The 56631-nt window shown below is 65.9% G+C and carries 52 protein-coding genes (2 of these 52 running past the window's edge); 24 read left to right on the forward strand and 28 right to left on the reverse strand.

All coding sequences use genetic code 11. The features are described from left to right. The 5 genes from QW863_RS30150 to QW863_RS30170 form a co-directional block, all read left to right on the forward strand. Positions 1–830, forward strand: partial view of an ABC transporter ATP-binding protein gene (locus QW863_RS30150; RefSeq protein ID WP_315713573.1) — the 3' portion only. It extends 235 nt beyond the left edge of the window; only the last 830 of its 1065 coding nucleotides appear in the window; its start codon lies beyond the left edge, outside the window; it ends in the stop codon at positions 828–830. A 29-nt stretch (positions 831–859) separates the two neighbouring features. Then, a complete protein-coding gene (locus QW863_RS30155; RefSeq protein ID WP_315713572.1) occupies positions 860–1891 on the forward strand; it encodes a PotD/PotF family extracellular solute-binding protein in 1032 nt (343 codons plus the stop codon). 81 nt (positions 1892–1972) lie between these two features. Further along, positions 1973–2803, forward strand: coding sequence for an ABC transporter permease (locus QW863_RS30160; protein WP_315713571.1), 831 nt, complete (start codon positions 1973–1975; stop codon positions 2801–2803). A gap of 217 nt (positions 2804–3020) precedes the next feature. After that, positions 3021–4640 carry an amidohydrolase family protein gene (locus QW863_RS30165; protein WP_315713570.1) on the forward strand — a complete coding sequence of 540 codons (1620 nt, stop codon included), beginning with the start codon at positions 3021–3023 and terminating at the stop codon, positions 4638–4640. After that, complete coding sequence (locus QW863_RS30170; RefSeq protein WP_315713569.1) at positions 4637–5647, forward strand: CobW family GTP-binding protein; 1011 nt, start codon at positions 4637–4639, stop codon at positions 5645–5647. Before QW863_RS30165 ends, QW863_RS30170 begins: the two co-directional genes overlap by 4 nt. Before the next feature lie 192 nt (positions 5648–5839). On the opposite strand, the gene QW863_RS30175 is transcribed toward QW863_RS30170, so the two are convergent. After that, positions 5840–6661, reverse strand: coding sequence for an IclR family transcriptional regulator (locus tag QW863_RS30175; RefSeq protein WP_315713568.1), 822 nt, complete (start codon positions 6659–6661; stop codon positions 5840–5842). 179 nt (positions 6662–6840) lie between these two features. Between QW863_RS30175 and QW863_RS30180 the strand changes: the two genes are divergently transcribed. From QW863_RS30180 to QW863_RS30210, 7 genes are read left to right on the forward strand one after another with little or no spacing between them, the layout of a single operon-like run. Continuing rightward, the gene (locus QW863_RS30180) at positions 6841–7896 is read left to right on the forward strand and encodes an ABC transporter ATP-binding protein (protein WP_315713567.1); all 1056 of its coding nucleotides are present in this window, start codon (positions 6841–6843) and stop codon (positions 7894–7896) included. Next, a complete protein-coding gene (locus QW863_RS30185; RefSeq protein ID WP_315713566.1) occupies positions 7893–8747 on the forward strand; it encodes an ABC transporter permease in 855 nt (284 codons plus the stop codon). Before QW863_RS30180 ends, QW863_RS30185 begins: the two co-directional genes overlap by 4 nt. A 5-nt stretch (positions 8748–8752) precedes the next feature. Beyond that, positions 8753–9547 carry an ABC transporter permease gene (locus tag QW863_RS30190; RefSeq protein ID WP_315713660.1) on the forward strand — a complete coding sequence of 265 codons (795 nt, stop codon included), beginning with the start codon at positions 8753–8755 and terminating at the stop codon, positions 9545–9547. Positions 9548–9551: 4 nt separating this feature from the next. Further along, positions 9552–9845: a (2Fe-2S)-binding protein gene (locus tag QW863_RS30195; protein WP_315713565.1), complete on the forward strand. Its 294-nt coding sequence runs from the start codon at positions 9552–9554 to the stop codon at positions 9843–9845. Continuing rightward, the gene (locus tag QW863_RS30200; RefSeq protein ID WP_315713564.1) at positions 9838–11232 is read left to right on the forward strand and encodes an FAD/NAD(P)-binding oxidoreductase; all 1395 of its coding nucleotides are present in this window, start codon (positions 9838–9840) and stop codon (positions 11230–11232) included. Before QW863_RS30195 ends, QW863_RS30200 begins: the two co-directional genes overlap by 8 nt. Next, positions 11216–12388, forward strand: a complete 1173-nt coding sequence (locus QW863_RS30205; RefSeq protein WP_315713563.1) for an FAD-dependent oxidoreductase — start codon at positions 11216–11218, stop codon at positions 12386–12388. The genes QW863_RS30200 and QW863_RS30205 overlap by 17 nt, the downstream gene beginning before the upstream one ends. Further along, positions 12385–13431, forward strand: a complete 1047-nt coding sequence (locus QW863_RS30210; protein ID WP_315713562.1) for an ABC transporter substrate-binding protein — start codon at positions 12385–12387, stop codon at positions 13429–13431. The genes QW863_RS30205 and QW863_RS30210 overlap by 4 nt, the downstream gene beginning before the upstream one ends. A 326-nt stretch (positions 13432–13757) precedes the next feature. Here QW863_RS30210 and QW863_RS30215 read toward each other — a convergent pair whose 3' ends face one another. Further along, a complete protein-coding gene (locus QW863_RS30215) occupies positions 13758–14480 on the reverse strand; it encodes a pyridoxamine 5'-phosphate oxidase family protein (protein ID WP_315713561.1) in 723 nt (240 codons plus the stop codon). Positions 14481–14544: 64 nt separating this feature from the next. On the opposite strand from QW863_RS30215, the gene QW863_RS30220 reads away from it, so the two are divergent. Continuing rightward, a complete protein-coding gene (locus QW863_RS30220) occupies positions 14545–15993 on the forward strand; it encodes a PLP-dependent aminotransferase family protein (protein ID WP_315713560.1) in 1449 nt (482 codons plus the stop codon). A gap of 718 nt (positions 15994–16711) precedes the next feature. Here the strand turns inward: QW863_RS30220 and QW863_RS30225 are convergent. The 17 genes from QW863_RS30225 to dinB all read right to left on the reverse strand — a co-directional run bounded on the left by QW863_RS30225 (position 16712) and on the right by dinB (position 35789). Continuing rightward, entirely contained in the window at positions 16712–17290 is a 579-nt protein-coding gene (locus tag QW863_RS30225) for a hypothetical protein (protein WP_315713559.1), read from the reverse strand. 291 nt (positions 17291–17581) lie between these two features. Beyond that, the gene (locus tag QW863_RS30230) at positions 17582–18376 is read right to left on the reverse strand and encodes a class II aldolase/adducin family protein (RefSeq protein WP_315713558.1); all 795 of its coding nucleotides are present in this window, start codon (positions 18374–18376) and stop codon (positions 17582–17584) included. Positions 18377–18550: 174 nt separating this feature from the next. Further along, the gene (garD, locus tag QW863_RS30235; RefSeq protein ID WP_315713557.1) at positions 18551–20092 is read right to left on the reverse strand and encodes a galactarate dehydratase; all 1542 of its coding nucleotides are present in this window, start codon (positions 20090–20092) and stop codon (positions 18551–18553) included. 147 nt (positions 20093–20239) lie between these two features. Then, complete coding sequence (locus QW863_RS30240; RefSeq protein WP_315713556.1) at positions 20240–21688, reverse strand: aldehyde dehydrogenase family protein; 1449 nt, start codon at positions 21686–21688, stop codon at positions 20240–20242. 53 nt (positions 21689–21741) lie between these two features. Then, a complete protein-coding gene (gene gudD, locus QW863_RS30245; protein ID WP_315713555.1) occupies positions 21742–23097 on the reverse strand; it encodes a glucarate dehydratase in 1356 nt (451 codons plus the stop codon). A 156-nt stretch (positions 23098–23253) separates the two neighbouring features. Then, on the reverse strand, positions 23254–24198 hold the full coding sequence (gene kdgD, locus QW863_RS30250; RefSeq protein WP_315713554.1) for a 5-dehydro-4-deoxyglucarate dehydratase: 945 nt from the start codon (positions 24196–24198) through the stop codon (positions 23254–23256). Between the two features lie 134 nt (positions 24199–24332). Next, positions 24333–25235 (reverse strand): LysR substrate-binding domain-containing protein, encoded by a 903-nt coding sequence (locus QW863_RS30255; RefSeq protein ID WP_315713553.1) that lies wholly within the window; start codon positions 25233–25235, stop codon positions 24333–24335. Positions 25236–25730: 495 nt separating this feature from the next. Then, positions 25731–26369, reverse strand: a complete 639-nt coding sequence (locus tag QW863_RS30260; RefSeq protein ID WP_315713552.1) for a DsbA family protein — start codon at positions 26367–26369, stop codon at positions 25731–25733. Beyond that, the gene (locus QW863_RS30265) at positions 26366–28480 is read right to left on the reverse strand and encodes a protein-disulfide reductase DsbD family protein (RefSeq protein ID WP_315713551.1); all 2115 of its coding nucleotides are present in this window, start codon (positions 28478–28480) and stop codon (positions 26366–26368) included. Before QW863_RS30265 ends, QW863_RS30260 begins: the two co-directional genes overlap by 4 nt. A gap of 178 nt (positions 28481–28658) precedes the next feature. Next, positions 28659–29000: a hypothetical protein gene (locus QW863_RS30270; RefSeq protein ID WP_315713550.1), complete on the reverse strand. Its 342-nt coding sequence runs from the start codon at positions 28998–29000 to the stop codon at positions 28659–28661. 151 nt (positions 29001–29151) lie between these two features. Further along, on the reverse strand, positions 29152–30039 hold the full coding sequence (locus tag QW863_RS30275; protein ID WP_315713549.1) for an MBL fold metallo-hydrolase: 888 nt from the start codon (positions 30037–30039) through the stop codon (positions 29152–29154). Positions 30040–30109: 70 nt separating this feature from the next. Beyond that, positions 30110–30313, reverse strand: a complete 204-nt coding sequence (locus QW863_RS30280) for a DUF2892 domain-containing protein (protein ID WP_315713548.1) — start codon at positions 30311–30313, stop codon at positions 30110–30112. 89 nt (positions 30314–30402) lie between these two features. Then, the gene (locus QW863_RS30285; RefSeq protein ID WP_315713659.1) at positions 30403–31071 is read right to left on the reverse strand and encodes a Crp/Fnr family transcriptional regulator; all 669 of its coding nucleotides are present in this window, start codon (positions 31069–31071) and stop codon (positions 30403–30405) included. A 265-nt stretch (positions 31072–31336) separates the two neighbouring features. Next, the gene (locus QW863_RS30290; protein WP_315713547.1) at positions 31337–32251 is read right to left on the reverse strand and encodes a DUF1259 domain-containing protein; all 915 of its coding nucleotides are present in this window, start codon (positions 32249–32251) and stop codon (positions 31337–31339) included. 51 nt (positions 32252–32302) lie between these two features. Further along, positions 32303–33694 carry a chromate efflux transporter gene (chrA, locus tag QW863_RS30295; protein ID WP_315713546.1) on the reverse strand — a complete coding sequence of 464 codons (1392 nt, stop codon included), beginning with the start codon at positions 33692–33694 and terminating at the stop codon, positions 32303–32305. Further along, positions 33691–34512: a sulfurtransferase/chromate resistance protein gene (locus tag QW863_RS30300; protein WP_315713545.1), complete on the reverse strand. Its 822-nt coding sequence runs from the start codon at positions 34510–34512 to the stop codon at positions 33691–33693. Before QW863_RS30300 ends, chrA begins: the two co-directional genes overlap by 4 nt. 164 nt (positions 34513–34676) lie before the next feature. After that, on the reverse strand, positions 34677–35789 hold the full coding sequence (gene dinB / locus QW863_RS30305) for a DNA polymerase IV (protein ID WP_315713544.1): 1113 nt from the start codon (positions 35787–35789) through the stop codon (positions 34677–34679). Here dinB and QW863_RS30310 point away from each other — a divergent pair. Further along, on the forward strand, positions 35788–36024 hold the full coding sequence (locus QW863_RS30310) for a hypothetical protein (RefSeq protein WP_315713543.1): 237 nt from the start codon (positions 35788–35790) through the stop codon (positions 36022–36024). The genes dinB and QW863_RS30310 overlap by 2 nt on opposite strands. Beyond that, positions 36024–36929 (forward strand): MBL fold metallo-hydrolase, encoded by a 906-nt coding sequence (locus QW863_RS30315; RefSeq protein WP_315713542.1) that lies wholly within the window; start codon positions 36024–36026, stop codon positions 36927–36929. The genes QW863_RS30310 and QW863_RS30315 overlap by 1 nt, the downstream gene beginning before the upstream one ends. A 22-nt stretch (positions 36930–36951) precedes the next feature. On the opposite strand, the gene QW863_RS30320 is transcribed toward QW863_RS30315, so the two are convergent. Further along, positions 36952–38997: an acetoacetate--CoA ligase gene (locus QW863_RS30320; RefSeq protein ID WP_315713658.1), complete on the reverse strand. Its 2046-nt coding sequence runs from the start codon at positions 38995–38997 to the stop codon at positions 36952–36954. 51 nt (positions 38998–39048) lie between these two features. Further along, positions 39049–39741 (reverse strand): TetR/AcrR family transcriptional regulator, encoded by a 693-nt coding sequence (locus QW863_RS30325; protein WP_315713541.1) that lies wholly within the window; start codon positions 39739–39741, stop codon positions 39049–39051. A gap of 282 nt (positions 39742–40023) precedes the next feature. Between QW863_RS30325 and QW863_RS30330 the strand changes: the two genes are divergently transcribed. The 7 genes from QW863_RS30330 (at position 40024) to QW863_RS30360 (ending at position 47909) form a co-directional block, all read left to right on the forward strand. Then, entirely contained in the window at positions 40024–41244 is a 1221-nt protein-coding gene (locus QW863_RS30330; protein ID WP_315713540.1) for an ABC transporter substrate-binding protein, read from the forward strand. 119 nt (positions 41245–41363) lie between these two features. Beyond that, positions 41364–42635 carry a serine hydrolase domain-containing protein gene (locus QW863_RS30335; protein WP_315713539.1) on the forward strand — a complete coding sequence of 424 codons (1272 nt, stop codon included), beginning with the start codon at positions 41364–41366 and terminating at the stop codon, positions 42633–42635. 246 nt (positions 42636–42881) lie between these two features. Then, the gene (locus QW863_RS30340) at positions 42882–44114 is read left to right on the forward strand and encodes a branched-chain amino acid ABC transporter substrate-binding protein (RefSeq protein WP_315713538.1); all 1233 of its coding nucleotides are present in this window, start codon (positions 42882–42884) and stop codon (positions 44112–44114) included. A gap of 117 nt (positions 44115–44231) precedes the next feature. Beyond that, the gene (locus tag QW863_RS30345) at positions 44232–45179 is read left to right on the forward strand and encodes a branched-chain amino acid ABC transporter permease (protein WP_315713537.1); all 948 of its coding nucleotides are present in this window, start codon (positions 44232–44234) and stop codon (positions 45177–45179) included. Beyond that, a complete protein-coding gene (locus tag QW863_RS30350) occupies positions 45176–46468 on the forward strand; it encodes a branched-chain amino acid ABC transporter permease (protein ID WP_315713536.1) in 1293 nt (430 codons plus the stop codon). Before QW863_RS30345 ends, QW863_RS30350 begins: the two co-directional genes overlap by 4 nt. After that, positions 46465–47214 (forward strand): ABC transporter ATP-binding protein, encoded by a 750-nt coding sequence (locus tag QW863_RS30355; protein ID WP_315713535.1) that lies wholly within the window; start codon positions 46465–46467, stop codon positions 47212–47214. The genes QW863_RS30350 and QW863_RS30355 overlap by 4 nt, the downstream gene beginning before the upstream one ends. After that, the gene (locus QW863_RS30360) at positions 47214–47909 is read left to right on the forward strand and encodes an ABC transporter ATP-binding protein (protein WP_315713534.1); all 696 of its coding nucleotides are present in this window, start codon (positions 47214–47216) and stop codon (positions 47907–47909) included. The genes QW863_RS30355 and QW863_RS30360 overlap by 1 nt, the downstream gene beginning before the upstream one ends. A gap of 74 nt (positions 47910–47983) precedes the next feature. On the opposite strand, the gene QW863_RS30365 is transcribed toward QW863_RS30360, so the two are convergent. From QW863_RS30365 to QW863_RS30385, 5 genes are all read right to left on the reverse strand, one after another. Beyond that, positions 47984–49039, reverse strand: coding sequence for a phosphatase PAP2 family protein (locus tag QW863_RS30365; RefSeq protein WP_315713533.1), 1056 nt, complete (start codon positions 49037–49039; stop codon positions 47984–47986). A gap of 389 nt (positions 49040–49428) precedes the next feature. After that, entirely contained in the window at positions 49429–50409 is a 981-nt protein-coding gene (locus tag QW863_RS30370; protein WP_315713532.1) for an ABC transporter permease, read from the reverse strand. Next, entirely contained in the window at positions 50406–51386 is a 981-nt protein-coding gene (locus QW863_RS30375) for an ABC transporter permease (RefSeq protein ID WP_315713531.1), read from the reverse strand. The genes QW863_RS30370 and QW863_RS30375 overlap by 4 nt, the downstream gene beginning before the upstream one ends. After that, positions 51383–52924: a sugar ABC transporter ATP-binding protein gene (locus tag QW863_RS30380; protein ID WP_315713530.1), complete on the reverse strand. Its 1542-nt coding sequence runs from the start codon at positions 52922–52924 to the stop codon at positions 51383–51385. Before QW863_RS30380 ends, QW863_RS30375 begins: the two co-directional genes overlap by 4 nt. Positions 52925–53000: 76 nt before the next feature. After that, the gene (locus tag QW863_RS30385) at positions 53001–54140 is read right to left on the reverse strand and encodes a sugar ABC transporter substrate-binding protein (RefSeq protein WP_315769566.1); all 1140 of its coding nucleotides are present in this window, start codon (positions 54138–54140) and stop codon (positions 53001–53003) included. Here QW863_RS30385 and QW863_RS30390 point away from each other — a divergent pair. Together QW863_RS30390 and QW863_RS30395 are read left to right on the forward strand one after the other, a co-directional pair. Then, positions 54079–54345: a hypothetical protein gene (locus tag QW863_RS30390; protein WP_315769614.1), complete on the forward strand. Its 267-nt coding sequence runs from the start codon at positions 54079–54081 to the stop codon at positions 54343–54345. The two genes, QW863_RS30385 and QW863_RS30390, sit on opposite strands and share 62 nt — an antisense overlap. Before the next feature lie 18 nt (positions 54346–54363). Beyond that, positions 54364–55389: a LacI family DNA-binding transcriptional regulator gene (locus QW863_RS30395; protein WP_315769569.1), complete on the forward strand. Its 1026-nt coding sequence runs from the start codon at positions 54364–54366 to the stop codon at positions 55387–55389. Positions 55390–55402: 13 nt separating this feature from the next. Here the strand turns inward: QW863_RS30395 and QW863_RS30400 are convergent, their stop codons facing one another. Beyond that, on the reverse strand, positions 55403–56161 hold the full coding sequence (locus QW863_RS30400) for an SDR family oxidoreductase (RefSeq protein WP_315769572.1): 759 nt from the start codon (positions 56159–56161) through the stop codon (positions 55403–55405). Between the two features lie 311 nt (positions 56162–56472). Then, a protein-coding gene (locus QW863_RS30405) for an ABC transporter ATP-binding protein (protein WP_315769575.1) crosses the window boundary here: on the reverse strand, positions 56473–56631 show its end. It continues 714 nt past the right edge of the window; 159 of the gene's 873 nt are visible here — the last part of the coding sequence; its start codon lies beyond the right edge, outside the window; the stop codon is at positions 56473–56475.

Consider the following 56631-nt stretch of genomic DNA (forward strand, 5'->3'; position numbering starts at 1 on the left):
TGGTGTTCCAGTCCTACGCGCTGTTTCCACACATGAGCGCGGCCGACAATGTCGGCTTTGGCCTGGAGATGCGCGGCATCAGTGCGGCCGAGCGCAAGACGAAGATCGAGGAGGCGCTCAGGCTGGTGCGGCTGTCGCATCTCGCCGACCGGCTGCCGCGGCAATTGTCGGGCGGGCAGCAGCAGCGCGTCGCGCTGGCGCGGGCGCTGGTGATCAATCCGCGCATCTTCCTGCTCGACGAGCCCCTGTCCAACCTCGATGCCAAGCTGCGCGCCGAGGTGCGGCTCGAGATCCGCGCGCTGCAGCAGCGGCTCGGCCTGACCACCTTGATGGTGACGCATGACCGCGAGGAGGCGCTGACGATGGCCGACCGCCTCGTGGTCATGGAGGGCGGCCGCGTCCGCCAGATCGGCACACCGCAGGAGCTGTATGATTCGCCCAGGGATGCCTTCGTCGCCGACTTCGTCGGCCGTTGCAACATCCTGGCCGGCCGGCGTGCGGACGCCAATAACTTCCGTACCAGCGCCGGCCTGCTGCTGCCGGTCGATGTCGCCAGCGGCGAGCGCGGTGATGCCGATGCCTTCGCGCTGCGGCCTGAACGCATTGCAGTGGTGGCCGGTGAGTCCGGCGAGGTGCGCGGCCGCGTGCTGGCGATCACCTATATGGGCGCGCAGAGCGAATATGTGGTGGCGATCGGCGACGAGACGCTGGTGGCCGTCAGGCCAACGCCCGACGCGAGCGAGCCGCTGGCAACACTCAAACCGAACGATCCCGTGTCCCTGCAGTGGGACCGCAAGGTCCCGCGTCTCGTGCCGCAGACATCTTCGTAACGCATCCATCCACAGCGAGAGGTTCTCCCATGATTTCGCGACGACATTTTCTCTCCGCCAGCGCCGGCGTCGCCGCGCTGGCCTCCGGCATGCCCACTGCCCGCGCCGAAGGCGGACAGGTCGTGGTCGGCACCTGGGGCGGCGACTACGGCCAGTTGCTCTCCGACATCATCGATAAGCCGATCATGACGCCGAAGGGGTTCGAGATCGTGCAGGACGTCGCCAACGCCGATCCGCGCAAGACCAAGCTGCTGGCCGAGCGACAGAGTCGCCGCGGCTCGATGGACGTGTCGTGCCTGTCCGACAACGATACCTACATCGTGTCGCAGTCGGACGTGTTCGAAAAGGTCGATGCAGCCCAGGTGAAGCGGCTCGACAAGGTGTTCCCGGAGCTCAAGAGCGACATCGCGATCCCGCACATCTATTCGGCGCAGGTCATCCTCTACAACACCAACCAGGTGAAGACGCCGCCGCAATCCTTCGCCGATCTGTGGGATCCGAAATGGCGCGGCCGCATCGGTCTCGCCGACATCCTCTATCCCAACAACACGCTGGCCGCGGCGCTCGCCGGCGGCGGCGGCGTCAGCAATCTCGATCCGGCCGAGAAGAAGCTGATGGAATGGCGTTCGCTCGACGTGAAGATCTATCCGTCGAACGAGGCGCTGGCCGCGGCGCTGAAGTCGGAGGAGGTGTGGCTGACCACGATGTGGCTCGCCCGCGGCTTCATGTGGAAGAAGTCCGGCATTCCGCTCGCCCATGTCGTGCCGAAGGAAGGCACGCCGGCGATCGTGTTCCAGGCCGCGGTGCCGAAGAACGCCAAGAACAAGGCCGGCGGTTTCGCCTATCTCGACGCGATGCTCGACGCCAAGGCTCAGGGCGGCTTCGCCGACAAGATGGGCTATGTCCCGACCGTCACCGATGCGTCGCTGCCGGAGGATCTCGCCAAGCAGGTCAGCCTGACCGAGGCCGAGCGCGCGCGGCTGCTGAAGCCGGACTATGCCTATGCCGCCGGGCGCTCGCAGCGTACGCTCGACTTCTGGAACAAGGAGTTCAAGGCGTAAGTCTTGAATTCATGCTCCTGCGGCGCAGGCCGCAGGAGCATGCGGCTGATGCGCCGCTTATCTGCAATCGGAGCTCGCGCGATGGCGCTGCTGGTCGTTCCTGCCTGTCTGCTGGTCCTGGCGCTGCTGGTCGGGCCGATGATCCTGATGTTCCGGATCTCGCTCAACCAGTTCAGCCCGACCCAGCTGATGGTGCAGGCGCTGTCGCCGGACAACTACGTCAAGGCCGCGACCGATCCGTACTACCAGCAGATCATCCTGGCCACGCTGGGTATCGCGCTGCTGTGTACTTTGCTCACGCTGATTCTCGCCTTTCCGGCGGCCTATTGGCTCGGCCGCATGGAGAGCCGCTGGAAGAGCCTGGTCGTCATCGCGACCCTGTTTCCGCTGCTGGTCGGCAATGTCGTGCGCTCGGCCGGCTGGATGGCGCTGTTCGCGCGCGACGGGCTCGTCAACACGGTTCTGATGAAGCTCGGCCTGATCTCCGCGCCGCTGGAGATCATGTACACGACCAAGGCGGTCATCATCGGCATCATCGCCGTTGTGCTGCCCTACATGATCCTGACGCTGTCCGCGGTCATCGAGAGCATCCCCCGCGACCTGGAATATGCCGCCGCCAATCTCGGCGCCTCAGGCGCGCGCGTGTTCTGGCGGGTGATCCTGCCGCTGTCGGTTCCCGGCGTCGCCGCCGGCTCGATCCTGGTGTTCGTTTTGTGCATGAACACCTATGCAACGGCGGTGCTTCTCGGCGGCCCGCGATTCAAGATGATGGCGCCTGCCGTGTACGACCAGTTCGTGCGCGGCAACAACTGGCCGATGGGCGCCGCACTCGCCTTCATGCTGCTGGCGGTGACCATGGCCTTCACGGTGTTCGGCAGCGTCGCGTTCGCGCGGAAGTATCGGGCAGGATGACGGCAGACGCCGTCATTGCGAGGAGCGCAGCGACGAAGCAATCCAGACCTTTCCTTGGAGCCCTGGATTGCTTCGCTGCGCTCGCAATGACGAGAAGACGGATCGTAGGGTGGGCAAAGGCGCGCAGCGCCGTGCCCACCATGTTGCAAGGAACGGACGCAGGGTGGGCACGCTTCGCTTTGCCCACCCTACGTTATGACAGTGAGGAAACGCGCTCATGACCGACCAAGCCACGCTGCCGGGCGATGAGCTCGCCTTCATCAGGAACAAGGGCGCGGCGCCGATCGTGCCGAAGGCCACCACGAGGGATCGCGGCATCGGGCCATTCAAGCGGCTGGCGCTGCGCAGCGCCGTCGTGATCGACGGCACCGGGGCGCCGCCGATCGGGCCGGTCGATATCATCGTCGAGAACGGTCGCATCGTCAGCATCAAGAAGGTCGTCGGCTATGGCTATGCCGGCAACGCTGGCGAACCGGCCGATCACGAGATCGACTGTCGCGGAAAATGGGTGACGCCGGGCTTCGTCGACTGCCACGCCCATGCCGGCGTCGCCTATCACTCCGCCAACGGCTGGGTGCCGCCGGTCGACTACGTCTACAAGCTCTGGCTCGCGCATGGCGTCACCACCGTGCGCGAGATGGGCTCGATGAATGGCCTGTCCTGGATGCTCGACCAGAAGCAGCGCGCCGCCGACAACAGCATCGCCTCGCCGCGGCTGCTGGCCTATGCGTACTTTCCGGCCGTCAACGACATGGTCAAGACGATCTACACGCCGGAGCAGGGCCGGAGCTGGCTGCGTCAGGTCAAGGAGCGCGGTGCCGACGGCATCAAGTTCTTCGGCGCACCGCCCGCGATCATGGAAGCCGCGCTCGACGAGTGCAAGACGCTCGGCCTGCGCACCGGCTGCCACCACGCCCAGATGGCGGTGTCGCGCATGAACGCGCTGACCACGGCGAAATGGGGTCTGACCAGCGCGGAGCACTATTACGGCCTGCCGGAGGCGCTGTTCGAGGATCGCGTCATCCAGAATTTCCCGCTCGACTACAACTACACCGATGAATATTTCCGCTTCTCGGTATCGGGTCAGATGTTCAGGCAGGGCGCCGAGCCGGGCTCGGCGAAGTGGAACGAGGTGCTGGAGCAGTTCCTGGAGATCGGCTTCACTTTCGTGCCGACGTTCACGATCTACGACGCCAATCGCGACCTGATGCGCGCGCGGCAGGCCTATTGGCACAAGGACTACACCTGGAAGTCGATGTGGGACTACTTCACCCCGCAGCGCGGCGGCCATGGCTCGTACTGGTATCGCTGGTCGACCCAGAACGAGATCGAGTGGAAGGAGAACTACCGGCTCTGGATGGCGTTCATCAACGAGTACAAGAACCGCGGCGGCCGTGTCTGCACCGGATCGGATTCCGGCTTCATCTACCAGATCTTCGGCTTCGGCTATGTCCGCGAGCTCGAGTTGCTGCAGGAGGCCGGCTTCCATCCGCTGGAGGTGATCCGCTCGGCGACCTCGCAGGGCGCGGCGCTGTGCGGGCTGCAGGACGAGATCGGCACCATCGACATCGGCATGCGCGCCGACATGCTGGTGCACGACCACAATCCGCTGACCGACTTCAAGCTGCTCTATGGCACCGGCGCGATGCGCTTCAACGACACGACCAACGCGGTCGAGTGGCACCGCGGCCTCAAATACACGATCAAGGACGGCATCATCTACGACACGGAGGAGCTGCTGGCCGACGTGCGCGAGCTCGTTAAGGCGAGCTGGGAAAGCGACGTGCCGGAGAAATACGCCGCCAAGGATAAAGACAAGGACGCCGCGGCACCATGAGCGTCGGCAGCATCGACTTCTTCGTCCTCACCGGCTTTCTCGGCTCGGGCAAGACGTCGCTGCTGCGCGATGTACTGACCGCGGAAACGGCGTCGGACACCGCTGTCATCGTCAACGAGGCCGGCGAGGTCGGGCTGGACGGCGTCCTGTTGCGCGAGAGCGGCGACGACGTGCCGATGGCGATGCTGTCGAACGGCTGCGTGTGCTGCCAGGTCGGCAGCGACCTCGCCTTCACCATCGACCGCCTGATCATGGCGCCGCGGCCGGATGGGCTGCAGACGTTGCGCCGGATCATCCTGGAGACCTCGGGCCTGTCGATGCCCGGCCCCGTGCTGCGCCAGCTTGCAACGCTCGCCGAGCATCGCATGCGCGTTGCGGTCATCGCAACCTATGACCTCACGCGCGGGCTGGCCGTCGCCGCATTTGAGGAGGCTGCGGCGCAATGGGCCGCAGCGCACCGCATCGTTGCGACCAAGGCCGACCTCGCGCCGGCCGCCTTGGCTGGATCGCCGGTCTCGATTGCGCAGCTCAATCCTGTCGCGGAGCCCATCGCCAACGCCGATCGCGCCGTGATCGTAGCGGCTGCGTTCGCGCCACTCACGGCTTCGCTGCCGCTGCGCGAGGTCGCGCCTGATCTGACCGCCGCGCATCCGCGCCTCGCGCTCTGCCTCGTCCGCCCGCGGGCGGAGATCGCCTATGCCGATCTCGCCGGCTGGCTCGACAATGTCGCAGGCCGGCTCGGCGAGCGCCTGCTGCGGATCAAGGGCCTGGTGAAGATCCACGAGGCGCCGCGGCCGCTGCTGGTCGAAAGCGTCGGCACGGTGTTCTCGCCGCCGCGGCAATTGAAGGTCGAGAAACCGCCGGCGCCCTTCATCGTCGTGATCGCGCGCGACATTGCCCGCGATGAGCTCGAACAGGTCGAGCCGATGGGGTTGTTCACCTTTGCCTGGCGCGAGCCCGAGCGCGAAGTTGGGAAGGGCGGCATCCGCGCGGAGTGGGTGACCTGAGCGCCTAACGTAAGTTGCACGGCGCCGAGCAACTCACCGTCATTCCGGGGCAATCGTGCACACGCGACGGCGTGTGCGCGATTGAACCCGGAATCTCGAGATTGTTGGGAACGAACGCAAGGCAACGTCGGGATTCCGGGTTCAAGGCCTGCGGCCTTGCCCCGGAATGACGGTGGTCGTGATGGAGAAGGACTAATTCCCCCCGATCGTGCTCAAGCTCCGTGATGGATAGCGCAAAGCCACGTCGAACGGGTTGAGCTTGCCGGCCAGCACCTGCGCCTCGCCCTGCAGGATCTTCACGACATGCGGCAGCCGGTCCGCGTTCAGCCGCTCCGCCAGCGTGCCCACGCTGAGCGCCGCCACCGCGTTGCCCCGCGCGTCGAGCACGGGCACGCCGACGCCGGCCATGCCGGGAATGAGGCCGGTGCTGGTATTGACCCAGCCTTGCGCGCGCGCCTGCGCCAGCGCATTGCGCAGCGAGGCCTCGTCGAGGAAGCCGCGATCGAGCAGGCGCGGGATGTTGAAGCGGATCACGGCCTCCTGCTCGTCCTCGGGCAGGTTGGCGAGAATCGTGAGGCTGCCCTGGCCAAGCCCGAGCGGCACCTTGCCGCCGATGTCGCCGGTGAAGGAGCGGATTGGAAACGGTCCTTCGACGCGGTCGAGACAGACCGCATCGAAGCCGTTGCGCACCAAAAGGAAGATCGTGTCGCTCAAGGTCGCCGACAGCCGCAGCAGCGCCGGCCGCGCCGCCTCGCGCAGGCCGCTGGCTTGGCCCGCGCGTGCGGCGAGCACGTAGAAGTCGAGCGCCAGGCGATAGCGCTTGCCGGCGGCCTGTTCGGCGAAACCCTCGGCGGCGAGGTCCTGCAGCATGCGATGCGCGGTCGGCTGGCTGCAGCCCGCGGTCTCCGCGATGTCCTTCAGCCGCAGCCCGTCGGGGTCGCCCTCGGCGAGGATGCGCAGCAGCTTCAGGGCCCGGCGAAGGCTGGAGGACGAATCGGTGTCGGCTGTCGTCATCTGATCTGGTGAATGATGGAGTCAAATTCGTCGCATAGATTTCATATATCAGAATTTTAGACAGAAAAATTCAGGATATCGGAATATATGATTGACCATCTGCGTGGCCCGCCGGCATGAAAGAGCCCCAGGGCGGCAATCCCTGCTGATGGCGAAGGGAGCCTCCCGCGCGAGGACGCATGGGTTTCCTGACGCTGGACGGTCTGACGAAGCTCTACGGCGATGTCGCTGCGGTCAGCGACGTCAATCTCAGCGTCGCCAAGGGCGAGTTCATCTCGCTGCTCGGCCCCTCCGGCTGCGGCAAGACCACGACGCTGCAGATGATCGCCGGCCTGGTCGAGCCGACGTCGGGGCGCATCACGCTCGACGGTCGCGACATCACCCACGAGAAGCCCGATCGCCGCGGCCTCGGCATCGTCTTCCAGAGCTACGCGCTGTTTCCGCACATGACGGTGGCGCAGAACGTCGCCTTCGGACTCGAAATGCGCAAGGTGATCAGGGCCGAGCGCGAGGCGCGCGTCAAACAGGCGCTGGCGCTGGTGCAACTCGCCGCGCTAGCCGACCGCTATCCACGCCAGCTCTCCGGCGGGCAGCGTCAGCGCGTCGCGGTGGCGCGCGCGCTCGTCATCGATCCGCCGGTGCTGCTGCTCGACGAGCCCTTGTCCAATCTCGACGCCAAGCTGCGCGAGGAGATGCAGTTCGAACTGCGCGGCATCCAGCAGCGCGTCGGCACCACCACGATCATGGTGACGCACGACCAGAGCGAGGCGCTGTCGATGAGCGATCGCGTGGTGGTGATGGAGCAGGGCCGCATCATGCAGATCGACGCGCCCTATCGGCTCTACGAAAATCCGGTGACGCCGTTCATCTCCTCCTTCGTCGGCAAGATGAACCGGCTGTCCGGCGTGCGGCGCAACGGCGGCGTCGAGATCGGCGGGCGCCTGCTGCCGTGCGAGGGGGCTGACCTCACCGACGGCACGGCCGCCGTGCTCGCGATCCGGCCGGAGAAGATCGGCCTGACAACTCCCGGCGCCGGCGTGCTCGATGGCCGCATCAGAGCGCGCTTCTTCCTCGGCAGCACCTGGTTCTTCACCGTGGAGACGCCCGCCGGATTGATCGGCGTCGCCCTGCCCAATGCGGGCGAGGAGCCGGCGTGCGAGGGCGATCAGGTCGGTCTCGCCTGGAGCAGCGCCAGCGCACGCGCGTCGAAGCCCGACGGAGCGCAGTCGGCATGAGCGGCACGCGCGCGACGACACCATGGCTGCTGGCGGCGCCGGGCGCGCTGCTGTTCACCGCATTGGTGGTCGTGCCGCTCGGGCTCACCCTGGCGCTGTCGTTCCACGTCTATGACGCCGCGACCGGCGTCAAGGACGAGACCACGCTGGCGCACTACATCGGCATCCTCTCCGACAGCTACTTTCTCAATATCTTCTGGCGCACGCTGCGGCTCGCCGCGCTGACCACGCTGATCTGCGCCGTGATCGGCGCGCCCGAGGCCTACATCCTGGCGCGCATGCGCGAGCCCTGGCGCTCGGCGTTCCTGCTCGCGATCATCGGCCCGCTGCTGGTTTCGGTCGTGGTGCGCGCCTTTGGCTGGAGCATGCTGCTCGGCCCCACGGGCCTCGTCAACGAGGCCTTCCGTGCGCTCGGGCTCGGCACGGTCAGGATGCTCTATACTGAGACGGCCATCGTCATCGCGCTCGTCCATGTGATGCTGCCGTTCATGGTCATCCCGGTCTGGACATCGCTGCAGAAGCTCGATCCGATGGTCGAGGCCGCCGCCTGGACGCTCGGCGCCTCGCGCTTCACGGCGCTGCGCCGCGTAGTGCTGCCGCAGGTGACGATGGGGCTGCTGTCGGGCAGCCTGGTGGTGTTCGGACTGTCGGCGTCGGCCTTCGCGATCCCCGCGCTGCTCGGCGGCCGGCGGCTGAAGATGGCGGCGACGCTGGTCTATGACGAATACATGCACGAGCTGAACTGGCCGCTGGGGGCCGCCATCGCGATCCTGGTGTTGGTCACGAACCTCGTGCTCATGCTGGCCTATCAGCGCGTCGTCGAGGCGCGCGCCAGGCGGATGTTGGGGTGAGCGGCATGCGCCACAACGGTCCGATCGCCCTGGTCTTTCATGCGCTCGTCACTGGCTTCGTGCTGGCGCCGCTCATCGTGATCTGCCTCGTCGCGTTCACGCCGGCCAACACGTTGACATTGCCGACCACGCAGGTCTCGCTGCGCTGGTTCACAGCCGTGTTCGCGCATCCGGATTTCGTCGCCTCCTTCCTCAACAGCCTGTGGGTTGCGGCAACAGCCGCGACGATCGCGGTCGTGCTCGCGGTCGCCGCCGGCCTCGCGCTCGACCGCTACGACTTCCGCGGCCGCGCGGCGCTGAACGCGCTGTTCCTGTCGCCCCTGATGATCCCGCATCTCGTGCTCGGCGTTGCGCTGCTGCGGCTGTTCGCGCTGCTCGGCGCCACCGGCAGCCTGCTGTGGCTGACCGCAGGTCACGTTGTCGTCGTCACGCCTTATGTGCTCCGCTTGGTTCTGGCCGCCCTGTCCGGCCTCGACCGCAGCGCCGAGCAGGCGGCGGTGACCCTGGGCGCTTCCAGCTGGATCGTGTTCCGCCGCATCACCGTGCCGATGATCCTGCCCGGCATCACCGGCGGCTGGCTGCTCGCCTTCATCAACTCCTTCGACGAGCTCACGATGTCGATCTTCATCACCTCGCCCGCCACGATCACCCTGCCGGTGCGCATGTACATGTACGCGACCGAATCGATCGATCCGATGATGGCCGCCGTATCGGCGCTGATGATCGCGGTGACGGCGGCGGCGATGATGCTGCTCGACCGCATCTTCGGCCTCGACAAGATCCTCGTGGGCCAAGGCTGATACCATGCCGCTGTTGCATCGTCTCGTCCGCAACGACAGCGCCGTCATCTCCTTCACGATCGATGGCGTGCCCTGCGACGGCCGCGCCGGCGACACCGTGCTGACGGCCATGCTCTGCCAGGTCGACCGGCTTCGCTACAGCGAGTTTTCCGCCGCGCCACGGGCCGGCTTCTGCCAGATGGGCGCGTGCCAGGACTGCTGGGTGCAGCTCGCGAGCGGTGAGCGGCTGCGCGCCTGCACGACGCCGCTTACCGAAGGCATGGACATCATCACACGACGAGGGCGCGGCCATGGCTGAGCGCGCATCGCCCCTGATCGTCGGCGCCGGCCCGGCCGGCATCCGCGCCGCGATGACATTGGTCGCGGCCGGCCTGCGGCCGATCGTGGTCGATGAAGGCCACGCCTGCGGCGGCCAGATCTATCGCCAGCCGCTGAGTCCCGACGGCCGCGATGCCACGGCGTGCTACGGCTCGGAGGCTTCGAAGGCCGCGCGGCTGCATCACGACTTTGCGGCGCTCGGCACCGCAATCGACTATCAGTCGAACACGCTGCTGTGGAATCTGCGCGACGGCGCGGCCGCCATTCTCCGCGACGGCATCAGCCATCGCATCAATTATGATGGACTCATCCTCGCGACCGGGGCGACCGATCGCGTGCTGCCGATCCCCGGCTGGACCCTGCCGGGCGTGTTTACGCTCGGCGGCGCGCAGATCGCGCTGAAGGCGCAGGGCTGTGCGATCGGCCGGCGCGTGGTGTTCGCTGGCTCCGGCCCGCTGCTCTATCTGGTCGCCTGGCAATACATGAAGGCCGGCGTCGACGTTGCCGCCGTGCTCGACGCGGCGCCCTTGTCTGCGAAGCTCAATCTGCTGCGCGCGTTGCCGCTCGCGCCGGGCATCGTGCTGCGTGGATTGCGCATGGCGCTGGAGTTGACGCTGCGCGGCACGCGCGTGCGGTCTGGCGTGTCCCGGCTTCGGATCGAGGGCAAGGGCAGGGTGGCGCGCATCGTCTATCGGGCCGGCGGGCGCGAACACGCGATCACCTGCGACGGCGTCGGCTACGGCCTCGGTCTGCGCTCGGAGACTCAGGCTGCTGATCTCGCCGGCTGCGCCTTTCGCTTCGATGCGCGCGACCGCGCGCATCGTCCGGTTCGCGACGCCGGTGGCCGCAGCAGCATCGCGGGCGTGTACCTCGCCGGCGACGGCGCCCGCATCGCCGGCGCCGATGCCGCGGAAGCCGCCGGCGAGCGGGCCGCGCTGGCATTGTTGGAGGATCGCGGCCTGCCGCATGATTCGGTGCGCGCTACCGCCCTCGAACATGCGCTGGCGCGGATCGACCGGCTGCGCGATGGGCTCGAAGCCGCCTTTCCCTATCCATCGCATTGGGCGGGCGACATCGCCGATGACACGCTGCTGTGCCGCTGCGAGGAGATCGATGCCGGCGAGGCGCGGCGCGCGATCAGGGATTTCTCGCTCACCGAGATCAATCGCCTGAAGGCGGTGACGCGCATCGGCATGGGCCGCTGCCAGGGCCGCATGTGCGGCGCGGCCGCCGCGGAGCTCTTGGCTGCGCAGACGCGCCGCGACATGGGCGCCGTCGGCCGGCTGCGCGCGCAGGCGCCGATCAAGCCGATCCCGGTGGCCGTGAGTCTGTCCCTCGACGAGAGGCAGCATGACCCGGCGCATTGACTGCGATGTCGCGATCGTCGGCGGCGGGCTGGTCGGCAGCTCCGCCGCGCTGGCGCTGCGCGGCATGGGCTTCTCCGTCACGCTGCTCGACAAGGGCTTCTGCGGCGCTCAGGCGAGCGGCGTGAACTATGGCGGCGTGCGCCGCCAGGGCCGCCCGCCCGAGCAACTGCCGCTGTCGCAGCGCGCGCATGCAATCTGGCCGCGGCTCGCGCAGCTCATCGGCATCGACGGCGAGTTCCTGCGCTCCGGCCATCTCAAGCTCGCGCGCTCGCCTGCGGACATGGCGAGCCTGGAGCGCTACGCCGTCGAGGTCGCGCCGTTCGGGCTCGCTCTCGAGCTGATCGGCCACAATCAACTGCACGAGCGCTTCGGCATCGCGGGCGGCGTCGTGGGCGGTTCGTTCTGTCCTGGCGACGGCCACGCCAATCCCCGGCTGGTCGCCACCGCCTTCGCCGCAGCGGCGCGTCGCGCCGGCGCCGAGGTGCTGGAGAACACGGAGGTCACAGGCGCCACCAGGACATTCGAGGGCTTCGTGATCGAGGCCGGCGACGTTGCCATCAGGACGCGTACCGTGATCAACAGCGCCGGCGCCTGGGCCGACGGCTTGGCGCGCGCGTTCGACGAGCCGGTGCCGCTGGAGCGCACCTATCCGTCGATGATCGTGACCGAGCCGCTCGATCTATTTCTCGGCGTCAACATCGGCATCGAGGGCGGCGGCATCTACGCGCGGCAGGTTACGCGCGGCAACGTCGTGGTCGGCGGCGAGCGCGCCGCGCCGCTCGCCGATCCCGACTATTCGCGCCCGCGCAGCGACGGCGTGCTCGCCATCATGCAGCGCGCCAGCGAGCTGTTCGGCCCGCTGCGCCATGCCCAGGCGATTCGGTTCTGGAGCGGCACCGAGGCGACGATGCCCGACCGCAATCCGGTGATCGGGCCGAGCGCGACGACGCCGGGACTGATTCACGCCTTCGGCTTCTCCGGCGCCGGCTTCCAGATCGCGCCAGGGGTCGGCGAGGTGCTGGCCGAGCTGGTGCGCGACGGCGAGACCTCGACGCCGATCGCGGCCTTCGCCATCACTCGTTTCTCACCCGCATCGCAGCCGGGCGATGCCTCTCAAGCAGCAATGACGACAGGATCGAAGGAGACCTCGCCATGATCGATGCTCGCGCCGCGCTCGGCTCAGCCCTCGCGCTGATGCTCGCCACCGCTTCCGCGCACGCCGAAACCAGGACGCTCTATGTCGGCATGAACGGCGGCAATTTCGAGCGCACCTATACGCAGGCGGTGTTTCCGGACTTCGAGAAGGCCAACGACGTCAAGATCGTCGTCGTGCCCGGCACCTCGTCGGAGATCCTCGCCAAGGCGATCGCGGCGAAGGACAAGCCGCAGATGCACGTGATGTTTCTCGACGACGGCGTGATGATCCGCGCCGCCGGCCTTGGTCTGTGCGAGAAGCTGAAGCCGAGCGAGGCGCTCGGCCAGCTCGAGCCGTTCGCGCGACTCAAGGACGACATCGCCGCCGGCATCGACATCGGCATGACCGGCCTTGCCTACAACAAGAAGCTGTTCGACGAAAAGGGCTGGGCGGCGCCGACCTCCTGGCTCGATCTCGCCGATCCCAAATTCAAGGACAAGGTCGTGTTCCAGTCGGCCTCGGTCTCGACCTTCGGCCTGCACGCCTTCCTGATGGTCAACCGCATCAACGGCGGCAGCGAGGCCAATGTCGAGCCGGGCTTCAAGGCGTTTCCCGACACGATCGGCAAGAACGTGCTCGAATACATTCCGAACTCGGCCAAGATCTCCGAGATGGTGCAGACCGGCGAGGCCGCGATCTTCCCGCTCACGCCGACCGCGGTGTCGACCTTGAAGGAGAAGGGTATCGCTGTCGAATACGCGCAGCCGAAGGAAGGCTCGGTCGTGCTGATGGTCGCCGAATGCGTCATCGCCAACAACTCCGAATCCGAGCTGGCGCAGAAGCTCGCCGCCTATCTGCTGTCGCCGGAAGCGCAGGCCAAGGCGCTGGCCGCCGGCAACATCGTGCCGTCCAACACCACCGCGAAAGCCACAACGCCGGCGGCCGAGCAGAAGCTCGCGACCTTCCACGGCTACATGAAGAGCGCGATCACGCTCGACTGGGACGTCATCAACGCCAGGCGCCCGGAATGGAATACGCGCTGGAACAGGATGATCGAGCGGTAGGCCGGCTTCGTTCCCTCGTCATTGCGCGCGAGGCGATTCAGACCTTTCATGCGGCCCCGGATCGCTTCGCTGGCGCTCGCGATGACGGCCGGGGAGCCAGCGCGTTTGCGCTTCCATCGTCATACCCCGCCAAAGCGGGGTATCCAGTCCGCCGCTGCCTTCGATGCCATCACAGCCGTCTCGGCGTACGGGATCGCCCGGTCGAGCCGGGCGATGACGGAGAGTGTGTGGCGCTACGCCTGCTCTGATTGTCATTGCGAGGAGTGTAGCGACGAGGCGATCCAGGGCTGCGCAAGGCACTCTGGATCGCTTGGTAGCTACGCGCATTACCCCGCCGGATAGTTCGTCGCATACGCCTCCGTCAGCGCCTCATCGAGCCGCCGTCCGGCGCTGAAACCTGACAGCGTCGCGGGACGGGTGACGCCCGGCAGCAATCGGCCATCGGGCTCCGGCGGCCCGATCAGGGTGTGCACCGGAATGCGCTCGGCATAGATCGGCAGCGCGTAGTCCTCCTCATCGTCGATGACGCCCGCGGCGCGGATCTTCGCCGATGCCTTTTCGATCTCCATGGTCACGACCGACGTGGCCTTGAGCTCCTGCTCCGTGGTCGGGCGCAGGCTCGCCGTGCGGCCGGGAAACAGCCGATCGACCATCATCACCAGCGCGCGCTCCTTCTCCGCCTGATCCTCGATCAGCCGGGCATGGCCGAACGCCATCACCGAGCGATAGTCGGCCGAGTGATGGAAGGCGCTGCGCGCCAGCACCAGGCCGTCGAGATGGGTGACGGTGAGACAGGCCGGCTGTCCCTCGGACAGGTTGCGCAACATGCGGCTGGCGCTCGAGCCATGCCAATACAGCGTCGTTCCCTCGCGCCAATACAGCGTCGGCGTGCAATAGGGCTGGCCGTCGATGACATAGGAGACGTGGCACAGCGTTGCGGAGTCGAGCAGCGCATGGACGGTCGCATGATCGTAATGGGCGCGCTGATGCCGCCGCTTGACCCGGTTGGTGTCGTCGACGGGATAGCTCGGCATCTGTTGCTCGGACATCGTCAGTCTCCTGTTTCCGTCGACGTCATGCCATGGCAAAGTGGTTGCCGGGAGTTCCACTTCGATGCGAAAGCAGGCAACCACTTCGCGGCGCCGCGACGACGTGCTGGCGCTGCCGATCCACCTCGACCGCACCATCCGCAGCCAGTCGCAGCAGGTGCACGGCGCGCTGCGGACCGGCATCGTCGACGGCCTGCTCGTGCCCGGCCTTCGTCTGCCTTCGACGCGCGGGCTCGCCGAGCAGCTCGGTGTTCGCCGCAACGCGATCGTCGCAGCCTATGAAGCGCTGCTGTCGGACGGCCTGGTCGAGGCGCGCCACGGCGCCGGCACCTATGTCGCGGCACGGCTGCCCGCACCGCAGGTCGCCGCGCCGGTCGCTGAGCTGGATGTTCGCATTCCGCCGCGCCGGCCGTTCGCGCTCGGCTGCACGCTGGTCGATCCCGTGCTCTTGCGGCGACTCGCCGCGGCCAGCCGGCGCCGCATCGCCCACGCCGCGCCGGATGAGCTCGGCTATGGCGATCCGCGCGGCAGCCTGCATCTGCGCACCCAGGTCGCGCACTACCTTGCCGCCAATCGCGGCGTACGCTGCGACCCAAGCTGCATTCTCATCGTGAGCGGCACCCAGCATGGCCTGCGGCTATGCATCGACGCGTTGCTTGCGCCGGGCGATCCCGTCTGGTTCGAGGATCCCGGCTATGTCGCCTCGCGCCACACGTTGAGCACGACCGGCGCGAAGCTGGTCCCGGTGCCCGTCGATGACGAAGGCATCGTGGTGAGCTCGGGCGAGACGGCGCACATGGCGGCCAAGGCCGCCTACGTGACGCCATCGCATCAGTTTCCGACCGGCGTTGCGATGAGCATGGCGCGGCGCATCGCGCTGCTCGACTGGGCGCGCAGGGCGGACGCCTACATCTTCGAGGACGACTACGACAGCGAGTACCGCTTTGCCGGCCCGCCGCTGACCGCGCTGGCCGGCATCGGCGGCGAGCGCGTCATCTATCTCGGCACCTTCGGCAAGACGCTGTTCGCGGGACTGCGGCTCGGCTACCTCGTGGTGCCGCCGGCGCTGGTCGCGCGGGTCGTCGCGGCGCGCGCGGCGCAGGACCGGTTTCCGCCGGCCTTCATGCAGGACGCTCTGGCCGACCTGATGGCCGACGGCGTGCTCGCGGCGCACATGCGGCGGCTGCGCCCGCGCTATCGCCAGGCGCGCGATGTCGTCGCCGACGCGCTCGCCAAGCACGGCAAAGGCAGCCTGCAACTGGCCGCGCCGTCGCAAGGGTTGCATCTGCTGGCGACCTTGCCGCCCGCAGCCCCGAAGGGCGCGGCGAAACTGATCCGCGACCGGGCCGGCATCGAATGCCGGCTGTTGTCGGATGCGCGGATCGTGCAGCGCGGGCCCGACGGTTTCATCCTGGGCTATTCGGGATTTGCAGCGAAGGATCTCGCCGATGCCGCCAGGCGGCTCGGACGCGCCACCCAGGACATCTTGGGCGGGGCGGCGCGCCCGCGCTGAGCATCATCGATGCCACGAGTGTGGCCGAGCCGGCACGTCGGGCAAATCAACAGGGCCATGAGCTCCTGCGAATCTGCACAGAGGCTCCGCTTGCGTGTCGCGCGCAACACGCCGGTCTGGATTTTGTTCAATTCGTTCAACGCGCTTTTGACGACCGATCGGGCGCCTGCATTTTCTTCTTTCGTTTTTTCGAAAATCGTGCTTTGGTAGCGCATCCCGCCTCACCGCAGAGGGGCGTAGCGCGCGATCGTCACGACACGCGAGGTGGGGATGCGATGGCCGCGCTGTTGCCGCAGCATGCTGTCAGGCGTGCGGACGAACGGCGATGCGCGGACGTGAAGTCGCAGCGTCCTGATACCCCGATGCTGGTATCACGCGCAATGCGCGCGAGTGCATTGTCGCAATGGTGGCCAACAAGCCCGGCGCACCAGGGAGACTGCGTATAAGCGTGGAGACCATCGCGCAGGGAATGCCGGGTTGAACCGGCTTTGCCTGTGGTACCTGCCGCCTGCATTTCTTTCCGCAGGCGGGCCATGGGTGAGGCCTTCACCCGGCATTCCCTGCGCCCTTTGCACTTCGAAAGGGCGAGACGGATCGTAAGCCTCGGGCATCATCTGCCGCGAGAACGCGCCCTCATGTTCATGGCTGTTCGAGATGCGGATTGGAGCAGATGCGTCAGGCGACGCGGATGCGCGCGGTCGCCGCAATCGCGACGCGCTCATTCATAGGGATTGTGCTCGGCGTTCGTCATCGTCTGGCGCACCCGGCGCAAGGTGATGGGCGTGCCGTCGGAGACGAACTGCAGCTCATAGGCGCGGCCGCTGTCGTCCTTGGCGGAGCAGGTCACGCTCGTGACCTTGAGCATCGCGAAGTTGCCGACCTGACGGCACATGCCGGCCGAGCTCTTCGTCACCGGCACCGGAATGCCATCGACCTTCGGGCGATGCTTGGAATTCAGCAGCATCCTGTCGATCGGCAGTTCGTAGACGTTCTGGATCGACCTGCGGCCATTGATGCCGGAGAACGCGATGATGTGGCTCTCGTCAGCGGGATCGTCGAGCGCGACGGTGAAATGGGCGCGCCCCTTCTCGCTGTGAAAGAACGCCACCGTCTTGCAGGAAAATTCGCGGCCGTCGACCTTCGCGGTCCGGCAGGTGCCGGACATCAGCGCGTAGAGATCGATGTCGGGCCGCTCCTCCGGCGAGCTCGTCACCGGCATCGGCTGCTGAGCCAGGCAGGGCGTACCCAGGAAGAGACCGAGCGCAACGGCAGCAAGACGAAGAAAATGCAGGGGCATCCGCGGGGTGAGCCTGGAGGAATCATGACAGCGCGAGAGGTTAAGCGATGTGTCAGCTTTGCGGCAAAAAGAGGTCGGACACCGGTGCGGCAGTGCACATCGCGCCAGCGCAAGCCCGGCGCTGTACGGCACGGGCGGTCGGCCGATACCGTAAAAGGAATGGAAAGTTCCGTGCGCACGCCGCGCGCTCGCTCGCGCTCCATGTCGAGACGGAAGGCGCGGTGCAGCGGGCTCGGCGCGTCACAGGATTCCGGGGCGGCGCTACCCCGGAATGATCTTCAATCTCCGGGACTACTTCGCCGACTGCGCCTTGTGCTTCCACAGCGACCAGGCGCGATCCATGATCACCATGTTGACTGCGTCGGCCTTGGCGGCCTCCTCGGCACTGAGATAGGTGACGTCGCTGCCGAGTCCGATCGCCTGCGCCTGCAGCTTCGCATTGACGTCGGTGTAATAGGCACGGAACACGGCGGCCTTGACCGACGGTCCAACCGCAACGTCGCCGTGGCCGCGCATCAGCACCACCGATTTGTCGCCAAGCGTGGCCGCCAGCGATTTGCCGATCACATTGTTGCTGACCAGCATGTTGGTGGCGCCGAACTCCTTGCCAATGTCCCACACCGGCGCGCCGTCGCCGAGAAAGGCCGCATTGTGATACAGCGGCTTCAAGGCCGTGCGGCTGACGCTGAACGGCACGACGCCCGGCGAATGCGTATGCACCACGGCGCTGACGTCCGGACGCGCCTTGTAGATCTCGGCATGGATGAAGCGCTCGAGGAAGACCGCACGGTTCCTCGCATCGACCGGCTCGCCGTTCTCGTCGAACTCCATGATGTCATTGGCCGTGACCTGCGCCGGCGCGATCGAGCGTGCCATCAGGAAGTGGTGCGGATTGGTGGGATGCCGCGCGCTGACATGGCCGAAGGCGTCGACGACGCCGAGATCGGCGAGGATGCGGCTGCCGGTCGCGATGTCCTCGAGCAGCTCGCGGGGGACACCAGGGATGGCGTCTTGGGCGCGGGAAGGGCCGGCGGAGAGGAGGAAGGCTGCTACGGCAATCGCGGCGAAGCGGCTGAAGCTGGACATCTGGCTCTTCCTCCCGGCCTTCGTTGTCTAGGCTCGTTGCTTCAACATACGCGTCATTGCGAGCGAAGCGAAGCAATCCAGGATGGTGGGTGGGACCCTGGATTGCTTCGCTTCGCTCGCAATGACGGGGAGAGGTTTGAGCGAGGCAATTGGCATGGCAGGGTGAGCGCTCCCTCAGGTCACCGGAGCCGGATTGAACAAGGTCAGATCGTTGTGGATGCCCCAGCGGTCCGACCATGGCTTGGTGCGGCCGGAGGCGACGTCGAGGATCAGCTTGAACAACTCCCAGCCGGTTTCCTCGATCGTCATCTCGCCGGTGGCGATGCGGCCGGCGTCGAAGTCGATCAGATCCTTCCAGCGGCGCGCCAGCTCGCTGCGGGTCGCGACCTTGATGACGGGCGCCGCCGCAAGGCCGTAGGGCGTACCGCGGCCCGTGGTGAACACCTGCAAGGTCATGCCGGATGCGAGCTGCAAGGTGCCACAGATGAAGTCGGAGGCCGGCGTCGCCGCGAACAGCATGCCCTTTTGCCTGGCCTTCTCGCCCGGCGCCAGCACGCCGTGGATCGGACCGGAGCCCGACTTCACGATCGAGCCCAGCGACTTCTCGACGATGTTGGCGAGGCCGCCCTTCTTGTTGCCGGGCGTCGTGTTGGCGCTGCGATCGGCGCCGCCGCGCGCGAGATAGGAATCGTACCAGTCCATCTCACGGATCAGCGCGCGGCCGACGTCCTCGTTGATGGCGCGCCGGGTCAGCAATTGGATCGCGTCGCGAACCTCGGTCACCTCCGAGAACATCACGGTCGCGCCCGCGCGCACCAGCAGGTCCGCCGCGAAGCCCACTGCGGGATTGGCGGTCACACCGGAGAACGCATCGCTGCCGCCGCATTGCAGGCCGATGACGAGATCGGACGCCGGGCAGGTCTCGCGCTTGCGCTTGTTGAGGTCGGCGAGGCGGCGATCGGCCTGGGTCATGATGGCGTCGACGATGGCGCCGAAGCCGTCGAACGCTTCGTCCTGCATTCGGACGATCGAGTCTTCAGTGCCTTCCGGCAGCAGCCGCTCCGGCGCGAGCTTCTCGCAGCCGAGGCCGACGACCAGGATCTCGCCGCCGAAATTCGGGTTCAGTGCGAGGTTCTGCAGGGTTCGGATCGGCACCACGGCATCTGGCGCCGTGATCGCGACACCGCAGCCATAGGCGTGGGTGAGCGCGACGACGTCATCGACATTCGGGTACTTCGGCAGCAGCTCGCTCTTGATGCGCTTGATCGCGAATTCGAGCGTCCCCTTGACGCATTGGACCGAGGTCGAGATGCCGAGCACGTTGCGGGTGCCGACCGAGCCGTCGCGATTGCGATAGCCTTCGAAGGTGTAGCCTTCGAGCGGCGGCATTGGCGCCGGCACCGCGGTGGAGATTTCGAGCTGATCGAGGGCAGGGGCCTCAGGCATGTCGATGCGAGCCTCGTCCACCCATTCGCCGGATGCGATCGGCGACTTCGCATAGCCGATGATCTCGCCGTAGCGGACGATCGGCGCGCCCTCGGCGATGTCGACCAGTGCGGTCTTGTGGCCCTGCGGGACGAAGTTCCTCAGCGTCAGGCCATCGGGAAATTTGGTGCCGGCAGGCAGGCCGAAATCGTTCACCACGATCGCGACGTTGTCGCGCGCGTTGAGCTTGATGATGCGGGGCTCCTGGTTGGCGACGACCTGCTGGTTCATGCTGGCTCCGTTCCGCTCCGGTGGGTGGGCAAAGGCGCGGAGCGCCGTGCCCGCCTACTTCCTTCTTTCATCCCCTCTCCCCGTAAGAACGGGGAGAGGGAGTGGACCGTCGATGCGGCCCGTCTGTTAGCTCACGGCGGACGAGGCTCACACCGGGAAGGTGTAGGCCGTCTTCACCGTCGTGTAGAACTCCCGCGCGTAGGAGCCCTGCTCGCGGGCGCCGTAGCTCGAGCCTTTGCGGCCGCCGAACGGGACGTGGTAGTCGACGCCGGCGGTCGGCAAATTGACCATCACCATGCCGGCCTCGCTGTTGCGCTTGAAGTGCGAGGCGTATTTCAGGCTGGTGGTGCAGACGCCGGCCGCGAGGCCGAACTCGGTGTCGTTGGCGATCGCCAGCGCCTCGTCGTAGTTCTTGGCGCGGATGACGCAGGCGACCGGTCCGAAGATCTCCTCGCGGGCAATGCGCATCGCGTTGGTGGCCTCGGTGAACAGCGCTGGCTGCATGTAGAAGCCGGGCGTCTCGCGGTTGAGCAGCTCGCCGCCCCAGGTGAGCTTGGCGCCTTCGTCCTGGCCGATCTTGAGATAGCGCTGATCCTGCTCGAGCTGGTTGGCGTCGACCACCGGGCCGATATGGGTGCCCTGCTTGACGGCGTCATCGACCACGAGGCCCTTGAGCCGCTCGGTCATCGCCGCGACGAACTTGTCGTGGATGCCCTCGGTGACGATCAGGCGCGAGGACGCCGTGCAGCGTTGGCCGGTCGAGAAATAGGAGCCGTTGACACAGGCTTCGACCGCGACCTTGACGTCGGCATCGTCGAGCACGACCATCGGATTCTTGCCGCCCATCTCCAGCTGGAACTTCTTCATCGGGTTCGACAGCACGCAGGCCTGCGCGATCTTGCGCCCCGTGCCGACCGAGCCGGTGAAGGAGATCGCGTGAACATCCGGATGCTCGAGCAGGGTCTGGCCGACCACCGAGCCGGAGCCGACGACGAGGTTGAAGACGCCGGCGGGAAGGCCGGAGCGCGCGATGATCTCGGACAGCGCATGCGCCGAGCCGGGCACCAGCTCCGCCGGCTTGAACACGACCGTGTTGCCGTAGCAGAGCGCGGGCGCGATCTTCCAGGCGGGGATCGCGATCGGGAAATTCCAGGGCGTGATCATGCCGACGACGCCGACGGCCTCGCGGGTGATCTCGACGTCGAGGCCCGGACGGACCGAGGCGCCCTTCTCGCCGGTGAGGCGCAGCGCCTCGCCGGCAAAGAACGCAAAGATCTGGCCGGCACGGGCGACCTCGCCGATGCCCTCCGGCAGCGTCTTGCCCTCCTCGCGCGCCAGCAGGCGGCCGAGCTCTTCCTTGCGCGACAGGATCTCCGCCGAGATCTTGTTGAGCGCGTCATAGCGCTCCTGCGGCGTCGAGCGCGACCAGGCCGGGAAGGCGGCCTTGGCGGCGGCGATCGCCTTCTCGGTCTGCGCCTTGTCGGCCTTGGCGTATTCGCCGACGACATCGTTGGTGTTGGACGGATTGATGTTGCGGGTGACCCCGCTGCCGTCGACCCACTCGCCGGCAATGAAATTCTTGAGGATCGCGTTCATGTTGTTCTCCAGACTTTGCGCGATTGCTCGGACAATCTAACCGATCGCCCCCGTCATCGCACGAGACAGGGGCGCTTGTCGTCGAAGGTCCAGCCGGGGATCAGATACTGCATTGCGACGGCGTCGTCGCGTGCACCGAGCCCGTGGCTCTTGTACAGCGCATTCGCCTTTTCGATGGCGCCGCGGTCAACCTCGACACCGAGCCCGGGTTGCTCGGGCACGGCGATCCTGCCGCCCTTGATCTGCAGCGGCGCCTTGGTCAGCGCCTGGCCGTCCTGCCAGATCCAGTGGGTGTCGATGGCGGTGACCTTGCCCGGCGCGGCGGCGGCCACGTGGGTGAACATCGCCAGCGAAATGTCGAAATGGTTGTTGGAGTGCGAACCCCAGGTCAGGCCATTGTCGCGGCAGGTCTGGGCGACGCGCACCGAGCCCTGCATGGTCCAGAAATGGGGGTCGGCCAAGGGAATGTCGACCGCCCCGAGCCGCAGCGCATGGCTGAGCTGCCGCCAGTCGGTGGCGATCATGTTGGTGGCGGTCGGCAGGCCCGTGGCGCGGCGGAACTCCGCCATGATCTCGCGGCCGGAGAAGCCGGCCTCGGCGCCGCACGGGTCCTCGGCATAGGCCAGGATGCCGTGCATGTCCTTGCACAGCCGGATCGCCTCATCGAGCGACCAGGCACCGTTGGGATCGAGCGTGACCCGCGCCTGCGGGAAGCGCTTCGCGATTGCGGTCACCGCCTCGATCTCGGCCTCGCCTCGGAGCACGCCGCCCTTCAACTTGAAGTCGGCGAAGCCATAGGCCTCGTGCGTCGCCTCGGCGAGCCGCACCACAGCTTCGGGCGTCATCGCCTCCTGATGTCGCAGCGTATACCAGCCGTCCTTCTCGCGCTCGCCGGTGGCGTAGGGCAGGTCGGTCTTCTTGCGGTCGCCGATGAAGAACAGATAGCCGAGCGCCTCGACGGAGGCGCGCTGCTGGCCTTCGCCGAGCAGGGCCGCCACCGGCAGGCCGAGATGCTGGCCGAGCAGGTCGAGCAGCGCGGATTCGACTGCGGTCACCGCATGGATCATGACGCGCAGATCGAAGGTCTGCTTGCCGCGGCCGCCGGCGTCACGATCGGCGAAGGCGGTACGCATCGTGGCGAGGATGGTGTTACAGGCGCCGATGCTCCTGCCCACGATCAGGCTCTTCGCATCCTCCAGCGTCTGCCGGATCTTCTCGCCGCCGGGCACCTCGCCGACGCCAGTGTGGCCGGCATTGTCGGTGAGGATGACGAGGTTGCGGGTGAAGAACGGCCCATGCGCCCCGCTGAGATTGAGCAGCATGCTGTCACGGCCGGCCATCGGAATGACCTCCATGCCGGTGACGACCGGCGCGCCGGAGATTCCGGTGCTGATGGCTGCGTGACTCATGTGCTCCTCCCGGTCTTCTTCCTATCTCCGTCATTCCGGGGCAGCCCGTCAGGGCTGAACCCGGAATCCAGAGATTGGCTTGCGTCTCTTCTTATCCATCAACTCCGAGATTCCGGGTTCAAGGCCTTGCGGCCTTGCCCCGGAATGACAGCAAGATCACTCCGCCGCCTGCTGTGTCGAGACGGCGCCCGGCAGCGCCTTCACCAGCGCCGTCAGCTCCGCCATCTCCTCCGCGGTCAGATCGGTCAGCGGCAGGCGGACAGGGCCGGAATCGCGGCCGATCACCTTCATGCCGGCCTTGATGATCGAGACCGCGTAGCCTTTCTTGCGGTTGCGTATCGCGATCAGCGGCAAAATGAAATCCTTCAATCCGGCATGGATGGTGGCGTGGTCGCGCTTGCGCACTGCGGCATAGAAGTTCGTCGCGAACTCCGGCACGAAGTTGAACACGGCCGAGGAGTAGGTCGTCACGCCCATGTCGAGATAGGGCAGGGCGAAGGTCTCGGCGGTCGGCAGGCCGCCGATATAGGTCAGGCGGTCGCCCATCTTGGTGTAGACACGGGTCATCAGCTCGATGTCGCCGATGCCGTCCTTGTAGCCGACCAGGTTCGGGCAGCGCTCGCACAGCCGTGCCAGGGTGTCCGGCTGCAGGATGGCGTTGTCGCGGTTGTAGACGATGACGCCGATCTTGACCGATTTGCAGACCGCCTCGACATGGGCGGCGAGGCCGTCCTGCTCGGCATGCATCAGATAGGGCGGCAGCAGCAGGAGGCCGTCGGCGCCGGCCTTCTCGGCGCCAATCGCGATCTCGCGCGCGATCGCGGTGCCGTAGCCGGTGCCAGCGAGCACGGGCACGCGGCCCTTGGTCTCGTCGACCGCGACCTTGACCACCTCCGGCACCTCGGCGGCGGTCAGCGAGAAGAACTCGCCGGTGCCGCCGGCAGCGAACAGGCCCGCGACGTCATAGCCGCACAGCCAGTCCATGTTGGCGCGATAGGTGGCCTCGTCGAACGAATAGTCGGCCTTGAACGGCGTCACGGGGAAGGAGAGCAGGCCGCTGCCGATCTTCGCAGCCATTTCCGTCGGGGTCATCTTGCTCATCGCGCGGGTCCTTCACGAATGTCCTTGGGAACGGGCGCGGCCGGCGCCGGCGCGCATTCCCCCGGGCGATGTCGTAGGACCAAGTTCGATGCCGGTCCAAGCCAATGACGGTATCGATTGATGCGGATCAGATATCAATCTTCCGCGTGCTGCACGGCGAGATTGCCGGCCAGCTCGACCAGTGCCGGCAGCAGCGGATTGTCGTGATCGCGCCGCCAGACCAGGAACAGCTCGGCCGGCGTCGGGTTGCGCAGCTTCAGCGGCCGCAGCCGGACATCGGCGATCTTCAGGCTGGAGGCAGCTTCGGGCACGATCGCAAGCCCGAGGCCGGCGCGCACCATCGCCAGGATCGAGTGGATCTGGCTCAGATGCTGCACGTAGCGGGGCAGCACCTCTGCACGCATGAACTGCGACACCAGGAGATCGTGGAAATAGCGCGCCTCGGTCTGCGAATACATGATGAAGTTCTGGCCGTCGAAATCACGGATCGACACGGCCTCGGCGGAGGCGAGACGATGGCGGCGCGGCAGCGCGGCGCAGAGCGGCTCGGCGACGACGCGGCGGGTGGCGAATTCGGGGCGCGCGATCGGCGGCCGCAGCAGGCCGGCGTCGATCTGGCCGGAGGCCAGCGCCTCGATCTGGTCGCCGGAGACCATTTCCTTCAGCGACAGATCGGCTTCTGGAAGCTCGCTGCGGCAGGCGGCGACCAGATCGGGCAGGAAGCTGTAAGCCGCGGCCGCGGTGAAGCCGATCTTGAGCGAGCCGCTCTTGCCGCTGGCAATGCGCTGCGCCACCTGGGCGGCGCTCTCGGCCATTTTCAGGATGCGCCGTGCCTCGGGCAAAAAGCTGCGCCCGGCCGGCGTCAGCTTGACCGAGCGGCTGGTGCGCTCCAGCAGCACCGCATCGATGATGTGCTCCAGCACCTGGATCTGCCGCGACAGCGGCGGCTGCGTCATGTTGAGCCGGATCGCGGCGCGGCCGAAATGCAGCTCCTCGGCCACGGTGACGAAGCAGCGCAGCTGGTTGAGGTCGAACATCGATGCGTCCTCGGCATGGATACGGCGGATTGTGCGGGCTTGGTAGCATCGATTGGGTGCCGTGGGAATGTTGGCGGGATCATCGGCCGCGGCTTGGCAGACGCGCCCAGCTCGGCGGTTCGCATCAGGCGGGGCCACTGCCTGCCGCGCCCGTCATGCGCGGAGCGAAGCGATGATGCAATCCCGAGTCGCCGGCCGCCGTGGTGCCCGCGCACATGTCTGCAATGCAATACGCGCGCGGCGTGCGCCGCGCATCGCCGGCCATGCCGCGGCCGACGACCCCGGCTGCCACCTCGCCAATGCCGAGATCGGCCTGACCGTGCCGGCCAACCGCATCAGGACCTCACTCTATCCTATCGCGGAAATGAATCAGGAAGCTCCGCTGTCCCAAACGTCTGGAACGAGATCTCCTTCTCCGTTGGGGCCAGCTACTGAGCTGCACCTTGCGGGCACGGCACTGCAGTCGGCTGCCCATGGCGAGCGTCAGGTGCCCGCTCACTTGGCGGAAGCAGCAGCGCGGGCATCCGCAATGGCCTGCTTGAAAGCCTGTGCATTGGGGACGCCGGGAATGCGGAAATGGCCGATGATGAAGGCCGGCGTGCCGCGGAAGCCAAGGCCCGTGGCCTGCTCGTGATTGCGCGCGAGCACGGCGTCGATGTCGGCGTGCTTGGCCGCGAGGTCGGCCTTGGCGCGGGTGAGGTCGATTCCGGCGCCGCTGAGCGCCGCATCGACCTTGGCCTCGGACAGCTTCTCATTGAGCGAGATCAGCGCCTCATGGGCCTCGGCGAACTTGTCCTGATATCTCGCCGCCAGGGTGAGGCGTGCCGCGTAGATCGAGGCGCCGCCGAAGATCGGCCAATCCTTGAAGACGAGACGGACGTGACCGTCGTCGCGAACCACCTTGGCGAGCTCCGGGCTGATCTTGCGGCAATAGGGGCATTGATAGTCGAAATACTCGACGATCGTGATGTCGCCCTCGGCGTTTCCGACGGCAGGGATGGCGGGATCGTGCAGGATGCGCGCTTCGCTCAGAATGTCGGTGTCGTCGTCCTCGGCGCGAGCCTGGATCGGCAGGATGGCCGCAGTCAACAGCAGCAGCATGGCGATCGATGCGGCAAAGGTCTTCGTGGTCATGACTTGTCGTTCTCCTGATGAGGGATGGTCGATGCGGTGTCGATGGCGTCCAGCACGGTCTGCGGCGTCAGCAGTTCGGGGAGCAGGATGCCGTTGGGAGCTCCGGGGCCGAACACGACGTTGAACGGCAGGCCGTAGCGGCCAAAGGATCGGAGATAGGCCGCGATCGCGTCGCTGGGCGAGGTCCAGTCCGCCTTGACGGCAACGACACCCGACGCGAGTCGGCTGCGCACGGCCGTGCTGTCGAGCACGAGCTTCTCGTTGACCTTGCAGGTGACGCACCAGCTGGCGCCGATGTCGACGAAGACCGTGTGACCGGCCCGCACCTGCGCCGTGATCTCGGCGGGCACCAGCGGCTGCCAGGCGATTCCGGCGGGCCGGCTTGCGCCGTCCGGCTGCTTGACGGAGGTGGCGGCGATCAGCGCCAGTCCGATCGTGCCGGCGAGGCCGGCTCCGGCGATCGTTCGCCGCAACGGAAAACGGAGCGACGCCATGATCAGAGCGGGGACGAGCAGCGCAGCGGCGAGGACGGCCGCAGTCGAGGGGCCACTGATGTCGGCGAGCACGATCAGCAGCCATAGCGCGGTCGCCGCCATCGCGAGCGCTGCAAGCACGCGCAGCTTCAGCATCCAGCGGCCGGGCCGCGGGAAGAGTGCGGCGAGGCCTGGCGCCGCGGCCAGAGACAGATATGGCGCAGCCATGCCGAGCCCGAGCGTGGTGAACACCAGCAGGATTTGCGGCGCGGCCTGCGACAGCGCAAAAGCGACGGCGGTCCCGACGAACGGCGCGGAGCACGGTGTGGCCAGCAGCGTCATGACGAAGCCGTTGATGGCATGACCTGCCATCGTCCTGTGGCTCGCGGCGTTGCCAAGGCGGCCGGCGATCCACCACGGCAGGCTGATCTCGAACAGGCCGAGCAGGTTGGCACCGAACGCCGCGAGCACGATGATCATCGCGATGAGGAAAGCGGGCTGCTGAAACTGCAGGCCCCAGCCGACCTCGGCGCCCGCGGCCTTGAGTGCGGAGAGGACGGTGGCAAGTGTCACGAACGAGGCGACGATGCCGGCCGCCGTCGCCAGGAATGCCCGGCGCGGCGAGGGCGCCTGTGCGGGATCGTGATCGACCAGCGAAACGAGCTTCAGCGACAACACCGGAAACACGCAGGGCATGAAGTTGAGGATGAAGCCGCCGAGCAGGGCCACGCCGAGCATGGTCCAGAGCGATGCCGCCGAAGGACGCGGTGCCGGTGTGGCTGCTTTGGCCGCAGAAGCGTCAGCAGCTTCATCGGCATCCACCGGAAGCATGGCCTCGATCGATCGGTCGCCATCGACCAGGGTGACCCGCAGGCGTTGTCCCGGACCGGCCTGATCGAGGCCTTGCACCGGCACGGTGATCCGTACGCCGCCGTCCGACATCGGGCTCACCTGGGGACGGCCGCCGGACACGGCATCGTTCCCATCAAGGAAGACGTCGGGCGCGTGCAGTGGCGGCGTCGCATGCGCCTCGAGCTGCAGATGCGGCTTTGGTTGTCGATCGATGCGCAACGCCGTGATGGAGAGCCCGGGCGAGCTCGCGCGGGGGACGCTCTGCCGCCATTCGTCGATCAGCGCCTGATCGTTCGGCCGGTGCGAGACGGCGGGGATGTCGGCCTCGAGATGGGCCTCCTGCTGGGTGCAGATGACCGAGCAGACGAACAGCACCGTTTTCAGCGTGAGATGTGCGGGCGCCGCTCCATCCTCGAGCCGCACGCGCAACGGAAACAGCACGTGCTCGGCGTAGCCGAACGTGTCGATATCCTGCTCGCTGAAGCGGCTCGGCGCCGGCCATTCGACGGTGACATCGGCGACGTTGCGTGAGCCGCTCCAGTCGAATTCGGGTGGCGCGCCGGCATCGCCGGGCGAGCGCCAATAGGTGTGCCAGCCTGCATCCAGCCTGACATCCAGTCCGGCCCATGCCGCGGCCGGGCCGCCGTCTGCTCGCGTGACGCCGCCGACCAGCAGGCGCGTGTCGACGTTCGCCTGAGGGTGCAACTCGCCCGCGACAGCGGTCGTCGCCGCAAGATGGAGCAGGCCGAGCAGCCATGCGAGCCGGCCAAGATGACGGATGGACATGATGATCTCCCGCGCGCTGATCGTGCATTGCGGTGGCAGTTGCGCTGCGCGACCCGGCGCAAGGCGCGCCTGGCAATGGGCACCTTAAGCCGACCTGCACGACGCACGATCGATGGTGGATATTCGTCCGCTCAAGTCACGACGTTACGCGGCCCGTAAGCCGATGACGACGGAAGGATCAGGCGTGGCGACAGGGGGGACGGTAGGGCGAGGACGCGTCGCATTGCGTTGTCAGCGCCTCGTCATAGGGGCGCCAGGACAGCGTCCGGGAGGCGGCAACCGGCTGTGCCGCCGCACTGTCGCTCGCCGGGACGGCGGTCAGACCAGCCGCGGCAAACGGACACGTGTTGATCATGCCCGGGACGACGGCCTTCCTGCAGGGCTTGGGCGCGCTCGTGGTCGTTCGGGACCATTGGTGCGCACCGGCGCCGGCGTCTGCCGTTGCAACCTCGAACGTTCCGAGCAGAGGCGCCAGACTCAAGACGAGCACGATCAGCGCCGCTATCAGGCGGCGTGTCATCGCTGGCATCTCGAAATCAGCACGCCTCATCTTGGATCAACTTCTCCAGCTTGGACTGGTCGCGCAGACCGGCCGCTCCTGGCAACTGACATCTTCGTGACACCGCGAGCTCGCGGCCAAGCCGGCATCGCGTGAGCAAAGCGAGTGGTTCTCAAAGTACGTTGATCGGTACCTTCAGGAATGTCTTTCCCGTCGCGTCCGCGGGAGGCAGATGTCCGGCGCGGATGTTGACCTGAAGTGATGGAATGATCAGGCGCGGCATGCCGAGCGTCTTGTCGCGGGCCTCGCGGAGCGCGACGAACTCGTTCTCGGTCATCCCGTCTCGCGCGTGGATGTTGTGGAGCCGCTCCTCGCCGACGGTCGTTTCCCAGCGCACCGCGCGGCCGTCGGGGGCATAGTCATGACACATGAACAGCCGGGTCTCGCGCGGCAGCGTCTCAAGGATCTTCCGGATCGAGCGGTACAGCGTGTGCGCATTGCCGCCTGGAAAATCGGCCCGCGCCGTTCCCCCGTCCGGCATGAACAAGGTGTCGCCGACGAAAGCGGCATCGCCCATCACATGTGTGGCACAGGCCGGCGTATGGCCCGGCGTGTGCATCACGAAGGCCGTCATCTGTCCCACCTGATAGGTGTCGCCATCCTTGAACAGCCGGTCGAACTGGCTGCCGTCGCGGCGAAATTCCGTGCCCTCGTTGAAGACCTTGCCGAAGGTCTCCTGCACGGTCAGGATATGTTCGCCGATGCCGATCTTGCCGCCGAGCTTGTCCTGGATGTAGGGCGCAGCGGAGAGATGGTCGGCATGCGCATGCGTTTCGATCAGCCACTCCGGCCTGAGGCCGTTGATCTTCACGTAGTCGATCAGCATGTCGGCGGAGCGGGTGCTGATGCGGCCGGCTGCGTAGTCGATGTCGAGGACGGGATCGACGATCGCGCAGGACGGCGATGACGGGTCCTTCACCACGTAGCTGATCGTGCTGGTGTCAGGATCGAAGAATCCGGCCACCTTCGGCTGCACGCCGAGATCGATTGGATAGGACATGGCTGCTGCTCCACGATTTGGCTCCGGGGCGGCATCGCCGCCCACGCCCCGTTTTGTCGTCCAGAACGGTCTAAGACGTCGGATTGGACTTCGTTCCGCAGGTATTGATGCCGAGCATCGCGTAGGGCGGGCACCAGCCGATCAGTGCGGTGCCCAGCGGGATCAGGCCCAGAAGGCCCCACAAGGTCTGCGGCCCCACGACCGTGAGACTGAGGATGGCGAGTCCGACGATGATCCTGAGCAGCCGGTCAATCTTGCCAATGTTCTGTGTCATGTCGCGCTCCCCTTTGGCTTGCGATGATGCGGACGATAGAGCGGGACATTGCGCGGGTATGTAACTAAGTCACCAAGAGACGCCGGTTCCTAGCCATGCTGGGCCAGCTGGACGAGCGCCGGTCTGTCGGTGATCTCGACGATTCCGCGAGCCATTCGCAACCAGCCGCGCCGCGCGAATTCATTGAGCTGGCGGCTGATGACCTCGCGTGCGCTGCCGAGCTCGTTGGCGAGCTCCTGATGCGTTGCAGCGATCTGCTGCTTCGCCCCGGCGAGATCCAGAAGCTTCTGCGCGAGCCGCGCATCGATCCGCTCGAACGCGACTTCCTCGATGATGCGGAAAAGATTGGTGACGCGGCGGCTGAACGCGGTGAAGACGAACTGGCGGAATTCGCGCGAGCTGGCGATCAGCCGGTCGAACAGCGCGCGCGGGATCGCCACGGCGCGGATCCGGGTCTCCGCGATGCCCTCGGCCTGGTATTCCTCGTAACCCATTAGGCAGGCCGTGGTCAGCGCGCAGCTCTCGCCTGCCTGGACGCGGTAGAGCACGATCTCGCGGCCGGACTCGGACGTCTGCTGCACGCGGATGGTCCCGTCCAGCAGCAGCAGGAAGGAGTCCGGCGCCTGGCCGGGGCCGAAAATCCGGCTGCCTTCCGGAAGTTCGACAATCAGGCTGGCCTCGCGCAACTGCGCGAAGATCTCCTCCGGCAATTGCCGCAACGGCGGGAAAGCGAGCGTCCAGTCCTGCTTCGACGGCATCACGATATCCGGCTGCGCCACATCGGCGTCGTCCAGACTTGCCATAGGATCGCGCGTGGGTCGAGGGACGGGATCTGCCCCCCGTCCCCAATCTTCGGCACCACGAGAGAGCTCGCATGGACTCCGGCAGCGCGTTGCCTTGCAACCGATCGGCGTCTCACGCATGCGCGGCCGTTGCAGGTGGGCCAGACCAAAAGGTTGCCGCACCTGCCGGCAGAGCAAGGCCCGCACACTCTCGGACCGCGCCTTTCCTCGCTCTTTGCTCTTAGCTCTTGGTGCTTGCCGTCTTGTCGAGCGCCGCCCGCAAACCCTTGGCGAGCTTGATCGCATCATCGTTCGCCCAGAAGTGCATGAAGAAGAGGCGGGGGTGTTCGTCCAGCATGTGACTATGCAGCGCCGTGACCTCGATGCCGTGGGCACGGAGCGTCCGGATCACGGGGTTCACCTCCTCCCCGCTCAGCACGAAGTCACCGGTGACGGCGGCTTTGCCTGCGCCGGTCGGCTGGAAGTTGATGCCCGTCGCGACGCCCATCGCCGCGACGGGAGACAAGGATAGTCCGCCCTCGACGATGGGATCGCGTCGCGGCACGCTGAACTGATAGACTCCGCCATTGGCCTGTCCTTTGACCGCCAGGATCTGATCGAGCTGTGCCGTGTCGAGATCGATGGCCGGCGGCGGCGTGGTCGGCGACGCCGCAACCGTCAACGGTGTCTTGCTGTCGGCGAGGGCGTCGCGGATGGCGGACGCGAGTTTGACCGGATCTCCGTGACCGACGACATGCATGTAGGACGTTGCTGGGCTCGCGCGGAGCAGATGGTTGTGCACGGCGCTGATTTCGAGTCCGCCGGCGATCATCTTCGCCATCACCGGGTTGACCTCGGATTCCAGCAGGACGAGATCGCCCATGATCATGGTGCCGCCATGCGCCGGCTTGAACGCGACCCAGCCGCCGAGCGCGAGCGCCGGCCTGATGGTTACGCCGTCCAGGGTCACCGCGAGATCGGTGCGCGGGAAGCCGTACCGGCGGACGTCTCCCGCCACGGACGGCTTCCGGCCCAATGTCTCGTCGACCTTCTGCCAATCGATGTCCTGTGCGCGCGCCGTCGAGACGATCGGCCCGGCGCCGTGTGCGAGGAGGCAGGCGCCGAGGCCCAACAGACTCCAGATCGTGCTTCTCATCGTTCGCTCCTTTTGGTCTGGCACTCCCCCATGTTCCGTCGCAGCGTGTTCTCAGATGGCGCCCGAAAAGCGCATCAGGATGCCCGCGATGCACGAGGCGGCGAGCACGACGAGCATTCCCACGTTGAAGCGGAAAATGGCCGTGGCGGCCGCAACCGACAGGACAACGGCCGGCAGGTCGATGCTCATCGGCCGGGGCGCGTCGAATGACAGTCCGAATCCCTGGATCGGAAAGGTCTCGCGGAAGAGGGTGTGCAGCGCGAACCAGATCGAGAGATTGAGAATCACGCCGACGACGGCGGCGGTGATGGCCGAGAGCGCGCCGCCGAGCGCCTTGTTTCCCCGCAACGCCTCGATGTAGGGCGCGCCGACGAAGATCCAGAGAAAGCAGGGCGCGAACGTCACCCACGTCGCCAGCAGTCCGCCCAGCGTGCCTGCGAGCATGGGAGACAGCCCGCTCGCTCCGCGGAACGCGGCCATGAAGCCCACGAACTGGACGACCATGATCAAGGGACCGGGAGTCGTCTCCGCCATGCCGAGGCCGTCGAGCATCTCGCGCGGAGCAACCCAGTGATAGTACTCCGCGGCCTGTTGCGCGACGTAGGCGAGCACGGCGTAGGCGCCGCCGAACGTCACCATCGCCATCTTGCTGAAGAAGATCGCGATCTGGCCGAAGACGTCGTTCGGCCCGAGCAGGATCAGCAGTGCGAAGACGGGGACGAGCCAGATCGCGAGCCAGACGGCCGCCACGCGCAGCGTGCGCGAAGCGCTCGGACGGACGTGATCCGGCACGGCCTCGCCGAGCATGCTGTCGATCGCGCCGGCGCTCTTGCCGCCGTGCTCGAGGGCTGCGAACTCCGGCCGGCCGAGGCGGGCTCCGACGAAGCCGATGACTCCGGCAGCAATGATGATGATCGGAAACGGCGCGCGGAAGAAGAAGATCGCGACGAAGGCTGCGGCCGCCAGTCCGATCATGATCCGATTGCGCAGCGCGCGCTTGCCGACGCGGACGACGGCCTGGATCACGATCGCCAGCACGGCCGCCTTGAGGCCGAAAAACAAGGCTTCGATGACGCCGACATTGCCATAGGCCGCATAGATGTAGCTGAGGCCCATGATGGCGAAAATGCCGGGCAGAATGAAAAGTGTGCCCGCAACGATGCCGCCGGTGGTCCGGTGCAGCAGCCAGCCGATATAGGTCGCAAGCTGCTGCGCCTCGGGTCCCGGCAGCAGCATGCAGTAGTTCAGGGCGTGCAGGAATCGGCTCTCCGAGATCCAGTTCTTCTCCTCGACGAGGATGCGATGCATGACCGCGATCTGGCCGGCGGGGCCGCCGAAACTCAGACAGGCCACCCGGATCCACACGAGAAGCGCGTCGTTGAAGGAGATGCCATGGGCGTGCTCGGCCGCAACCGGCTTCCGCGATGCTACGAGGTCCGTCATGACTTCACCTTGCTGGACGGCCAGTTGTGCGCCTCCTTCGTGGCGTCGCGGCACCAGCGGTAGAAGGCATCATAGAGCAGCAGCCCCGCGCTCAACTGCTCCAGATCGTCGTCGTACATTCGCGACAGCCCGAGTGAAGCGGCAAGGAGGCCGGGAGCCTCGGGCGAGAGATCAAGTCGCGCCGTATCCGCGGCCCGCACCAGCGTGGCGAGTCGTTCCAAGGGCGGTGTCCGCAGACCGAGCTCCTCGACCATGACGTCGAAGGTGCAAAGCTCGCCGCGGTGGCTCCAGAAGACATTCTCGATGTCGAAGGGAGTGGCTTGGAAACGCTCGGCGACGGCTTCGACTTCGGCCGGCGTCACGAACAGGAAGACCGCTGCAGGGTCGACGAAGCGACGGATCAGCCATGGACAGGCGATGCGGTCGATCTTGGGACGTGATCGCGTGACCCAGACGGTGCGGCCGCGGTCGTCCCTCGCGGGAATCCTGTCTGCGGGCACGGTCGGGAGTTGGGACTCCGTCCAGCCGACGTGGCCGCCCTCGAGGACCTCGGCTGCGACGTTGCTGCACCGGAGCCAGGCCGCGGTGCCTTCGCTCAGCTTCTTGCCTTTCTGGCAGATCACGACAACCGATTGGCCGGTGAAGCTCGGTGCCCATTGCTGGACGTCGAGATGGGAGCGCCTGACGGCGCCGGGGATGAGGCGTGGGTCGGCGGCGAAATCCTCGTCGACACGCACGTCGACGAGCCGTGGCGAGGTCGCCGTGCCGATCAGTCGAGACAATTTTTCGGGTGAGATCGAGGTGTATGATGATGACATGCTGCGCCCTTGGTGACCAGGACGCGATTCTTGGGCATGTCGCCTCGCGGGGAGATCGCACATCCCCGTGCCGCAGAATAAAGCGCTCGATTGTTCGGCTGTCAACCCATCCCTGTGCTGGAACGATCGGGGACCGCCGCGGTCGCCATTGGGGTCGACCCGCCTCAGATCAGCAGGGGCAGCTGGGCTTCCACTGCGATTGCGATGTCTTGCTGCTGCAAGGATGACAGCGAGACGCCGAGGAGCCGCACCGGCTTGGCCAGGGGCATCTCGCTCTGAAGGAGCGCGACGGACAAGCGTGCCAGATCCTCCCGGCTCGCGACCAGGTTGGCGATGGACCTGCTGCGTGTGATGATTTCGAAGTCCGCGAACTTGACCTTCAGCGTGACCGTCCGGCCCCTGTTGCCGCTGGTTTCGCAATGCTGCCAGACCTTGTCGATCAGCGGCTGCAGCTCCGCCAGCATCGGCTCGAAGTCGGTCAGGTCGGTCGAGAAGGTGTTTTCGGCGCCGACTGATTTGCGGATGCGATTGGCTCGGACCGGGCGATTGTCGATGCCGCGCGAGATCCAATAGTAGTGGTGGCCGGCCTTGCCGAAGTGCTGCTGGAGGAAGGGCAGGGTCTGGTTGCGGATGTCGAGCCCGGTATGAATTCCGAGCGCGTTGAATTTCGCTGCGGTCGCCGGGCCGATGCCGTGAAACCTGCCGACCGGCAGCCCCTCCACAAAGGCCGGACCCATCTCCGGCGAAATGACGTATTGCCCATTGGGCTTGCGATGGTCCGAGGCCAGCTTGGCGAGGAACTTGTTGTAGGAGACTCCCGCGGAGGCATTGAGCCCGGTCTCGGCCTTGATCTTGGCCCGGATCTGCAAGGCGATGTCGCGTGCCAGCGGGATGCCTTGCAGGTTTTCGGTGACGTCCAGATAGGCCTCGTCCAGCGACAGAGGTTCGATGATCGGCGTGTGCTCGGCGAAGATGGCGCGGATCTGCTGGCTGATGGCCTTGTAGACCTCGAAGCGCGGCTTGACGAAGATCAGGTGCGGGCACTGGCGCTTTGCCGTCACCGACGGCATGGCCGAGCGCACGCCGAACGCCCGAGCCTCGTAGCTTGCGGCTGCCACCACGCCGCGCTCGCGCGATCCCCCGACGGCCACGGGCTTGCCGCGCAGCTCGGGATTGTCCCGCTGCTCGACCGACGCGTAGAATGCATCCATGTCGATGTGGATGATCTTGCGAATGGCCGTCGGCGCGCCATCCTGTTCCGGACCGGAGCTTGGCATGGCCAAGCTCTATCAGAGCGCGGCGATGAAGTCTGCACAGCCAAGTGCTGGCTGCCAACAACGTCCCTTACAAAGACGTTGCGACGTCTGTCTCCCTCGGCCTTCAATCGGCGACGACGGAAGCACGCTCATGAGCAAAGGGATCGCCGACCGTGATCGAGACGAAGCTGCGCAGCCGGGACCTGTCGTCAAAGCCGCTCACGACGTCGCGACCATGGGCCTGAAGCAGCTGTGATGTTCGAGCTCACTTTCCTGGGGACCTCGGCGAGCGTTCCGTCGGCGGACCGCAATCATCCCGGCCTTCTCGTTCGAGCAGGCCGGCATCGCATTCTCGTCGATTGCGGCGAGGGGACCCAGCGTCAGCTGCTCCGCAGTGGGGCAGGCTTTCGCCGGCTCGATCGGATCCTGCTCACCCACGGCCATTTCGACCATGTCCTCGGCATTCCCGGGCTGTTTTCCACCCTGCGGCTGCGCAGGAGCGCTGACATCATGCGCGTCCACGGCGGCCCCGAGACGCTCGATGTGGTGGTCCGAATGCTCGCAGGGCTGTGGGGCGAGGGCTGCGCGCCGATCTCGCTCGAGCTCGTTCCGCTCAGGCGCGGGGAGGTTCTCGACGCCGGCGAGTTTACGACCAACTGCTTTCCCGTCCGGCACCGCGAGACCGACAGCTTCGGCTTTGCATTTGTGAGTCGAGCGCGCCGCCATCTGAAGCCAGATCGTCTGGCAGCGCTCGCGGTGCCTGATGGGCCCGTGCGGAAGGCATTGGCGGAGGGCCGGCCGGTCACGCTGGAGGACGGCCGAACCATCGATCCCGAGGATGTTCTGGGGCCTCCGCAGGGGGCGAAGAAGCTCGTCATCGCCGGCGATGCGGAAACGACCGAGGGTCTGCACGAGCACGTCCGCGACGCGGACATGCTCGTGATCGAGGCGACCTTCCTCCGGCGCGATACCGCCATGGCTCGCGACTACGGCCACCTGACGGCCGCGGAGGCCGCCGGGCTTGCGGCGTCCAGCAACGTCAGGCAGCTCGTCCTGAACCACATTTCCGGCCGCTATCCCGACGAGGAGATCCTCGCCGAGGCGCGGGAGATCTTTCCTGACAGCCGTGTCGCGATCGATTTCGACCAGCTGGTGGTCTAGCGGCTCGCTTCGGGCACGTCTGCTACGTCGCCCCTGAGCCGCTCTGCAAACGGCTCTGGGCGAACGTGATGTACCAGTCGAGGCAACCGGGATTGGCCATCGCATCGCGGTTGATGACCTTGTCGAGCGGCTGCCCGAGCAGGAGCTTCTTGATCGGGAGCTCCTGCTTCTTGCCGGAAAGCGTGCGCGGAATCTCGGCAACCGCGAAGATGTCGTCAGGCACGAAGCGTCGCGACAGGCTGGCTTCCACTGCCATGTTGATCTTCCGCTTCATCGCCGCATCGAGCGCGACGCCGTCGCGCAGCACCACGAACAGCGGCATGTAGCTGTCTCGGCCGAGATATTCGAGATCGACGACCAGCGAATCCAGGATCTCCGGCAGCGCTTCGATGGCCGAGTACAATTCGCTCGTCCCCATGCGCAGCCCGTGGCGATTGATGGTCGCGTCGCTGCGGCCATAGATCACGCAGGAGCCGTCCGGATCGACCTTGAGCCAGTCGCCGTGCCGCCAGACCGGCCCGCCCCCGCGCGTCTCGAAGGCGTCGAAATAGCTCGCGAGATAGCGGACGTTCCCCGCGTCGTTCCAGAACCGCAGCGGCATCGACGGCATCGGCGCGGTGCAGACGAGCTCTCCGACCTCGCCGATGACAGGCTTGCCCTGGTCGTTGAAGGCCTCGACCGCTGCTCCGAGCACGCGGCACTGCATCGTTCCGGGCACCTGCGGCAATTCGCGGTTGCCGCCGATGAAGGCGCCGGCGAAATCGGTGCCGCCCGAGATGTTGGCCCACCACATTTGCGCCTGCGCCCGGCTGCCATTGACCTGCGACAGCGCCGCGAACCGCTGATCGAACCAGGCCTGCGTGTCGGCGCTGAGCGGCGAGCCGGTGGACCCGAGGCAACGCAGACGGGACAGATCGCCCGCGTCGGTCAGGTTGATCTCCGCCTTGACGCAGCTCGCGAAGAACGCCGCGCCCGCACCGAAGAAGGTGGATTTCGAATTCGCCACGAAGCGCCACAGCGTGGTCCAGTCCGGACGATCCTTCGGCCCGGCGGGGCTGCCGTCGAAGACGCAGCACGTGGTCCCGTTCAGGAGCGCGCCGACCTGGTTGTTCCACATGATCCAGCCGGTCGAGCTGTACCAGTGATAGCGCTCGCCGAACGAATTGGGCTGATAGGAGCAGCCGATGTCGTTGTGCAGCCCGAGCAGGGCGAGCGTGACGATGATGATGCCGCCGTGACCATGCACGATCGGCTTCGGCAGCCCGGTGGTGCCGCTCGAGTAGACGATCCAGAGCGGATGATCGAACGGAAGCCATTCCGGCTCGAAGGCATCGACGCCAGGGCTCGTTCTTGCCAGAACGTCCGAGAGACGAACCCCGCCGCTCACCGGCGCGCCGGCATCGTCACTGTGCAGGATGACGTGGCCGAGTGTCGGCAACGACCGGCGCAGCTCCTCGATGACACCGCGGCGATCGTGCCGGCGGCCGGCATAGGTGACCGCATCGCAGGCGATCAGCACCTTGGGTTCGATCTGCTTGAACCGGTCGATCACGGCGGGCGCGGCCATGTCGGGGGCGCAAACGCTCCAGATCGCGCCAATGCTCGCCGAAGCGAGAAACGCGATGATGGCTTCGGGTATATTGGGCAGATAGGCGGCGACCCGGTCGCCGGGCGCTATGCCTTGCTCGCGCAGATGCAGCGCCAGGGCGGCTGCCTTTCGCCGGAGCTCGGGCCAGGTCGTCTCCGTGAGCCTGCCGTCCTCGTGACTGCTGATGATCGCAGGCAGGGCCGCAGCATCGGCGGCTTCGACGTGACGAAAGACTTGCTGGGCGTAGTTGACCGAAGCGCCCGGAAACCAGACCGCTCCCGGCATCGTGCGCTTGCCCAGGACGGTCGAAAACGCGGTCGGCGACTGCAGGTCATAATAGTCCCAGATGCTGCGCCAGAAGCCGTCGAGGTCGCGGATGGACCATTGCCGCATCTCCTCGAAGTTCTCGAAGTGGAGGCCGCGATTGTCCCTCAGCCATTGCCGATAGAGAGCCATTTGCGGGACGTAGGGAGCTATCATCATTCGTTCCGGCTTGTTTGCATGGTACGGCCAGGAGACGCCAAGAGGCGCTCATTTCGACTTCTGCTTCCGCCGCTTGTAGAGCGCGTTGAAGCCCCCGGCCATGAAGGTCACGAACCGCTCGCGGACCGCGGCGAAATCGTCGGACTTGCACAGGCCGCCGGACAGGCGGTCGATCCGGCCGGTCCGTGACAGGATCAGCGAGTAGGCGCCGGAGGTGAACTGGAAGCTCCAGAACAGGTCCTCAGGCGTGGCGTCGGGCAACGCCTTCTGCAGCAGCCCGATGAGACGCAGCACCATGGGATCGAGATAGGTGTCCATCATCTCCACGCCATAGCCCGGCGCGTTGGCGACCTGTGCGAAGATGCGGCCGAAGTGTCGCCAGTTGTCCTCTTCGTTGACGTAGACGTCGAACGCGCCGTCATAATAGGCGCGCAGCGCGCCTTCAACGGTCGGACGATCTCCGACCTTGGCCTCGTAGGCATCCAGCCCGGCCGTGCGCACCGTGACAGCATATTCCATGCGGCGTTCGAACACGGCATCGAACAACGCCCTCTTGCCCTCGAAGTAGTAATGGATCAGCGCGGGATGGATGCCCATCCTGTCGGCCACATCCTTGATCGTCACGCCGAAATAGCCGAGCTGCGCGAACAGCTCCTCGCTGGTGTCGAGGATCAACTTCACCGTCGTCGCGCGCTGTTCCGCGCGCGTGCGGCGTCCCTCGGATTTCGGCTGTGCTGGCATGCTCTCCGTGGTCCCTGATCGGCGCAGACAGGAACGGCGCCGTTGGTGTTCGACGATGAGGGGGTGGGCGCGCCCGGTCAAGCAGGACTTCGGGCTTCCAACATTTTCATTTAGTGCTAAATGAATGAACTTGACCGCCGGCCGGTCGGACGGTAGGTCTCGGAGACCTGATGGAAAACGGTCGACGATCGGGCGGCGGCCAACGCGCTGCCAGTCTCGTCGTGCGCGGACATCATCAAAGAGAATCGGCTGGCCATGGATCAGCCGCTCACGGGAGGACACATGACACGGATCGCGTCGACGGCGGCTGCCGTGCTGATGCTCGGCGTGGCGCTTTCAGCCCCGGCGTTCGCGCAGAAGAAATACGACGTCGGCGCCACCGACACCGAGATCAAGATCGGCCAGACGAACCCGCTCAGCGGGCCGGCTTCCGCTTTCGGAGCCATCGGCAAGGCGGAAGCGGCCTATATCCGCATGATCAACGAGCAGGGCGGCGTCAACGGGCGCAAGATCAACCTCATCCAGTATGACGACGCCTACAGCCCGCCGAAGACCGTCGAGCAGGTGCGCAAGCTGGTCGAAAGCGACGAGGTGCTGACCACGTTCCAGATCATCGGCACGCCGCCGAACGCTGCGGTCCAGAAATATCTGAACGGCAAGGGCGTTCCGCAGCTTCTGGCGGGAAGCGGAGCGTCCCGCTTCACCGATCCCAAGAACTTTCCGTGGACGATCTCCGCCAACCCGAACTACCAGTCGGAAGCGCACATCTACGCCAGATATATCCTGGAGAACCATCCGAACGCGAAGATCGGCATCCTGTATCAGAACGACGACCTCGGCAAAGACTACGTCAAGGGGCTGAAGGACGGGCTCGGCCCCAAGGCCGGCATGATCGTGAAAGAGATGTCCTACGAGCTGTCCGATCCGACGATCGATTCCCAGCTGGTGACGCTCAAGGCCTCAGGTGCCGATCTGTTCTACAACATGTCGACGCCGAAATTCGCGGCGCAATCGATCAGGAAGGCCGCCGAGCTTGGCTGGAAGCCCGTCCACATCCTGGAGGTCAACGCGACGGCGGTCGGTCAGGTGCTCGTGCCCGCAGGCCTCGAGAATGCCAGGGACATCATCTCGGTCGCCTACGGCAAGGATCCGCTCGATCCGCAATGGGCCGATGACGAGGGCATGAAGCGCTACAAGGCGTTCATGGCGAAATACGCGCCCGGCGAGGACGCCAACAGCGGCTTTGCGACCTATGGCTACTCGACGGCGGCCCTGCTCGTCCACATTCTCAGGCAATGCGGCGACGAGCTGACGCGCGCCAACATCATGAAGCAGGCGACCAGCATCAAGGGCTTCGTTCCCGATCTCGGGCTGCCGGGGATGTCGGTGACGACAACTCCCGATGACTACCGTATCAGCAAGCAATTCCAGATGATGAAATTCGACGGTCAGCGCTGGATCATATCGGGTCCGATTCTGACCGACGACGTCAAGGCGGACTAATCCTCTCATCGGCCATGGCCTGACCGAGCGCCGCTTGCGCGCCAGGATACCCCGCTGTCTCTCCGTCACCCGCGCCGGCCGGCGCCGAAAACTGAACTCTGTCCGTCGGAGCGCCGCTCATGACCAGTGAAGCCGTCCGCCGCCGTCGGGGCTTCGATCCTGCGGCGCTTGCGGCGATCGGCCCGGCACTCGCCGAATTCGTCGATCGCGGCGAGCTCGCAGGCATCGTGTCTCTCACCTCGCGCGGCGGCGAGGTCGTTCACGCCGAGACGATCGGCTGGCGCGATGTCGAAACCAGGAGCCCGATGCGCCCGGATACGTTGTTCCGGATCGCGTCGATGACCAAGCCGATCACCTCGGTGGCGGCGATGATGCTGGTCGAGGAAGGCAGGATCGCCTTGGCGGACCCGATCTCCCGCTGGATTCCGGAGCTCGCCGATCTGCGGGTGCTGCGCGACGCCGCCGGCCCGCTCGACGAGACCGTGCCCGCCCGGCGCGCGATCACCATCGAGGATCTGCTCACGCACCGCTCGGGCATCGCCTACGCGTTCTTCTCGGAAGGCCCGTTGAAGGTCGCCTATGAGCGCACGCTCGGTGATCCCGCGATGAACCGGTCGACGCCCGACGAATGGCTCGCGGCGCTCGGCACGCTGCCGCTGGCGTATCAGCCCGGCGACTGCTTCCACTACGGTCATTCGACCGACGTGCTCGGCTTCCTGATCGGCCGGGTCGCAGGCAGGCCGCTTCGGCAGGTGCTACAGGAGCGCATCTTCGCGCCGCTCGGCATGGTCGACAGCGATTTCTGGTTGCCGCACGCCAAGCGAGATCGTTTGGCGAGCCTGTACGGACATGACGAGACGGCGGGGCGGCTCGCGAAGGTCGAGCCGGTCATGTATGACGAGCCGCCGGCCTATACGCCGGGCGGCGGCGGGCTGATCTCGTCCGCGCCCGATTATCATCGGTTCGCGCGCATGCTGCTCGGAGGCGGCGAGCTGGACGGCGTCAGGCTGTTGCGGCCCGAAACCGTCAACCTGATGCGCACCAACCGGCTGATCGACGCGCAGCGCCAGATTCCCTTCGCCGGCATGCCGCTGTGGCAGACCTGCGGATTTGGGCTCGGGCTTGCGATCGTCGAGGATGCCGCCGGCAATCCCTATGCCTGTGGCGCACCGGGCACGATCACCTGGCCGGGCATCTTCGGCACCTGGTGGCAGGCCGATCCCGTCAATGACCTGATCATGATCTATCTGATTCAGCATCACGTGCCGGTCTCGGCGGGAACAGGGGCCACGATTGCCACTGGGCGCGGTGCTGCCGGCCGCCGTGCTCTTCCTGTCTATCAGCGTGGAACCTACGCCGCGCTGTCCCAGCTTGCGGAACAAGCGACATGAACGGGGCAGCGCTTGTCACCCCCCGGATGCCCGGCGGGTTCGTCCAATATGTGGACGCCAACATTCCGCCGAATGAAACGTCCGATCGGCGGCGGGCGGCCTGTCCTCCACATTGCCGGAGCTGCAACTGGCGTTCACGTCATGCCGAGCTTGTCATCCGGCCGTTATTCTGCTCAGTGCTTCTTCAAATTGCGCGATCATGCGTATCGATCGACTGAAGTCGACAGCCAGCGAGGAAACAAGACTATGCGCAAGTTAACTTTAGCCATTGCCCTGATCGTCCCTATGCTCGGTCATGCCGCGCAGGCCGAAGACACCGTCAAGATCGGCTATATCGATCCGCTGTCCGGCGGCGGCGCCAGCATCGGCGAGGGTGGCCTGAAGACGTTCCAATACCTGGCCGACGAGCTCAACGCCAAGGGCGGCATTCTCGGCCACAAGGTCGAGATCGTGCCGTTCGACAATAAGACCAATCCGCAAGAGAGCCTGATCCAGGCCCAGAAGGCGATCGACGCCGGCGTCCGCTACATCACGCAAGGCAACGGATCATCCGTCGGGCTCGCGCTGGAGGATTTCGTCAACAAGCACAACACGCGCAACCCCGGCAAGGAAGTGCTGTACTTCAACTATGCCGCCGTCGATCCGAGCATGACCAACGAGAAATGCAGCTACTGGCATTTCCGCTGGGACGCCAGCTCGGACATCAAGATGGAGGCGCTCACCAACTACATGAAGGACATCTCTTCCATCAAGAAGGTGTATCTGATCAATCAGGACTATTCGTTCGGCCAGTCGGTCCGCAGCGATGCGCGCAAGATGCTGGCGGCGAAGCGACCCGATGTCCAGATCGTCGGCGACGAGCTGCATCCGCTGCTGAAGATCACGGACTTCTCGCCCTACATTGCCAAGATCAAGGCGTCCGGTGCCGACAGCGTCATCACCGGCAATTGGGGCCAGGACATCGCGCTGCTGCTCAAGGCCGCCGCGGATGCCGGCCTGAAGGTCAACTGGTACACTTATTATGCGGGCGGCGCCGGCGGCCCGACCGCCATCAAGCAGACGGGCCTGGATCATCAGGTCTTCCAGCTGACGGAAGGCTTCGCCAATTCGGGCCATCAGGCTGCGATGGACTACGAGAAGGCGTTCCGCGCCAAGGTCAACATGTCGCTGTGGTATCCGCGGGCGGTCAACGAGATGCGCATGTTCAAGGCGGCGGCCGAGAAGGCCAACTCCATCGATCCGGTGAAGGTCGCGGCCGCGCTCGAGGACCTCAAGCTCGAGGTGCTGGATGGCGGCACCGGCTTCATGCGCAAGGATGATCACCAGTTCTTGCAGCCGATCTACGTCTCGTCCTTCGGCAAGCTCGCGGCGAACGAGACGTTCGACGAGGAGAACACCGGCTGGGGATGGCACCTGGTCTCCAGGGTCGATACGCCCCAGGCCATGGTGTCGACGACGTGCAAGATGGCGCGGCCGTAACGATCCGCGCCGGCTTCCCGCACGAGGTCAGCGTGCGGGAAGTGGCGCCGGCCGTGCGTCGGTCCGTCAGAGAATGAGCGGCAGGGCATTGAAGCCCGGGACATTCGCGAGTGCGCCGTGCTTGAACTCATCGTCATTTCGACCCTCAACGGCGTGCTGTTCGGCATGCTGCTGTTCCTGCTGTCGAGCGGGCTGACCGTCATCTTCAGCATGATGGGGGTGCTCAATTTTGCTCACGCCAGCTTCTACATGCTCGGCGCCTTCTTCGGCTTCCAGCTCACGAAATGGGTCGGCTTCTGGCCGGCCCTGCTGCTGGCGCCGCTCCTCGTCGGGGCCATCGGCATGGCTGTCGAGCGCTACGGTCTGCGCAACACGCACAAGCATGGCCACGTCGCAGAGCTGCTGCTGACCTTCGGCCTCGCATTCGCCATCGAGGAGATCGTCTCGATGATCTGGGGCAGGACCCCGCTCGACTATCGCGTGCCGGCGCTGCTGGACTTTCCCGCGTTCACGATCTTCTCGACCAACTATCCGGCCTACAAGCTGTTCATGCTGGCGGTGTCGGTGACGATCTTCGTGGCGCTGCTGATCGTGCTCAAGCGCACCAGGGTCGGCCTGATCGTTCAGGCGGCGCTGACCCACCCCCACATGGTGGGCCATCTCGGCCACAATGTCGGACGCGTGTTCATGGTGGTGTTCGGGGTCGGCAGCGCGCTCGCCGGTCTCGCCGGCGTCATCGCCGGTCCCGCTCTGGTGACGCAATCCGACATGGCCGCGGCGCTCGGGCCGATCCTGTTCGTGGTGATCGTGTTCGGCGGCCTGGGCTCGCTGCCGGGCGCCTTCATCGCTTCGCTGGTGATCGGCCTGGTGCAGACCTTCGCCGTCGCGCTGAACGGCTCGCTGGCGAGCGCCTTCGGCCCGCTCGATCCGTCCGCCGGGCCATCGGTGCTCACTGACATCTGGAACGTGACGATCGCGCAGGTCGCGCCGATCGTTCCCTACCTGCTGCTGGTGCTCGTCCTGATCGTGCGCCCCGTGGGCCTGATGGGGACTCGCGAATCATGACCGCAGCAGTGACCTCCGCGTCTCGTCTCGCGGCAAAGCCCGCCGGATCCCGTCTCCGCTTCTATGCCGTCTGGGTGATCGGCATGGCGGCGCTGATCGTGCTGCCGCTGCTCTTCAATTCGGGCGGATCGCTGACCTCGTTCAGCCTCATCGGGATCGCGATCGTCTTCGCGCTCTCCTACAACATCCTCCTCGGTCAGACCGGATTGCTGTCGTTCGGTCACGCGGTTCACTACGGCCTGGGCGGCTTCGCGGCCTGTCACATGATGAATGCGGTGGTGGCGCATGGCTGGCCGATTCCGCTGCCCTTCATTCCGCTGTTCGGCGGGCTGGGCGGCCTCGCCTTCGCGATCATCCTCGGCTGGGTCATGACCAAGCGCGCCGGCACGGTGTTTGCGATGATCTCGCTCGGCATCGGCGAGCTCGTGGCGTCGTCGTCGCTGATCCTGCGCTCGGTGTTTGGCGGCGAAGCCGGCATCACCACGGACCGCACCGCTCTGCCGCGCATGTTTGGCTGGACCTTCGGGCCGCAGCTGCAGGTCTATTACCTGATCGCGTTCTGGCTGGTGCTGTCGGCAATCGCGATGTATGCGCTGACCCGGACGCCCCTGGGGCGGATCAGCAATGCGGTGCGCGACAATCCCGAACGGGTCCAGTTCATCGGCTACGACCCGCACGTCGTCCGCTATCTCGCCTATTGTTTTGCCGGATTCTTCGCCGGCGTCGCGGGCGGCCTCGCGGCGATCAGCTTCGAGATCGCGAATTCCGCCTATCTCGGTGCAATCCAGTCGGGCCTGGTGCTGTTCGCGACCTTCATCGGCGGGACGGCCTACTTCTTCGGTCCGATCCTCGGCGCGATCCTGGTGACCTATCTCCAGCTCGGGCTGACGAGCCTCACCAGCGTATGGCAGCTCTATTTTGGCATCATCTTCATCGGCATCGTCATGTTCTCACCCGGTGGCATTGCCGGTCTGCTGATGATGCACCGGCCGCTGGTCCGTGCCGGAACGCTCGGAATGGTGATCCCGTCCTATCTCGTTGCCATCGTGCCGACCGCGGCGCTCGCCTACGGCGTCATCCTGACCATCGAGACGGTCGCGCGCTATTCGGGCGGTGACGCCATCAATCTGTTCGGCGTAGCCTTCAATCCGCAATCGCCGGCGACATGGGGCGTCGCCGCGATTCTGGTGGTCGCCGGCTTCTTTGTCGCGCGGTCGACGTGGCAGCGGATCGCCGGAGCCTGGGACAGGGCCGCCACCGTGGCGCGTGATCGGGGGTATCTGGCATGACCGCAGCGATCGAAGTTCGCGCCGTCGAAAAGCGCTTCGGCAATGTCGGCGTCATCCGCGACCTCAATCTCAGCGTCACCAAGGGCGAGCGCCACGCCATCATCGGCCCGAACGGCGCCGGCAAGTCCACGACGTTCAACCTGATCAGCGGACACATCAGGCCGACCTCAGGCGAGGTGAGGCTGAACGGCACGGTCATCTCCGGCCTGCGGCCGTTCGAGATCAATCGGCGCGGCCTGTCGCGCTCGTTCCAGGTCACCAACGTGTTCGCCCGCATGACCGTATGGGAGAACGTCCGATGCGCCGTGCTGTGGGCGACCGGACATCGCTACGCGTTCTGGAAGAACGTCGACAGCCTGCCGGAGGTGCGCGAGCGGACCGCCCAGATCCTCGATGACATCCATCTCACGCATCGGCGTGACATTCCCGCGGGGTTGTTGACCTATGCCGAGCAGCGCGAGCTGGAGATCGGCGTCACCATCGCGAGCGGCGCGACGGTCGTCATGCTCGACGAGCCGACCGCCGGGATGAGCCACGCGGAGACCGAGCGCGCCGTCTCGTTGATCCGGCGGCTCACCGAGGGGCGGACGCTGGTGATCGTCGAGCACGACATGAGCGTGGTATTCGGTCTCGCCGATCGCATCTCGGTGCTGGTCTATGGCCACATCATCGCGTCGGGCACGCCGGAGGAGATCCGTCGCGACCCGAAGGTGAAGGAAGCCTATCTCGGTGAGGAGGCCCACTGATGCTCGAGGTCAGGAACCTCCACGCTTACTACGGCAAGAGCCATATTCTGCAGGGCGTCGACCTCGACGTCGCCGCCGGCGAAGTCGTGAGCCTGCTCGGCCGCAACGGTGTCGGCCGCTCGACCACTGTGAAGGCGATCATGGGCGAGGTCAGTCCGCAGGGGACGATCCGCTTCAAGGGCCGGGACATTGCCGGCTTGCCCAGCTACAAGATCGCGCGCCTTGGGCTCGGCTATGTGCCCGAACACCGTGACATCTTCCCGAGCCTCACCGTTCGGCAAAACCTCGTGCTCGGCATCAAGGACACGCGGCGGCCGGGGAAGTGGCGCCTTCAGGACATGCTCGACATGTTTCCCAACCTCGCCGCGCGCGCCGATACGCCTGCGGGTGTGCTGTCGGGCGGCGAGAAGCAGATGCTGACCACCTGCCGCACGCTGATGGGCGACCCTGACCTGATCATGATCGACGAGCCCACCGAAGGTCTGGCGCCGCTGATCGTGCAGCAGGTCGGCGATCTGATTGCCCGGATCGCAGCGGCGGGCGTCGCGATCCTGCTCGTCGAGCAGAAGCTCTCGATCGCGATGCGCATTTCGAAACGCGTCTATGTCATGGGCCACGGCCGCGTCGTGTTCGAAGGGACACCGGATCAGCTCAAGGCCAACACCGCGGTCCGGCAGGAGTGGCTCGAAGTATGAGAGGAGCCGCCGGCACGTTTTCGCCGATGCAGCTCCGGCGGATGTGCCACAGACACCCGCCTTGTCCAAATCCTTCAGGTCTGAGGCAATGGATGTCGCAGCATGCGGCGCGGAAACGTGGCGTGGCGTTCGCGTAGCCTCAGGGCAACGAGGCGCGCGATGCAGATCGACGCCGTCGCGATCGCGATGCCGGCGATCATGTCGACGAGGAAATGTCCGCCGCCGATCGGGGTCGAGAGCAGCATCGCGCCGTGGATCAGGACATTGAACGGTCGCAACCAGCGCAATGACCACAATGCCCAGCCGTCGAGGACCGCGGCTGCCGCGTGAAAGCTCGGGAAGGTCACGATCCCCGCGAGATGGCTGGTATCCAACAGGCGCAGCGTCCCATCGCGAACCAGGGGCACCTCGCGCGCCGTGTCGAAATAGGCCTGCGGGATGAGGTTTGCGTAGGCGGACGGCGGCAGCTCCAACGCGTGATACACGCCGAGTGCAGGGACAAACAAGGTGATGATGCAGGTCAGCGCCAGCGTCAGGCTGATCGCGAGGTTGAACTCCGCGAACCGGCGATAGTGGCCCAGCAAGGGAAGGGCCACGACGATGATGCAGATCGTCCAGGAAATGGATCGATAGCCGAACGCGAGGCTCAGGACGGCCCAGGGGCGGTCATTGACGAACGACAAGTAGTCGCGAAAGTCGAAGCCAAGGGCGCGATCGAGGGCGAGCAGGTTGGCGTCCTGAAGCGGCAGGTTGGCGGCCGTCGCAATGTAGGACAGTGATGCCAGCACGGTGGATGCCAGTGTGGTCTGGGCCATTCCCGTCAGGAATGAGAACATCCAGGGTTTGGCACGCCGCGCCGACCGTGCGTTGGCGTAGCCGATGACACCATAGATGGCCGATGTCGATAGCACGATGATGTAGCCGACGGGTTCGATGCGAAAATCCGTGAAGATCAGGCACAGTCCGAACAGCACCCAAAGAGCTGTCATGACAGCCCAGTTGAACCGGAACACGGCCCAGGCCGTCGCGGCATCCTCGCTGTCATGCGCCCGGTGCAAGACGCTCTTTGTCCAGGGGAGCCAGCGGCGGCTGAGATCAGGCAATAGACCACCGGCTGCGGTGTCCGACATTGTCGTCCGCTCTCACATTTCAAATGGATTTCGATTTGTTTCCCGTCGGTGTCTTGTTACGGCCGGTCGGGCCAATAAATCAACCTCGGCGGGTAAAATACGCAGATACCGTGCAACGATGCTTAATCAAGCGTAGCCTGGAACCCTGTTTCGGTTGTGCCGGACAGGAAAGCACATTCGGCGATGAGGCCGCCTTCGCGCCCATAAAAAGCGGGTGAATCGGTGAGAAGAGACCGAGAGCGAATCCGAGGCAGCTTTGGTTTGAAGGGCTTCGCCAGTCGTTGCGGGCGAGCTACTTGTGGTGGTGCTGTGGGGTCAGCGGCCGATCGCTCGCGGGCTTGCGCGAGAGGTGGTCGCCGTCAGCAAAGTCCGTCGCGACGTCGCATGCATCACAGCTTCTGGCGGCCGTAGATCAGGAGCATCAGGATGATCACCGCGCCGTAGATCAGTTGGCGACCGGCCTCGCTGATCTGCATCACCGACAGAATGGATTGCAGCAGGGTGATCAGCACGACGCCGGCGACGGTGCCGAGATAGCTGCCGCGGCCGCCGAGGATGTGCGTGCCGCCGAGCACGACGGCCGCGATCGAGGGCAGCAGATAAGCGTCGCCCATCGACTGCGCCGCCTTCGAGGCGTAGCCCGCGAGCAGAACGCCGCCGCAGGCGGAGAGGGCGCCGGACAGCGCGAACGCCAGCATGGTGATGCGGCGTGTATCGATCCCTGAGAGATAGGCCGCGCGCTCGCGATTGCCGATGGCATAGATGGCGCGGCCAAACGTGGTCCGCGACAGCAGCCAGATCGCGGCGCCGCCGATGATCGCCCACACCAGCACCGCGTTGGGAAGGCCGGGCACGATATTGCCGGTGGCGAGATAGCGCATCGCCTTGGAGGCGGAATCCTGCGGCGCGAAGCCTCCGGTGTAGGCGACCATCAGCCCTTGCGCGACCGCGTTGGTCGCCAGGGTGATGATCATCGAGGGAATGCGCAGATAGGCGACGCCGATGCCGTTCAGGAGACCGATGGCGGCTCCGCAGAGAATGCCGCAGGGAATCGCGATGATGGCGCCGGTCGTGCCATGGGCGGCCGCCGCGCAGGCCATCATCGCGCCCGTCGTGACAACCCAGGGCACCGAGAGATCGATCTGGCCGAGCAGGATCACCAGCATCATGCCGGTGGCGATCACGCCCAGGAAGCTCGCGACCTTCAACTGCTGCAGCAGATAATCCGGCGACAGGAAGCTGCGCGAATAGAGGCTGCCCACCAGCAGCAGCAGCAGGATGCAGCCGAACGAGGCCGCCACCGCCGGATCGATCCGACGCAGCATGGCGATCCCGCGATGGGTCGGTCGTGGTGCCGTTGCGTCGCTCATCCGAACCACTCCAGCCGATTGCGCACCCGCACCAGACCGAACGCGCCGATCGAGACCGCGAGCATCAGCACGAGACCCTGGAACAGCGGCTGCCACAGCGGATCGAAATCGAACACGAACAGCAGATCGCCGATGGTGCGGAAGGCGAGCGCGCCGAAGATCGCCCCGATCGCGCTGCCGCGTCCGCCCATCAGCGATACGCCGCCGAGCACCACGGCCGCGATCGAGAACAGCGTGTAGGCATTGCCACTCGCATAGGCGGCTTCGCCCGTGTAGGAGAAGAACGTCAGGAACAGGCCGCCGATCGCCGACAATAGGCCAGCCAAGGTGTAGGCGACAAACTTGGCCGCGCGGATCGGCGCGCCGGACATGTAGGCTGCGACCTCGGAGGAGCCGGTCGCGAACGCGGCGCGGCCGATGACCGAGCGGCTATAGGGTACCCAGATCAGCAGCGCCGCCGCAGCCAGTGCCACGAGGCTCGTGGGCAGCACGCCGAACAATCTTCCCGTCAAGGCATCCGCCAGCGTCTCGTTGACGGATCCGCCGGGATTGGGCCGCAGGAACAGCGCGATGCCGTAGTACATCGCCCCGGTGGCGATCGTCGTCACGATCGGCTGCAGGCGCCCGAAGATCACGATCGCGCCGTTTATCATGCCGCAGACGATGCCGGTGCCGAGCACGCCGGCCACGCCGAGCGCGGTCTCGGTGGCGGTTCCGACCACGATCCAGGATGCGAGGCAGTTGGTCAGGGTCAGGATCATGCCGACGGACAGATCGATGCCGGCGGTGATCACCACGATCGCCTGCGCCATCGCGACAAAGGCCAGCAGCGTCGCCTTGTTGGCCGCGGTCTGCACCATGTTGGCGCTGAAGCCGGCCGGATGATTGGTCGCATAGAGCAGGAACATCGCGACGAAGATCCCGATCGCGAGCAGGGTGCCGCGCTGTTCGGAGAGCCAGTACCGCCACTCGGTCATGCCAGACTCGCTTCCGCTCGCTCGCCTTCGTCGACATTGAGCGCACTGCTGACCAGCGCGCGCTCGGTGATCTCGGCGCCCGCGAGCTCGCGCCTGATCGCGCCATCGTACATCACCAGCACGCGGTCGCAGCAGCCGATCAGCTCGTCATAGTCGGTCGAATAGAGCAGGATCGCGGCGCCCTCGTCGGCAAGCCGGCGCAGCAGCCGGTAGATCTCCTGCTTGGTGCCGACATCGATGCCGCGCGTCGGATCATTGAGCAGGATGATGCGCGGCTTGTTCATCAGCCATTTCGCGATCACGACCTTCTGCTGGTTGCCGCCGGAGAGCGCGCTGACGGCGAGGTCGGGGGAGGCGGTCTTGATCTCGATCAGGCGGATCATCTCCTCGATCAGCATCGATTGCCGCTGCCGGTCGATGATGCCGAATGTCGCGAACCGGTCGAAGGCGGCGGCCGAGAGATTGTCGCGCACCGACATCGGCAGCATCAGTCCTTCGGTCTTGCGGTCCTCCGGAATGAGCGCGAGGCCGATGCGCTCCGACTTGGCGGTGACGGGGCTGTCGATCGTCACCTTGTTGCCGTCGATCAGAATGTCGCCGCGACAGTCGCGCAGCACGCCGAACAGCGCCAGCAGCAGCTCGCGCTGGCCCTGGCCGTCGAGCCCGCCGAGACCGATGATCTCGCCGGCCTGCAGCGAGAACGAGATGTCCTTCAGCCGGTCGCCCCAACTGATGCTCCTGCATTGCAGCGCGGGCGGCCGCCCATCGGTCTTGCGCGGCGGCTTTTCCGGGAAGGCATGCTTGTACTCGCGGCCGATCATCAGCTCGATCACTTCGGCATCCGTCTTGGTGCCGGCCGGGAAGGTCGAGATGCGGCGGCCGTTGCGGAACACGCTGCAATCGTCGGCGAGCTCCGCGATCTCGTGCATGCGATGGGAGATGTAGAGCAGCGCCAGCCCCTCGCTGCGCAGGCGCTTCAGCACCTTGAACACCTTGGTCACGTCGGATGCGGTCAGCGCCGAGGTTGCCTCGTCGAGGATCAGGATCTTCGGCTGCCGCGACAGCGCTTTCGCGATCTCGACCATCTGGCGGCGCGACAGCGGCAGGTCCTTCACCAGCGCGCGCGGATGAATGTCGCTGGCGCCGGCGCGGTGCAGCGCCTCCTCGGCAAGTCGGCGCTGGGCGCGCCGGTCGATCATGCCGAACCGCGTCGGCGGATGCGAGATCATGATGTTGTCGGCGACCGACAGGTCGGGGATCAGCGACAGCTCCTGGAAGATGCAGACGACGCCGGCATCGTTCGCGGCGGAGGGACCGCTGAAGGCGACCGCGCGTCCTTCAAGCGTCATCCGGCCTTCGTCCGGCGCGACCACGCCGACCATCAGCTTGATCAGCGTCGACTTGCCGGCGCCGTTCTCGCCGAGAATGGCGTGGATGCGGCCGGGATGGACCTCCAGGTCCGCACCGTCGAGAGCGATCACGCCGCCGTAGCGCTTGGACAGTCCTTCGGCGCGAAACAGCGGCTCGGCCGCGATCATGCTTGCTCCCTCAGTCGTTTGGTCAATAGGGACGGGCTGGCCGCGAGAGAACTCGCGGACCAGCGATCACACCGGCCTATTGATTTTCCTTCGACTGACCCATGATCTCCTGCGCCGTGAAGTTGATGCCGCAGGTCGGGAAGGAGTTGCCGACGAAGAAGTTGTCGGACTGGGCCGGGAAGTAGTCCTGATCCTTCTTGAAGTTCGGATCTTCGACGACGGCGAGCGGCAGCTTGACCGATTGCGGCACCACCTTGCCTTCCAACGCGGCGAGCGCGACCTTGATCGCGACCGCGACCTGCGCAGGTCCGGTACCGGCGGAAGAGCATTTCAGGCCTTCGGACGCCTTGGCGGCGCAGAACTTGCGGAAGCCGTTTTCGGTCTCGCCGCCGAACGGCACCATCTTGTGCTTGGCGTCGAGCATGGCCTGCACGATGCCGGTGTCGCCGCCCTGGCCGGAAATCGCATCGAACGGGCCATTGGTCGCGATCGCATCCGCCGTGGCCTTCTGGGCGACGCCGTCGTCCCATTTGCCGACGACCTCGGTGACCTGCCACTTCTTGCCGGAGGCATCGAGAACGGAGTGGAAGCCGTTGTGCCGATCGGTGTCGACCGAGGTGCCGGCGACGCCGCGCACCTCGAGCACCTTGCCGCCGCCCGGCACGTTCTTGACCAGCCACTTCGCCCAGAGTTCGCCGAGACCCTTCTGGTCGACATTGACGTTGATCGCATCTTCCGTCGCGAGGATGTTGTCGAAGGCGACGAGGATCACGCCGGCCTGCTTGGCGCGCTTGATCACCGGCCCGAACGCGGTCGGGTTCTGCGCGTTGACGACGATGGCGTCATAGCCGGAATCGATGAAGTTGTTGATTGCCGATATCTGGGCCGGCACGTCCTCGCCGGTCGAGACGACTTTGAATTCCTTCAGCTTGGCCTTGATCTCCGGCTGCGCCGCATAGGCCTTCGCGGTCTGGATCATCTGGATGCGCCAGGTATTGGCGATGTAGCCGTTCGCCAGTGCGATGCGGTACGGGCCCTTCTTGGCCGGAAACTTGAAGAACTTGGTGTCCGTGGTCCACGGCACCATGCATTCAGGCTCGGTCGCCGGTCCCTTGACCATCTCCGGCTCCGCCAGCGCCTTGCCGGCAAACGCCGTGACCAACACCAGCGATGCACAAGTGGCAAGGCATCGCGCCCTCATCGACTTGGACGACATTCGTGACCTCCCCTGTTGTTGTGGCGCCAAATCAATGACGCATATGCGAGACGCCTCTTTGTTTCCGGAGGTTGTGCGAGCATTGCTCGTCATCTCGACCCGCCAAGCGTTACTGATCAATGACAGCGCTGTCAATTACCGTCGCGCGGCTTTTGCCAAGCGGCCGGTCGCATGTCATGAATATGGTTCGGACAAATCCGCGTGAATCAATGTTGCAAGGATCATGTCTCAGAAGCGTCGCACCACGCTGGAGGACGTCGCGCGCATCGCCCATGTCAGCGCTGTCACTGTGTCGCGGGCGCTGCGGCGGCCCGATATGGTGTCGCCGGAGTTGCGCAAGCGGATCGATGCCGCGGTCGACAGGCTGGCCTATGTGCCGAACTACGCGGCGAGCCGGCTCGCCTCGACCCGCACGCATTCGATCGGCATCGTCGTGTCGTCGCTCTCCAACGGCATCTTCGCGGACTACCTGCAGGCGATCTACGACACCCTGCTGCCGCTCGGCTTTCGCCCCGTCGTCGTCAGCAGCCGCTACTCGGCGGAGGAGGAAGAGGGCGCGATCAGGACCTTGCTGGGCCAGAACATCGAGGCGCTGATCCTGGTCGGAGTGAACCAGACGCGGGCCGCGCGGCGCGTTCTCGAACGTTCGCGGATTCCGGTGGTGCAGACATTCGAGCTGACCGACGATCCGATCGATCTGAATGTCGGACTTTCGCAGCGCCAGGGCGGCTACGCCGCGACCCGCTTCCTGATCGAGCTGGGACATCGGCGGATCGCCTATCTCTCGGGACAGCGCGACGACCGGGCCCGCGCCCGGCTCGAGGGGTATCGTGCGGCGCTGGCCGAAGCGGGGCTGGACGGCACGTCGCTGGTGGCCTGGCTGCCGGCGCAGGCGACGATCTCGCTGGGGCGGAAGCTGACCGAGGAGATGCTCGCGAGCGAAGTTCCCGATGCGATCTTCTGCTGCGATGACAACATCGCGCTTGGTGCGCTATTCGCCTGCCAGCAGGCGGGGCTGGAGGTCCCGCGCCGGATGTCGCTGATCGGCTTCAACGACCTGGAATTCGCGGCGGCCTCCAATCCGCCGCTGTCGACCGTGCTGACGCCGCGCGCCGACATGGGGCGCGTGGCGTCCGAACTGGTGCTTCAGGTGATCGCCACCGGCAAGCGGCCGAGAACGCGGCGGATCGACCTCGGCTTCGAGATCGTCGCACGCGGCAGCACCGGACCGCACCTCGTGGCTTCGTGATGATGGTCGAGCCTCAGGCCCAGCCGCCGTCGACGATGTAGTTCTGGTTGGTGCAGGCGCCGCTGTCGTCGGCGGCGAAGAACAGCACCACGCGGGCGATGTCGTCCGGCACGAGCTTGCGCTTGAGGCATTGGCGGCGCATGAGCTCGGCCTCGCCCTCGGGCGTCAGCCAGAGTCTCTGCTGCCGCTCGGTCATGATCCAGCCCGGAAGAATGGAATTGACCCGCACGTTATTGGGTCCGAGATCGCGGGCGAGGGCGCGGGTCAGTCCCTGGATCGCCGACTTCGCCGTGGTGTAGCAGGGCATGTTGCCCTGGCCGAGCACCCAGCTCACCGAACCGAGATTGACGATCGCGCCGCCTCCGGCCTGGATCATGTCCGGCGCGACCGCCTGGGCCGCGAAGAACTGATGTTTGAGGTTCACGGCGATGCGCTCGTCCCAATAGTCCGGCGTGACGTCCTCGATCGCGTGGCGGTCATCACGCGCGGCGTTGTTCACCAGAATGGTGATCGGCCCCAGCGCCGCACGGGCGCCGTCGACCGCGGCCCTCAGCGCACCGATGTCGCGAAGGTCGGCATGCTCGAAGTGCACCTTGGCCTCCGCAGGCAGGCTCGCCAGCAGCTGCTGCGACGCCTCCAGATCGATGTCGATGAATCCGACACGCGCGCCTTGGCCGAGGAAATTGCGCACGATCGCTTCCCCGATGCCGGAGCCGCCGCCGGTCACGAGGACGGCCCGATCCTTGAGGCTTGGAAAGATGGTGCCCTGCATTGGCTTCCTCTCAGTTGCGCCTGGAGAGCAGCAGCGCCCGACGGCGACACTGGCAGGATCTCGAACGTCGTCCGTGCCGTGCGATGCACAGCCGGTGCGCGTTCGCCTGGACCCCTTCGTGTGCGCCTGCGAGCAACTCGCGCCCGATGTCGATGCTGACGGATCCGGGCACTCCCCCTGCGATGTCCTTGTTTGGCTTTCCGGCATTCTGCGTCAGGACCGGCAGGGACGCCAGCACTGATGCGCCCGCCCGGATGCGACCATCGGGCGATTTCGGGCGCAGCTGGAGCGGACGTCGCGGATCGAGCGCCTCAGAGGATTTCGGCGATCGACTGGCCCTGCAGCTCGATACTGAGTCCCTGCATGCCGAGATCGGTGATCTCGCCGCCCATCGCCTTCAGGCTTTCCTCGCGGATCAGCGACATCAGCCCGCGCCGCAGCGCCAGGAACTCCGACGACATCATCATCGC

It is taken from the genome of Bradyrhizobium sp. SZCCHNR1017, assembly GCF_032381375.1.
Taxonomy (GTDB): Bacteria; Pseudomonadota; Alphaproteobacteria; order Rhizobiales; family Xanthobacteraceae; genus Bradyrhizobium.

Bases quoted from the DNA above. Each gene is read 5' to 3' on its own strand.
- QW863_RS30340 (WP_315713538.1), top strand. From the start codon at position 42,882: ATGCGCAAGTTAACTTTAGCCATTGCCCTGATCGTCCCTATGCTCGGT.
- dinB (WP_315713544.1), bottom strand. From the start codon at position 35,789: ATGCCAAGCTCCGGTCCGGAACAGGATGGCGCGCCGACGGCCATTCGC.
- QW863_RS30355 (WP_315713535.1), top strand. From the start codon at position 46,465: ATGACCGCAGCGATCGAAGTTCGCGCCGTCGAAAAGCGCTTCGGCAAT.
- QW863_RS30335 (WP_315713539.1), top strand. From the start codon at position 41,364: ATGACCAGTGAAGCCGTCCGCCGCCGTCGGGGCTTCGATCCTGCGGCG.
- QW863_RS30255 (WP_315713553.1), bottom strand. From the start codon at position 25,235: ATGTTCGACCTCAACCAGCTGCGCTGCTTCGTCACCGTGGCCGAGGAG.
- QW863_RS30160 (WP_315713571.1), top strand. From the start codon at position 1,973: ATGGCGCTGCTGGTCGTTCCTGCCTGTCTGCTGGTCCTGGCGCTGCTG.
- QW863_RS30190 (WP_315713660.1), top strand. From the start codon at position 8,753: ATGCGCCACAACGGTCCGATCGCCCTGGTCTTTCATGCGCTCGTCACT.
- QW863_RS30240 (WP_315713556.1), bottom strand. From the start codon at position 21,688: ATGAACGCGATCCTCAAGAATTTCATTGCCGGCGAGTGGGTCGACGGC.
- QW863_RS30285 (WP_315713659.1), bottom strand. From the start codon at position 31,071: ATGCCGTCGAAGCAGGACTGGACGCTCGCTTTCCCGCCGTTGCGGCAA.
- QW863_RS30395 (WP_315769569.1), top strand. From the start codon at position 54,364: ATGTCTCAGAAGCGTCGCACCACGCTGGAGGACGTCGCGCGCATCGCC.
- kdgD (WP_315713554.1), bottom strand. From the start codon at position 24,198: ATGAGCAAGATGACCCCGACGGAAATGGCTGCGAAGATCGGCAGCGGC.
- QW863_RS30215 (WP_315713561.1), bottom strand. From the start codon at position 14,480: ATGTCCGAGCAACAGATGCCGAGCTATCCCGTCGACGACACCAACCGG.
- QW863_RS30380 (WP_315713530.1), bottom strand. From the start codon at position 52,924: ATGATCGCGGCCGAGCCGCTGTTTCGCGCCGAAGGACTGTCCAAGCGC.
- QW863_RS30290 (WP_315713547.1), bottom strand. From the start codon at position 32,251: ATGAGAAGCACGATCTGGAGTCTGTTGGGCCTCGGCGCCTGCCTCCTC.
- garD (WP_315713557.1), bottom strand. From the start codon at position 20,092: ATGAACCAGCAGGTCGTCGCCAACCAGGAGCCCCGCATCATCAAGCTC.
- QW863_RS30300 (WP_315713545.1), bottom strand. From the start codon at position 34,512: ATGTCATCATCATACACCTCGATCTCACCCGAAAAATTGTCTCGACTG.
- gudD (WP_315713555.1), bottom strand. From the start codon at position 23,097: ATGAGTCACGCAGCCATCAGCACCGGAATCTCCGGCGCGCCGGTCGTC.
- QW863_RS30260 (WP_315713552.1), bottom strand. From the start codon at position 26,369: ATGACCACGAAGACCTTTGCCGCATCGATCGCCATGCTGCTGCTGTTG.
- QW863_RS30155 (WP_315713572.1), top strand. From the start codon at position 860: ATGATTTCGCGACGACATTTTCTCTCCGCCAGCGCCGGCGTCGCCGCG.
- QW863_RS30270 (WP_315713550.1), bottom strand. From the start codon at position 29,000: ATGACACGCCGCCTGATAGCGGCGCTGATCGTGCTCGTCTTGAGTCTG.
- QW863_RS30375 (WP_315713531.1), bottom strand. From the start codon at position 51,386: ATGACCGAGTGGCGGTACTGGCTCTCCGAACAGCGCGGCACCCTGCTC.
- QW863_RS30230 (WP_315713558.1), bottom strand. From the start codon at position 18,376: ATGTCCAGCTTCAGCCGCTTCGCCGCGATTGCCGTAGCAGCCTTCCTC.
- QW863_RS30180 (WP_315713567.1), top strand. From the start codon at position 6,841: ATGGGTTTCCTGACGCTGGACGGTCTGACGAAGCTCTACGGCGATGTC.
- QW863_RS30370 (WP_315713532.1), bottom strand. From the start codon at position 50,409: ATGAGCGACGCAACGGCACCACGACCGACCCATCGCGGGATCGCCATG.
- QW863_RS30205 (WP_315713563.1), top strand. From the start codon at position 11,216: ATGACCCGGCGCATTGACTGCGATGTCGCGATCGTCGGCGGCGGGCTG.
- chrA (WP_315713546.1), bottom strand. From the start codon at position 33,694: ATGACGGACCTCGTAGCATCGCGGAAGCCGGTTGCGGCCGAGCACGCC.
- QW863_RS30315 (WP_315713542.1), top strand. From the start codon at position 36,024: ATGTTCGAGCTCACTTTCCTGGGGACCTCGGCGAGCGTTCCGTCGGCG.
- QW863_RS30210 (WP_315713562.1), top strand. From the start codon at position 12,385: ATGATCGATGCTCGCGCCGCGCTCGGCTCAGCCCTCGCGCTGATGCTC.
- QW863_RS30330 (WP_315713540.1), top strand. From the start codon at position 40,024: ATGACACGGATCGCGTCGACGGCGGCTGCCGTGCTGATGCTCGGCGTG.
- QW863_RS30325 (WP_315713541.1), bottom strand. From the start codon at position 39,741: ATGCCAGCACAGCCGAAATCCGAGGGACGCCGCACGCGCGCGGAACAG.
- QW863_RS30200 (WP_315713564.1), top strand. From the start codon at position 9,838: ATGGCTGAGCGCGCATCGCCCCTGATCGTCGGCGCCGGCCCGGCCGGC.
- QW863_RS30385 (WP_315769566.1), bottom strand. From the start codon at position 54,140: ATGTCGTCCAAGTCGATGAGGGCGCGATGCCTTGCCACTTGTGCATCG.
- QW863_RS30400 (WP_315769572.1), bottom strand. From the start codon at position 56,161: ATGCAGGGCACCATCTTTCCAAGCCTCAAGGATCGGGCCGTCCTCGTG.
- QW863_RS30310 (WP_315713543.1), top strand. From the start codon at position 35,788: ATGGCCAAGCTCTATCAGAGCGCGGCGATGAAGTCTGCACAGCCAAGT.
- QW863_RS30175 (WP_315713568.1), bottom strand. From the start codon at position 6,661: ATGACGACAGCCGACACCGATTCGTCCTCCAGCCTTCGCCGGGCCCTG.
- QW863_RS30220 (WP_315713560.1), top strand. From the start codon at position 14,545: ATGCGAAAGCAGGCAACCACTTCGCGGCGCCGCGACGACGTGCTGGCG.
- QW863_RS30320 (WP_315713658.1), bottom strand. From the start codon at position 38,997: ATGATAGCTCCCTACGTCCCGCAAATGGCTCTCTATCGGCAATGGCTG.
- QW863_RS30360 (WP_315713534.1), top strand. From the start codon at position 47,214: ATGCTCGAGGTCAGGAACCTCCACGCTTACTACGGCAAGAGCCATATT.
- QW863_RS30225 (WP_315713559.1), bottom strand. From the start codon at position 17,290: ATGCCCCTGCATTTTCTTCGTCTTGCTGCCGTTGCGCTCGGTCTCTTC.
- QW863_RS30170 (WP_315713569.1), top strand. From the start codon at position 4,637: ATGAGCGTCGGCAGCATCGACTTCTTCGTCCTCACCGGCTTTCTCGGC.
- QW863_RS30275 (WP_315713549.1), bottom strand. From the start codon at position 30,039: ATGTCCTATCCAATCGATCTCGGCGTGCAGCCGAAGGTGGCCGGATTC.
- QW863_RS30165 (WP_315713570.1), top strand. From the start codon at position 3,021: ATGACCGACCAAGCCACGCTGCCGGGCGATGAGCTCGCCTTCATCAGG.
- QW863_RS30280 (WP_315713548.1), bottom strand. From the start codon at position 30,313: ATGACACAGAACATTGGCAAGATTGACCGGCTGCTCAGGATCATCGTC.
- QW863_RS30265 (WP_315713551.1), bottom strand. From the start codon at position 28,480: ATGTCCATCCGTCATCTTGGCCGGCTCGCATGGCTGCTCGGCCTGCTC.
- QW863_RS30365 (WP_315713533.1), bottom strand. From the start codon at position 49,039: ATGTCGGACACCGCAGCCGGTGGTCTATTGCCTGATCTCAGCCGCCGC.
- QW863_RS30195 (WP_315713565.1), top strand. From the start codon at position 9,552: ATGCCGCTGTTGCATCGTCTCGTCCGCAACGACAGCGCCGTCATCTCC.
- QW863_RS30350 (WP_315713536.1), top strand. From the start codon at position 45,176: ATGACCGCAGCAGTGACCTCCGCGTCTCGTCTCGCGGCAAAGCCCGCC.
- QW863_RS30185 (WP_315713566.1), top strand. From the start codon at position 7,893: ATGAGCGGCACGCGCGCGACGACACCATGGCTGCTGGCGGCGCCGGGC.